The organism is Paenibacillus sp. J31R122 (genome assembly GCF_056269185.1).
This window is the reverse complement of record NZ_JBWDNM010000014.1, coordinates 173,014-230,684: the sequence shown is the minus strand read 5'-3', so window position 1 is coordinate 230,684 and position 57,671 is coordinate 173,014. Positions and strand designations below refer to the sequence as shown.

The following is a 57,671-nucleotide window of genomic DNA, read 5'->3' as shown; positions in this document are numbered from 1 at the left end:
ATATTTTCACAGATGTTGAAGCTATGGCCGCAAGTGGAGAAATCGATGCTGTCTATATCGCAAGCCCGAACTCCTTCCACTCGTCACATGCTATTACGTGCATGAATCAAGGTGTTCACGTGCTTTGTGAGAAGCCGATAGCATCGAACGCCAAGGAATTACATCAGATGATAGCGACGGCAAAGGCTAATAATGTGCTGCTGATGGAAGCGTTAAAATCTACATTTCTTCCTAGCTTTAAAGCGATCCAAGAGAATCTACATAAAATAGGAACGGTCCGTCGTTATTTTGCGAGCTTTTGCCAATATTCCTCGAGGTATGATGCTTATAAAGCTGGCAACATACTTAATGCGTTCAATCCTGTATTCTCCAATGGAACATTAATGGATCTTGGCGTGTACTGCATTTATCCGCTAGTCGCTTTATTCGGAAAACCAGAAGCTGTGAAAGCAACAGCCGTTATGCTGGAATCTGGTGTCGATGGGGAAGGCAGCATGGTGCTCCAGTATCCGAATATGGACGCGGTTCTTATGTATTCGAAAATAACCTATTCCTCGCTGCCTTCAGAAATTCAAGGGGAAAACGGAAGCATCGTGATCGATAAAATTAGCGACTCTGTAAAAATCGAGATTCAATATCGTGACGGCACAAAAGAAGATATATCACGGCCGACTCGAAGCAATTCAATGTTTTATGAGGTGGCGGAGTTTATAGAGCTCATTAAGGCAGGACGGACGGAGTCATCGGTGAATACCTTTGAAAATTCCTTGGCGACATTAGAAATCGTGGACGAAGGCAGAAAACAGATCGGACTCGTTTATCCGGCAGATTTGAATAATTAAGCAATGATAGGTTAAGCCTCCCGAGCTTGGGGGGCTTTTTTTGTATACGTATAGGTTTCTATGATAACCATGACCTATAGCCTATTTATGTAAAACCCTCTTGACTTTATTCTTGTAAATGTCATAATGATAATATCAAATCGAAACAATAACAAATGAAATTGAGCAGGTGAGATGTATCAATGGGTGATAACGAATCTACTTATTCTGCAAGCCATTACCGTACACCTGATGGAGCTCCCGCAGATATCGTTATTTTCACAATAGTTTCAACGGAAAAGCAATCGACGAAGAAAGCGCTGCCTTCACGAGAGCTGCAGGTGCTGTTGATTCAACGGAAAATATGGCCGTATGAAGGAAAATGGGCGCTGCCAGGTGGATTTGCGAAGGAGACGGAAACGCTGTACGAATGTGCGAAGCGTGAGTTGAAGGAAGAAACAGCTATCGGTGATGTTCATATTGAATATTTCAACGTGTATAGCGCCCCCGGACGTGATCCGCGCGGATGGATCATCTCACACGCATTTCTAGCGCTTGTTAACGAGCGGGTGCTGGAGAATCGCCAAGCAGCAGTTGATGCTGCGGATGTAAGGCTGTTCTCGGTGGAAGAAGCGTTGAAGATGGACTTGGCTTTTGACCATCGTGAAATATTGACGGACGCTTTGAAAGAAATTCGCAAGAAGATGATGACAACGACAATTGCCAAGCAATTTCTTCCCGATGAGTTTACAATCAGTGAGCTTTATCAGGTTATTCAAACCGTTGTGCCTGCTTTCGAGGAACGAAACTTTATTCGCAAAATTACGTCAACACAGAGTCGTAAAGGTATCATTGAGGAATCGAGGAATGAGAACGGTGAATTAATGCATTCCAATCAATATTCTCAGCGAGCAGCACAATTGTACCATTTTACCGATGTGGAACCACAGTTATCTATTTATAGCTGACCGGAGACAAGGAGAATGATGACATGTTGAAGTTGAATGGATTTGAGCTTAACGTTAAGCAGTTTCCCAATGGGGAGACGATGGTGAACGGTGATGAAATTGTTGTGCATATGGCGGATTTCAATACGATTACATGGAAGTATGAGAATGACGGCGATCTTATTAAGCTGATGTTTGTGAAAAATTACTTGGATGACAGACGAGTCGCGTGTGCTTTAACGATATACTACATGCCCTATAGCAGAATGGATCGAGTAGAAGGGACATCGGCGTTTACATTGAAATATGTATCCGCGTTTATCAATCGATTGAATTTCGAGACGGTTACCATCATAGAGCCGCACTCTGACGTATCTCTAGCGCTTATAGATCGCAGTATTGGCAAGTATCCAACTATTCAATTGCTGGAACGAGTTGTTGCAGAGGTTGGCTTTAATCCAGAACAGGATTACTTATTTTACCCTGATGCTGGCGCGCAGAAGCGTTATAGCAAGGTAAATGGCTACAAGCAGCTTGTTGGCTTTAAGGTTAGGGATTTTCAGACGGGTCAAATTATAAGCCTGGATGTAGTAGGGAACGTGGACAGCAGAGGCTTCAAAGCGATTATAATTGATGATCTTTGCTCCTATGGCGGGACCTTTATGCGCAGTGCAGAGAAGCTGAAGGAAATAGGAGCCTCCGAGGTGTACTTACTAGTTGGACACTGTGAAAATTCGATTTATAAAGGTGAAATATTGGAAACGGCTTTAATTGATCAGGTGTTTACGACGAATACGATATTGGAAAAGTCAGAGCACGAAAAAATTCACGTATTCGAAATCGGAGGGATTTAACATGAACCAACCATTCGTTTATCCAGCAACGCTTCTATGTGATTTTTACAAGGTAAGCCATAAAAATCAGTATCCGAAAGGGACTGAGCTTGTCTATTCGACCTGGACTGCGCGTACGAGCCGTCTCGAAGACATTAATGAGGTTGTGGCCTTTGGCTTCCAATCGTTTATTAAGCAATATATGATCGATTATTTTAATGAGCATTTCTTCGCAAGAACAAGGGAAGATGTAGCGGCAGAGTACAAGAGAGTCATTCAATTCGCGCTTGGTACGCCAGAACCCGATGCGACGCATATCGAAGAGCTGCATGATCTCGGTTATTTGCCTATCAAAATTAAGGCTGTCAAAGAAGGTACGCTAGTTCCGATAAAGGTGCCGATGCTGACTGTTGAAAATACGAAACCGGAGTTTTTCTGGCTTACGAATTATTTGGAGACGCTGATGTCTTGCCAATTATGGATGCCTGCTACTAGCGCCACACTCGCATTCGAATATCGTAAAATTCTTGAAGGGTTCGCGCTTCAAACGAATGGCGATACGGCGGGTGTACCGTTTCAAGGACATGACTTCTCTATGCGGGGGATGGGATCGCTTGAATCGGCGCTTGGCAGCAGTGCGGGACATCTGATTTCGTTTACAGGTACGGATACAATTCCAGCAATTCTATATTTGGAAAACTACTATAACGCAAATATTGAGAATGAATTGGTAGGCACCTCGATACCGGCGACGGAGCATAGCGTCATGTGTGCGCACGGACGAGATGAAATGGCATCGTACCGTTATTTGATCAAGGATGTCTATCCAAATGGATTTGTCTCGATTGTATCGGATACATGGGATTTGTGGAGTGTGCTCGATGTCGTTATCCGTGGTCTGAAGGAAGATATTATGAGCAGGGATGGCAAGGTCGTTATTCGTCCTGATAGTGGAGATCCAGTCAAAATCATTTGCGGGGATCCAGATGGCGAGAGCGAGTTCGAGCGTAAAGGTGTCATTGAAATACTATGGGATATTTTTGGCGGAACGACAACGGCTAAAGGCTTCAAACAGCTGGATAGCCATATTGGAGCAATTTATGGCGATGCGATTACGATCTCGCGCTGCCAGGAAATTTGTGAGCGTCTAGCTGCCAAAGGTTTTGCTTCGACCAATATGGTATATGGAATCGGCTCGTACACTTACCAATACAACACACGTGATACATTCGGATTCGCTTTGAAATCGACCTTTACGATTGTTAACGGTGAAGAACGCAAAATTTACAAGGATCCAAAGACAGATAACGGTGTCAAAAAATCGCAAACAGGCCTCGTTCTTGTTACGAATCAGGATGGCGCAATCACCTATACAGATAATTTGTCGGTAACGGAATATGATCAGCGTAAAGCGGAGGATCTGCTGGAGATCGTATTCGAGGATGGAAAGCTAATCAGAGATGAAGCACTTTCGGACATTCGCGCGAACTTATTAAGTCATTTATAGGCAACCTTTTATTTTAACGATGAACCAGAAGATAAACACTTTGAAACTAGTGCTTATCTTCTGTTTTTTTTAACATGTATATAGGTTCTGTTAAGCTTTCTTAGCAGACCACATGGTCTCAATTTCCTCAAGCGATTTCCCTTTCGTCTCTGGCACTACGCGCCAAGTGAACAAGAAGGTGAACAGTGACATTACACCAAAAATCCAAAACGTAATTGAAGGCCCCGCAAAGCTAAGCATTGGCGGGAATGACTGAGAGACTACATAATCGGCAGCCCACAGCGCCATAGCAGCAATTGCGGTAGCTTTGCCGCGAATGCGATTTGGGAAAATCTCGGACATAACTACCCACACGACTGGTCCAAGCGAGATGGCGAAGGCAGCGACATATAGTAAAATAAAAATTAAAATTACAGGTCCGGAAGTATAACCTAAATGAAAAGCAATACCGATAACGAGTAAGCATACCGTCATCGAAGACGTACCTACAAGCAATAGTGCTTTACGTCCGACCCTATCGATAAGCCAAAGAGACAAAATCGTGAAGGCGAAATTAATGAAGCCAACAAAAATAGTTTGAATAAGGGATGCGTTCGTACCAGCACCTGTTGTCTTGAATATTTCGGGAGCGTAGTACATAACGGCGTTTATTCCGGTTACTTGCTGAAGGACAGCAAGCGCTACTCCAATAATTAGAGCGACGCGTAGTCCTGGTTTGAATAACTGACGGATGGACCCGCCTTCGTGCATAAAGGACTCTTTAATATCAAGGACTTCTTTTTTAGCCAGCTCTTCGCCATGAATCCGTAATAGTATAGGCAACGCATCTGCTGCTCTGCCCTGTTTAATCAACCATCGAGGACTTTCTGGCACAAACAAAAGCAAAATAAGGAACAAAGTGCCGGGAATAGCCCCGACTGCAAACATCCAGCGCCATGCGGTAGAAATACCCCAAGCTTCATCCCCATAATTAGCAAATCCTAAGTTAACGAAGTAAGTGAGGAATATACCGGTCACGACCGCAAGTTGATTTAAAGCGACTAATCGGCCGCGGTATTTGGCAGGTGCGATTTCTGCGTTATAGAGCGGACATAGGGTAGATGTGATACCAATACCTAAGCCGCCAATAATTCGGGCGATTATATAACTTGAGAATGTCTCCGGTACAGCAGAACCGATTGAGCCGATAATAAATAGGATGGCCGCTGCAAGGAGCACCTTTTTCCGACCGAACCTATCACTTAGAATTCCAGAGAAACCGGCACCGACGATACAACCGATAATTAAACTGGAAACAGCCCAGCCAATCTCCAGATCATTCAATTGAAAATGATGCTCCATAAAACCGATCGCGCCCGACACGACTGCTGTATCGAATCCGAATAATAAACCGCCCAATGCGGATACAATCGAAACTAACGTTACAAATTTGATGCTTACCTGCTTGCTTTCTGTGTCTGTACTTGTGTTTACTGCCACTCTCAGTTCTCCTTCCAGTCACTTCTCATCAAAACGACCTTCAGTATAGCATGAGAAAATGCCCGTCTAGGGGATAATCATCTTCACTTATGAGTGTTCTTCCCGCATTTATTTTAGACTATTCACTGTGAGCGCAGTAATTAGGAAGTTATAGCATATTGTTGTGTTTATAACACAAAAAAGTCCATGTCATTTGGACATAGACTGACTTTCTGATCCTTTCAAAGCTTGTGAAGCGTGACGCGGATTTGGGTTCACTCATCACTTCAATAGATTCCGATATTCAGTAGGTGTAATTCCTGTGACTCGTTTGAACACTCGGCTAAAATAATTAGGGTCTTTATATCCTACCTCGAAGCATACTTCTTTCAAGCTTACCTGATCAGAGGCCATTAACTCTTTCGCTTTATCAATCCGTAATGTGGTAATAAAATCAATGAACGTTATTCCAACCTGCTGTTTAAAAATTTTGCTGAAGTAGTGGGGGTTCAGATGAACGAAATCCGCTACCTCTTCAAGTGAAAGCTCATCAGTGAACCTTTCTAAAATATAGTTTTGCGCTCGGTCTAAGACTGTTAATGTTTGCCGTTCACGTTCCTCACGAATGTGCTCAAGAGCAGTAATTACGTAGGTTCTCTGCAAGGGCTCTGCATTAAAATCAGGCCTCTCTGTTTCTGAGACAGATGTTCCATCGCTATGCTTCAGCATTTCGAAGTGGCAGACATGTCCGTTATATTCATAATAGCTGGAAGCAAATACAGCCTCAAAATATGATTTGCGAAGTCCACTTGCTCCGTTCCTAGTCGCACCGATTCCGATCGAAACGATATATTGAAGCTGTCTTTCCGTTTCGGCTAATAGTTTTTCTCCGTATTTCGTAACAACCTCCATCCATATGGCATCGGAAGATCCGGTAGATTTTCGCAAGAAGATGGCGATATGGCGGTCAATTAAAGAACTCACAATACTGGATATCCCGTATGCTTTGGCAAATCCGCGGATCATATCGTAAATTTTGAGTTTATTGTGCAGGTCGATTAATTCAGGGAAAGCGATAACGATGGCACAGCCCTCATCTAGCGGGAATTCAAGCCACTCCGACAGCTGTTCTGCAGCCGTATCCAATATTTGATCGAACATGAACATTAATGCAAGCTCATTCTCCACTAAAGGCAGCAGTTGAGATACTTTATGCCGTAACGAAAGCTCGTCCTTTCGTTTGTGGAGATCACGTTCCAGCTCTGCGATAAGCTGTTTTAGGATGTCAATGATCTGATCACGCTTAGCCGGCTTGACTAAGTATTCTTTCACGCCTAACGATAGGGCTTCCTTCGCATAAGCAAAATAATCATAGGCGGTTACCAAGACAAACTTCGTATCGGGAAGACGTTCTTTTATTTCCTTAATGGCGGCGAGTCCTTGGATACCGGGCATATTAACATCCATCATTACGATATGCGGACGATGCTCTTCAGCCAGCTCGATTGCTTCTCGTCCATTTTCGGCATGGATAATATGGAATGTGTCAGGGAGCATACGTTGAATGATCCACTCGAGACCTTCTCGTTCTAATGCTTCATCATCGGCAATCAATAGGCGATACATGAATGTAGTCATCCTCCTTTCTAGGGTGTAGGGGGTATGAGAAGCGTGACGGTCGTTCCATGTCCAGGCGCGCTATCTATCGTTACGATATCATCATGTCCATAAAATAACTGTAGTCTCTTAAATACATTTCTGGTGCCAAACCCTGTAGAACGAGCGGTTCCCGGCTCAGCTTCAAGCCGCAGCAAAGCTTGTCTAACATCTTCACTCATACCGATACCGTTATCTGAAATAGCTATTCGCAAATATTCATCATCATATGTAATGTTCAACTGGATGACGGCCCCTTGTTCCATATGCTCAATTCCATGCAAGAACGCATTCTCAATAATTGGCTGCAAGGTTAGGGCTGGTATAAGTGTTTGTAATGCGGATTCATCGATGTTTTGCTCAAACCGAATTCGATCGCGAAAACGTGTCTGTTGAATGACAAAATATTGTTTAACATGCTCCAGCTCATCACCCAAAGTGACTGGCTGATCCAGCTTACGTAGATTATAACGCATTAAATTAGACATCGACACGATCAGATCACTTGTTTTCTCCGCGCCTTCAATTAGTGCCAGTTTAGACAATACATTAAGCGTATTAAATAGAAAATGGGGATTGATTTGGCTTTGCAGCGTTTGAAGTTCCAGCTCCTTAACAAGCCGATCCTTGACTATGTTTTCTTTATCTTTCTCAATGAATAGCATCAAATCGTTTGACATTTTCTCAAACGCGCCAGACAATATGCCCAGCTCGTCATTTTCACTTATCAGTGCGGGGCTCGTCGTCTTCAGATTGCCAGCGGCGATTTGTCTCACCCTTCTGACAAGCCGACTGACTGGTTCAGTGATGCTGCGTGAAATCCAGACTGCAAGCACCACACTCATTAATGTATTAGTGAGAAGTACGGCTGCTCCGAGAACGTTCATACGTTCATTTTGCAACTGGATTTGCTGGTGAATCGGTTGATAGAAGCTTAATTCCAAATCAATGAGGTGAAGGCCCTCATCACGAATAAAGCTAGTTGTTTTCTCCGCTTTTTCGTAGTAGGCAAGTGCAATGCTCGGCTCTTGCTCGGCAGTGGCAAGGATTGCGGCTTGTTCCTGATCTAGAAATGTTTCCAGCATATTGTTGTAACTTGTCAGAGCAGATGACTGAGGGGATGATCCCTTTTTCTCTACTAACAGCAAACGCAGCTGTTGTAATTGTTGTTGTTCTTTCTCCAGCTTCTCCCTCTTGCTGTCAGTGGGATCGATTAGATAACTGTAGAGAGTGCTGAGATGGTTTTCTGAAGTCTGGGCGGTTTGCTTATACAGCAGGATGTGATCCATCATCAAATTATAGCTCCGTTGTACCGTTTTCCCACTCTCAAACAAGAAGAAGGAGACGGAATTCGTAAGGAGGACAAGCAGCGGAATAAATAGCAGCAGCTTTGTTCGAATAGTCATTGGCTATTTTCCTTAGCTTCGATAGGGGCGATCGTAGTCGGGTCAATGACAAATGTATTTGTAAAATGCTGCTGAGGCGGCTTCATTCCGTTGAAATAGTCATGCAATAAAGAAATAGCTACATACCCCATTTCATAGGGCTGCTGCACGATGGTAGACGTAATCTGGTTCTTCCGTATGCCATCCTTCGTTTCTTCCAAATCGTCAAACGCGAATATACGCAGCTGTTCACTTTGAAGCCGCTTCTTGGCATCTAATATTCCTAAACCGTCTAGAGCACTGAATCCTACTAGATACTTGGTATCCGGGTGTCTTAATAATATCTCTTCAGCCTGTTTGGCTGCTTGAAGACGAGAGATATGGGATGATCGAACATCGACGATTATAAGCTCCGGATAATTAGTGATAGATGAGCGAAAGCCTTCGAGCCGAAGCCGCTGATTGTGCGCCTGCTCATCACCGAGCAGGACCCCTATACTGCCTTGGCCTCCTGATGCTTGTATAACTAAATCACCCATTTTTTTTCCCGCCTGAAAATTGTCTGTGCCTACGTAGTAGAGTCGGTTGCTATTTGGCTCATCTGTATCTAGCGTAATAATAGGAATTTCTAGGGTAGACGCTTCTGCAATTATCGTACGGTACTGAGGATCATCTATTCCTTGAATTAATATCGCGTCTGCTTTTTTGGTAATGCTCTTCTCTAACAGTTTGAGCTGCTCCTCTGGATTAATACGGAACGGGCCCATATATTCAAAATCCATCTTGAATTGCCGTGAAGCGTCTCGTGCCCCTTGCTCAATGGAGCGCCAATAGGGATTGTCCAACTCTTGAGAGATCAGTACGATACGCAGGGGGGCATTGTCACCTTTGATAGGCAAGGATAAAGGCTTGGTCAGCTCGCGAATTTTCAAAACTGAAAACAAGAAACTCAGGAGCAAGCACACAAACAGAATAGAAAGGATAAAGATAGTTACATTCCATTTTCGCGTCGACATGTTGAAGTCCCTTTCCGTCTGCATCGGTCAGTGGGTAATAGGAAACCATAGTGTAATAGAAAATAATAATAATTAGGAGTTGATTTAAGTATGTCTAATTCCACAACGAAAAAACCAGTTTTTCCTCCCCAGCATCAGAACAAGCAGCCAGGCATTGAATCGGAGATGAATCCTTTGCCTATCTACGAGTCGGGCACATATAAAGCTGCCGGCAAACTTAAGGGCAAGACTGCCATAATAACGGGAGGCGACAGTGGAATCGGTCGAGCTGTAGCGGTAGCTTTTGCGAAGGAAGGCTGCGATATTAGTATCGTCTATCTAAATGAGCATGAGGATGCCAAGGCGACGAAAGCGGCAGTGGAGAAACATGGTGTGAGAAGTATGCTTATTGCTGGAGATATCGGTTCAGAAACGTTCTGTAAGAGTGTGGTTGATAGTATGATAAAGGAGCTTGGTAAGCTCGATATCGTTGTTAATAATGCAGGCGAGCAGCATGTTCAGCAAAAGCTGGAGGATATTACGGAGGAGCAGTTGACCGCTACGTTCCGAACGAATGTTTTTGGGATGTTTTATTTGACGAGTGCAGCGATGCCGCATTTGAAAGCGAATAGTACGATTATCAATACAGCGTCTATTACGGCGTATCGCGGCAATCCTACCTTGATCGATTATTCGGCAACCAAGGGTGCCATCGTCTCCTTCACTCGTGCGCTTGCTACTAATTTAGCAGGGAAAGGTATTCGCGTTAACGGCGTTGCCCCTGGTCCCATTTGGACTCCGTTTATCCCTTCAACATTCGATGAGCAGGCGGTATCAACCTTCGGCTCTGATACGCCGATGAAGCGAGCGGGACAGCCGCATGAGCTAGCTGCAGCTTTCGTCTATCTCGCATGTGAGGACTCCAGCTATATGACTGGCCAGTTCCTCCATGTAAATGGAGGAGAAGTAGTTAACGGTTAATGGTGAGATGGCCTTAATTGGTGTGGCTTGTGATAATGACTGTTAGGTTGTATCATAGATACAATTCTAGCTAAAGCCATACCAATTGTACTTTATGGAAAAGGAGAATACATATGACAAATCAACTACAAAACCATTTGGAAAAATATGCGGATCTTATTGTAAAGACTGGCGTTAACGTGCAGCAAGGTCAGGAAGTGTTCATAACGGGAGCGATTGAGGCAGCTGATTTAATACGGTTAATCGCGAGCAAGGCTTATGCTGTGGGAGCGGGTAATGTCCATGTGGATTGGACAGATGATACGTTGTCCCGGTTGAAGTATGAGAAAGCGGCTGACGATGTGTTCACGCAGTTTCCTGAATTCGAAACGCTAAAACGCAACTCATTCGTAAAGCGTGGAGCAGCATTTATCTCGATTACATCCTCCAGTCCTGATCTGTTGAAGGGGATAGACTCGGGACGGATCGGTAACTATCAGAAGGCATCCGGCGAAGGGCTTAAAGAATTCAGACGGGCGATTCAATCGGATAAAGTAAGCTGGACGGTTGTAGCGGCAGCCGGCAAGGAATGGGCGGCTAAAGTTTTCCCGGAAGCAGGAGAGTTAGAAGCAGTAGAATTGCTTTGGAATGCTATTTTCGATTCTGTCCGTCTGCATGCAGCTGATCCGGTTAAGGCGTGGGAAGAGCATAACGCTACCCTTCACAGCAAGGCGACGACTTTGAACGAGAACCAAATTCAGAAGCTGCACTATACTGCTCCAGGTACGGATCTGACAATTGAGCTGTCCGATAAACATATTTGGGTAGCGGCTGGCAGTACAAATCAGAATGATGTATCATTTATGGCCAATATGCCGACAGAAGAAGTATTTACGGTGCCGCTCAAAACAGGAGCGAACGGTTATGTATCAAGCACAAAGCCTTTAAGCTACGGCGGCAATATTATTGATCGTTTCAAGCTCACCTTCGAGAACGGCCGCATTGTGAAGACAGAGGCTGAGGAAGGCCATGAATTTTTGGAGAAGCTTGTTGAAATTGATGAGGGCTCACATTATCTAGGAGAGGTTGCGCTTGTACCTCACAAATCTCCAATTTCGGAGTCCAATATTTTGTTCTACAACACTTTATTTGACGAAAATGCTTCGAACCACCTTGCTATCGGCAGCGGTTATGCCTTTAATATCGTTGGCGGAAAAGCGATGACGGCAGAAGAGCTCGTTGAGAACGGGGTCAACTCCAGCATTACACATAATGATTTCATGATTGGCTCAGCTGAGATGGATATCGATGGAATCAAAAGAGATGGTACAATCATACCGATATTCCGCAAAGGCAACTGGGCGATATAACATATCGTAAACAGGAGAAGGAGCAGCAGTGTCGATTTAATCGGCCTGCGGCTCCTTTTTTTATCGCCAATATAGGTCTAAGGCGTATATATTTACAAATAAAAGGAGTTTACCCAATTGGCTATATGACATTTGTCATATATACGAGTTGACGTTTATGACTACAACTTGCCTGCACTTTTCTTTACAATAAGATTAGAATACAGCGGTAGACGTTCCGTGATCCATGCCAAGCGTCATATTGAGGAGGAATAATTCGATGACAGAGCCGAAACAAGCTAACTTAAAAAAAACAATCGCTCCTTATGAAAAAACGGATTTGAAATCGAGTGTCAGACAGCTTATTAACACGTTGGTACCACTAGTGCTGCTATGGTACGCGGCTTATTATAGCCTTTCGATATCTTACTGGCTTACACTTGCTCTGGGGATTGTTACTTCGGGGTTTGTTATTCGAACATTCATCATTTTCCATGACTGCACGCACGGCTCGTTCTTCAAAAGCAGATTAGCCAATGACATCGTAGGAACGATTACTGGCGTAGTTGCTCACGTTCCATATAAACAATGGAAAAATTCTCATGCTATTCATCATGCAACGAGCAGCAACCTTGATAAAAGAGGTACTGGCGATATGTGGGTTCTAACCGTAGAGGAATATGCGGCAGCGCCGTTAATGCGCCGTATCGCGTATCGTCTTTACCGTCATCCGATCGTCATGTTCGGTCTCGGCCCAATCGGCGTATTTTTAATTCAATATCGCTTTAATGTTAAAGGTGCTAAAAGTAAAGAACGCAACAACACCTATTTGGTTAATTTACTTCTCGTCTTATTATATACAGGGCTGTATTTTGCAATTGGTTGGAAAGCTATACTTCTGGTACAGGGTCCGGTATTTTTCGTTTCTGGTATGCTCGGTATCTGGTTGTTTTATGTACAGCATCAGTTTGAAGACTCTTACTTCGAGAACAATGAAGAGTGGAGTTATGTCAATGCTGCTGTAGATGGCAGTTCATATTATAAATTGCCTAAAGTATTGCAATGGATCACAGGAAACATCGGCTTCCATCACGTTCATCACCTAAGTTCAAAGGTGCCGAACTACTATTTAGAGCAAGCTCATAATAATACACCGCCGCTTCATAAAGCTACGACGATTACGATTCTTCAAAGCTTAGACTCGCTTCGCTTCCGTTTATGGGACGAGACAAACAAAAAGTTTGTCAGCTTTAAGAGCGTTAAGCAGCGCCTTCGTAAACAGGGTCCTGTTGATGCCGCAGCAGCTGCTACATCAGCAGCTGCTGAGAGTTTGAAGGCTGCGCGTCCTAGTCTGCAAGGAAAATAATTGCCCGTACAAACGGATATGTTAAAATGAATAGGATCCTTACATTTCAATGGATTAGATCAATAAAAAAGGGCGGACGGCCAATGAGTAAGTGGTATCAAATCTTTCACAAAAACACTGGTCTAAGCCCTTATGTATGGTTGGTTTTCTACATCCTACCATTTTACTTTATATTCAGTTCGACCTCTGCTTACCAAGCGGCTGCAGGTATTGGGATGATCCTTTTATTTTTCATCTGTTATTGGCTGTCCTTTGTTTCCAAAGGATGGCTTGTCTATTTCTGGACTAGTGTACAAATCATCATATCCGTTGCGATGACCTTGTTGTTCAGCTATGTGTACTTCTCGATTTTTTTAGCGTTTTTTATAGGGAATATTAAAAACCGGGCAGGTTTTTTTACACTTTATACGATTCATATTGTAAGTACATTTATTACGGTTAATTATGGATTTGCGACGCAGAACTCTTTGTTCTTTACACAGTTTCCGTTTATCCTTATCAGTCTGATCGTCGTCATCCTTCTTCCCTTTAACACTTATAATAGCAAGATGCAGGGTAAGCTGGAGGATCAGCTGGAGGATGCCAACAAACGGATCTCAGAGCTTGTGAAGATGGAAGAACGACAAAGAATTGCGCGTGATTTGCACGATACCCTTGGTCAAAAACTATCTCTCATCGGTTTGAAGAGTGATTTGGCCGGGAAATTGATGATTAAAAACCCAGCACAGGCGCAAGCGGAAATGAACGATGTTCGTCAAACGGCAAGAACGGCTTTGAAGGAAGTTAGGGAAATGGTTACACAAATGCGCGGCACGAGGCTTGAGGACGAGATGTTTCGCGTGAGGCAAATTTTGAATGCGGCGGATATCGAGTTCCATTTGGAAGGAGATCCTAAGCTTACCAATACATCACTGCTTACTGAAAATGTGCTTAGCATGTGCCTAAAGGAAGCAATAACGAATGTCGTTAAGCATAGCGGCGCATCGGAATGTTTCGTCACTATTGAGTCGTCGCAAACCGAGCTTATTGTCCATGTGAAAGATAACGGTGTAGGAATTGCGGTACCGCGTAGAAATAATAACGGCCATGGTCTGCAAGGAATGAAGGAAAGACTTGAGTTTGTTAACGGCAGTATGGAAATTATAGCGGATGACGGAGTATCACTCATCATAAGGGTGCCTAATGTAGTCAAACAACCAATAAAGGAGTCGAGGGTATGATACGTATAGTAATTGCCGAGGATCAGCGAATGCTGCTTGGTGCCCTCTCTTCGTTGCTTGATTTAGAAGAAGATATGAAGGTAGTGGGGAAAGCAAGTAATGGTGAGGAAGCCATTAGCTTAGCTGGGCAGCTTAAGCCTGATATTTGTATTATGGACATCGAAATGCCTGCAAAAAGCGGACTAGAAGCAGCTGAGGATATTAAAGGATTAGGTATAAAAGTCATTATACTGACGACCTTTGCGCGGTCAGGCTACTTCGAACGCGCGCTTAAGGCAGGCGTGAGCGGTTATTTGCTGAAGGATAGTCCGAGCGAGGAGCTTGCGAGCTCCATACGCAGTGTCATGGCAGGTCGACGCATCTATGCGTCGGAGCTTGTGGATGAGGCATACGGCCAAGAAAATCCATTAACCGAGCGAGAAAAGGAAGTTTTAGGACTCGTGGCAGACGGGAAAAATACGAAGGAAATCGCCAGTGAGCTTTTTATTACAACGGGTACAGTACGTAATTACATTTCTGTTATACTAGAAAAGCTGAATGTAAGTAACCGAATCGAAGCGATTACTCGCTTTAAGGAAAAGGGTTGGTTTAAATGAAAGGCAAAGATGAAGGCCAACTGACAAAATAGGGTTGGCTTTTTTTGTTTTTTAATAGATAAGAATACTTTATCCTTAGAGGACGCTGACAGTCGTTTACGCTTATGACATAAAAATTCTTTGGTAGGAAAAAGTAAGACAAAGAGGTGAATAGGATGGATGGTCCTAATTTAACATTACATACAGATAAATATCAAATCAATATGATGTATGCGCATTGGATGCAGGGAAGCATGAACGAGAAAGCGATATTTGAGGTTAATTTTCGCAAGCTGCCCTTTGGTAACGGCTATGCTGTGTTTGCTGGACTGGAGAGAATTGTTCAGTATATTCGTTCACTGAGCTTTGGGGCCGAGGAAATTGCATATTTGCGTTTGCAGGAAGAAAATTATAAAGAGGAATTTTTGGAGGAGCTGCGTCATTTTAGCTTCAAAGGGAATATCCATTCGGTAGAAGAAGGTACGCTTGTCTTTGCGAATGAACCGTTGCTGCGAGTGGAAGCGCGAGTGTTTGAAGCGCAGCTGATTGAAACGGCTATTTTAAATATGCTGAATTACCAGACGTTAATCGCTACCAAGGCGTCGCGTATTAAACAGGTTGCGCCTAATGATATTTTGCTTGAGTTTGGTACAAGAAGAGCCCAAGAGGCGGATGCTGCGATATGGGGGGCGAGAGCAGCCTACATAGCCGGCTTCCATGCGACTTCCAATATGCGAGCGGGGATGATTTTCGGTATTCCGGCCAAGGGCACACATGCGCATTCATGGGTACAGGGTCAAGATACGGAAGAGGATGCTTTTCGCAAATATGCTGAAGCACTGCCTGATCATGTGACTTTACTGGTCGATACGTATGATACATTAAAAAGCGGTGTGCCGAATGCGATAAAGATCGGAAAGCTTCTTGAGGAGCAAGGTAAAAAATTGAAAGGCATTCGTCTTGACAGCGGCGATCTGGCTTATCTCTCACAGATGGCTCGTATGCAGCTTGATGAAGCGGGCCTTCCTTATGTAAAAATTGTTGCATCTAACGATTTAGATGAAAATCTGATTTTTAATCTAAAAGGGCAAGGGGCAAAAATTGATAGCTGGGGAGTTGGAACCAATCTCATAACTGCAGCAGATCAGCCCTCACTCGGCGGCGTATATAAGCTGGTTGCGCGGGAGAAGGAAGGGACGTATGTTCCTGTTATTAAAATATCAGCCAATCCAGAGAAGGTATCAACCCCCGGCTTTAAGGAGGTATACCGCATTATAAATAAGGAGACTGGTAAAGCGGAAGCAGATTATATTACGCTCAAGGATGAGGAGCATCTTCAGAGAGGTGAACGAGTCAAGCTCTTTGATCCTGTCCATCCGTATATTCATAAATATATAGACAACTACTCTGCTGTTCCTTTATTAAAACCCATTTTTTCGGATGGTGAGCTTGTTTATGAAATACCATCACTTGAGCAAATTCGAGTTCATCATCAGAAGCAGCTTGAGTTCTTTTGGCCGCAATATTTACGCAAGCTGAATCCCGCAGAATACCGTGTCAATTTAAGTGAAGAGACATGGAAGCTGAAGATGGACTTAATCAAGCAGTATCATATGTAATTTGTACTCGTTGTCCTGCTCAACAAATAGGGGCTCCTTAGGCTGGAGCCCCTATTTGTATATAACAATACTTTAGGAAACGGTGATTTTGCCGACCATATTAGTGTGACCAGAACCGCATTGAATCGAGCAATGGTAATCAAAAACACCGGCTTCTTTTACTGTGAAAGTAGCAGTTTCGCCATTAGTGACGTTGACATTCAAACCTGGGATTTGCAGACCGTGATTGCCGTTTACATTTTTAAGTGTAAGCTTGACCGTGTCTCCGACATTCAGTTTAATATCCTTCTGATCGAATTCGAAATTTGTAGCTGAAATAGTGATCTCTTTCGTTTGACTAGTGCCGCCTCCAGCAGTAGGGCTTGGTGCGACGTTAGTTCCGTTGTTGACATTGTTTTTCCCGCATGCGCTTAGAGCTAGTACCAATGTCAAAGCAGTTATCGTCAAAACGAGATATAGCAGCCTCTTATTCATGGTGTATTCCTCCTGTGTAGGAAAGGTGTAATGGTAAAACAAATACCGATCCATTATCCTTTAACCTACCCGATTTATTGTTCTTTTAAACCTGCGAAGAGGCGTATGACGATAAATCAGATGGAGGCGTTTTCATGTTATTATAGCATGAGGATTTCATTTTTCGTAATTAAAAATAGAATGAAAAATTTAAAATGACATCTTTATTTTGAAATTAAAATTCAGTATAATTATACTGAAATTAAAATAATCTTGAATTTTAGTATGAATACGCTTAATATAAAGTTGAATTTTATTAAGTTTAGGCAGTAGAAATTTAATGGTGAGTAGGGAACAGAAATGGCGATTAATGATAATATTTTGATCAAGATTCGGGATATGAAGATGAGCCTGACGCCTGTCGAGAAAATGGTAGCAGAATGTATATTGGCTAACATGGAAGAAATCCCCCATCTTTCGATTAAAGGTCTTGCTGGGCTGAGTAAAACTAGTGACGCATCTGTTCTTCGTTTCTGTAAAACCATGGGCTATAGCGGCTACCGCAGTTTTATCGTAAGTATTTCTGCCTCACTAGGCTCAATGGATGAGGAGCAGAAGGATCAGTATACTGATATACAGCCAGGAGACGAATTATCCGTTATCATTTCTAATATTTCACACAACAATGTCAAGTCAATTGAGGATACGCTTAGTGTAATTGATCGGAATGAAGTAGCACGTGCTGTGAAAGTTCTTCGAACCAGTAATCGTATTGTTTTTTTTGGTATCGGTGCTTCGGGTTTGGCATGTAAAGATGGGGAACAAAAATTCACCCGGATTAATAAAATGTGCAACGCGTATACCGACGGGCATAGTCAACTTACTGCTGCAACTCTCTTGGGAAAAGGCGACGTGGCTATCTTTGTCTCTAATTCTGGTGATACGTTAGAGATTCTTGATTCGCTGGAAATTGCTAAGAAGAATGGAGCAAGCATTATTGCCATTACGAAATATAACAAAAGCGAGCTGGCGGAAAAGTCGGACATCCTTCTAAGCATTTCAACACCAGAGATAACGATAAGAAGCGGCGCTATGGGATCTAGAATTGCCATGCTGACTGTTATCGATATTTTATTTGCAGGTGTGGCTAGCGCTGAATATCAAAATGTTAAAAAGTATTTATCCAAAACTCATAATATCTTAGCGAGCAAGCATAAGAAGTGACAAAAGCAGACATTGGCCAATATCAGCCGGTGTCTTTTTTTATTGATGAAAAAGAATTAAAAAAACAACAATTAAATTTATTATAAAATTTTATTTCAGAATCTATTGACGAAATTAATACAGAGGATTAATATTAACCTAAGAAACTGAATGTGTGTCATAGAATATGACATAACAAAAATCAGGGTAGGAGAATGAAATGCTATGAACGAATATCTTGCTGGACTGACGACGGAGGAGATCAACCGAGATACAGAGAGGATTGATGAAGGTACAACAGAGCAAATTTTGAGACTACTCAATCAAGAGGATGCCAAGGTGCCGGCTGCGGTAGCTGAGGAAATTCCGCAAATTATGAAAGCGGTTGATATTTTACATCATCTGCTTAAAAATGGCGGCAGGATGTTTTATATAGGGGCTGGTACTTCAGGAAGATTGGGTGTGCTTGACGCATCGGAATGTCCACCTACTTTCGGTGTTGATCCTTTGCTTGTGCAAGGACATATTGCTGGAGGAGACCATGCTTTGAGATTTGCTGTGGAGGGGTTTGAAGACAATGCAGAGGAGGGGATCGCATTAATCGAGCGGTGTGGTGTGACGGATAAAGATGCAGTTATTGGAATTTCTGCAAGTGGAAGTGCAAATTTCGTCATTGCCGGTTTAAGGAGAGCCGCTGAGCTCGGTGCCGCAACAATAGGGGTAGTGAACAACAAAAATTCCAAATTAGAAGAGGTTTGCAAAGTGTGTATCGCACCAGTCGTTGGGCCGGAAGCAATTACTGGCTCTACACGGTTGAAAGCAGGAACAGCACAGAAGCTTGTTCTAAACATGCTTACAACGTGTACGATGGTGAAACTAGGAAAGACTTATAATAATCTAATGGTTGACTTAAAGGCTAGTAATAACAAGTTGAATGACCGTTCTATACGAATTATTCAGACGGCCACTGGTGTTGACTGGAGTATTGCAGCTCAATATTTAGAAAAAGCTTCAATGAGCTGTAAGCTCGCCATTATGATGATCAAAACCAGCTTAAATGCAGACGATGCTCAGCAGGCACTCAATCACTGCGATGGCAACTTGAAAGCGGCAATACGTTCCTGTATTAAAGTTGTTTAACCTGTATTTGTACATGATATTCAAATCATACGACATCCTTAAGGGGGCATACTTCTATGAAAAAAAAATTGCGTGTTATGGCTTCAGTATTGGCTGTAAGCTTGTCTTTAACAACAGTGGTCGCTTGTTCATCCAATAACAACAATGGTAATGCTGCAGGTCCAAGCAATACAACAAACACAGGCAATACAGGGGCGAAAGATACAATTACAGCGCTGCTGCCGCCAGTTTCTTCTGGTTTTCAAGACAACTTCGCACAAATGGAGAAGGATTTTAATGCACTATATCCTAATCTAACTTTGAAAGTAGAACCTGCAAGTTGGGAAGATATGACACAAAAGCTAGATACACAGGTTAACGCAGGCAGTCCTCCAGACATCGCATTCATAGGCTCTGATGGTATTTCCAAGTATGTTCAGCAGGGAATGCTGATGGATATTACGGATACCGCAACGCCAGAGATGATATCTGATTATGATGCGGCACCACTAGAATACATGAAAAATGGCAGTGGACTTTATGGCTTCCCGGGTTACATGGAGGTTCACGCATTAGGCGGGAACAAGCAGTTCCTTGAAGAAGCGGGAATTGACTGGAAAAACGTACAAAAAAACGGTTGGACTTATGAGGAATTCCGTGAAGCAATCAAAAAAGGCGTCGTAAAAGAAGGAAACAATACAAGTCGTTATGGGTTTGTGTTCGCGACAGCTGGTGTTGCTGCTAAAGACTATCTGAATATCTTAATCAAAAATGCAGGTATGCCTGCTGCGTTTACAACGGATTTGAAATATGCATACACAAGTAAAAATTACTTGGAAGTATTGAAAGCGGTTAGACAGCTAATTGACGACGGTTCAATGCCGAAAGAGCTCAGCTCCGTTGATGCAGGTAAACGTTGGAATATGTTCCTAACCGGCCAAACGATGATTACCGGAAAAGGCCTTGCAACTTTTGAGAATTCTGCTAATAAGAACAACGAGAAACTTAAAGCTAATGATGGCAGTGCTGTTCAAGGAAGCATCGAAGCGAATTACATTGTGTTGCCTGTACCTACTTTCTTAGGACAAGAACGCAAGTCAAGCACTGTTGTTGACGGATATGTAACTTTCCGCGGCAAGAAAGAACCAACAGCTGAGCATAAAGCGAATGTTGTAAAGGCAGCTTACTTCCTAGCAAGCGGCAAGGTTGCGGCGACCACTAACAACGATCTATTCGCGGCACATATTACGAAAAGCGGCAGAGAAGCAGCCGAAAGTATGACAATTAACAGAGATGCTGACAATATTGCAGCTGTTGAAACGATGCTTGAGCATGCAACGCCTGCACGTCCTGATATCCCAGTTGAATTAGGCGCGAAAGCAATCAAACTGGAAGATGAAGTAATTATTCCTAAATTACAAGGCCTGCTCGCAGGTGAAATTACTCCTGAAGCAATGTATGAAGCGGTAAAAGCTGCTGCAATCAAAGCGTTTGGTGAAGACAAAGTTGTTCAAGACTAATTGATTATATTCGGATAGTCGTGTGCGTGGATTTACATGCGACTATCCGAATATGCTTTATTGAAACTGATAGTTGAAATGAGGTGTGGCAAAATGATTCAAACGATGAAACCTGCAAAAAAGCGGAAAATTAGAGGAGACGGCGCTTGGGGATATACGTTTATCGCAGTAGCGTTAGTAGTATTTGCGCTATTTACGGCGTACCCAGTTGCTAGCGCCTTCATTATCAGTTTTCAGGAATACAAGCCGCTCGGTTCTACTTATGTTGGATTTGATAATTATATCAATACATTTAATGATTCTTTATTTTGGAAATCTGTAAAAAATACGATAGTCTACACGATTCTAACGGTCCCGGTAGCGCTATTCTTATCTTTTACTGTGGCGATCATGATTTTGCCGTTGAAGAAATGGATGCAGACGACGTTTAAGGCGGTTTTTTATCTTCCTGCAGTTGCGTCCGGTGTCGCTCTATCGGTTGTATGGCTGTGGATTTTTGATCCAATGTCATCCGGTATTCTGAATCAATTACTTGGTACAGTAGGAATCGACAGTCAGAATTGGCTAGGTTCCAGTTCTACTTCTATGTTCTCTCTAGTATTCATGTCTTGGTTATCAAGCCATGGAACAAGCATTATCATTTATTTGGCTGCATTACTCGGTATAGATACGAGCTACTACGAAGCTGCTGAGCTAGACGGAGCAAACTTCTTGCAAAAGCTATGGTATATCGTCATTCCATGTTTGAAGCCAACGACTTTATTTCTTTTGGTTACCGGAGTTATTGGTTCGTTCCAAGTGTTCCAAAACGCTTACTTGATGACAGGCGGCGGTCCGGATAATTCGACCACGATGGTAGGCTTACTCATATTCAATAACGCATTTAAGTACTTTGAATTCGGCGAAGCAGCTGCACAATCCTTGATTTTAGCACTTCTTATCGCTGGGATAGCATTGGTCCAATTCAAATTCCTTGGCAAAGAAGTTGAATATTAAGGAAAGGGTGGATCAAGTATGGCTTTGTTCAACAACCATTTAGCTAATAATAAAATGAAGTTTTTTAGAAATACAATTATTATCATTCTGCTTTTACTGTTTGCTCTAGCAACCTTGTTTCCTATCTATTTCATGATTATTTCATCCTTAGGGGATCCAGTTGAAGCAGGAGCGATGAGTTACTCCTTGTTCCCTACAAAGATATCACTTGATTCCTACAAGTTTTTCTTTGATTACAGTGAATATTCCTTTCGTTGGCTTACTAACTCTCTAATAGTAGCTGGAGCAGTTACGGTATCCAATGTGTTTTTTGCCAGTATGGCAGGTTATGCTTTCTCGAAAATACAATTTAAAGGCAGAGCAGCCCTGTTTACTTTGTTGCTATGTGCAATGATGATTCCTTATCAAGTAACTCAGGTGCCTCTGTATATTCTAATTGTGAATGTATTCCAAATCCAGAATACGTATAGTGCTTTGATCATGCCAGGTTTAGTTACTGTGTATAACATTTTCTTAGCCAAACAATTTATGAGTACGATTCCTAAAGAGATTATTGAAAGCGCGAAGATGGAAGGCGCTAATCAGTTTCAAATTTATCTCAAAGTTATTTTGCCGTTATCGAAAACCGTAATGGCTGTAATGGCAATTCTCACTTTCATGGAAAACTGGAACACTTTTTTCTGGCCATTCCTCGTTACGAATACGATGGATATGCAGACGATTCAAGTTGGCTTAAAAAACTTCCGTTTTGCAAATACAACGTATTTCGCACCGATGATGGCGGGCGCTACCATTTCTGCACTGCCTATGTTTATTCTCTTCTTCAGCCTTCAGAAGTATTTCTTGGAAGGCGTAACAGTGGGAGCGGTGAAAGGCTAAATGACTCCTACAGCTATATTACCAGTGCGTGATCGTCGCTATGTTGTTGGATTGATGTCCGGTACTTCAGTAGATGGTATTGATGCGGCTGTAATAGAGATTAGCGGTATGCTAGGCGCTCAGCCTCAAGTTGAACTAATTGCATTCGAGAATTTGTCTTATCCGATTAAAGCCAGGGAAGAGATCTTTCGTTTGTTCGATCCTAATCAGGCAACGGTAGACCGTGTAGGACGCATGAACATATGGCTAGGTGAATTATATGCGAAGGCAGCTCTCTCCGTTATAGCAAAAGCCAATCTGGAGCCCAAAGATATTATGGTTATCGGTTCCCATGGTCAAACCATTTACCATGCTCCGGAGGAGCAAATTGTGGATGGTTACGATCTGCATTACACCGTGCAAATTGGGGAAGGCGCAGTTATTTCTGCCCGTACAGGGATCACCTGTGTATCTGATTTCCGAGTGGCTGATATGGCAGTGGGTGGTCAAGGTGCGCCGCTCGTTCCGTTCACGGAATATCTGTTGTACAGAGAGGACAATCGTACCTTGCTGTTACAAAACATCGGCGGTATTGGCAACGTTACCGTAATTCCCGCTGGCGGTACACCAGAACAGGTCTATGCCTTTGATACAGGTCCAGGAAATATGCTGATCGACGGGATGATATCTGCCTTATATCCCGGAGAGAAAACGATGGATACTGGAGGGGCCATTGCTGATAAAGGAAATGTAAATGCAGAGCTTCTTCTTCTACTTCAACAAGAGGCATATTACAGCCTTCCTTTGCCCAAATCAACGGGTAGAGAACTCTTTGGCTCTTCTTATATAGATGAGTTGTTACGTTATCAACAAGAGCATCATTTATCTTCTGAAGATATCATTGCAACCGTCACCATGCTTACAGCGTGGTCGATAGGGGATGCCTATCGGCGATATATACGGCAACGCAATCCGGCTGATGCAATGATTGTGGGCGGAGGCGGCAGCTATAACCCTGTATTGATGAAATTCCTTCAGCATGAAATGGAATCTATGGGTGTGCAGCTGCTTACGCAGGAAGAGGTTGGTCATAACAGTGATGCTAAGGAGGCCATTGCTTTCGCCTTGCTTGCTGATTATGCGTTGGCTAGACAACCCAACAATCTTCCTATCGTTACAGGAGCACAACGAGCTGTAATCATGGGGAAAATATCATACTAGCGTTCAATCTCAATGGAGGCATCAAATCATGATTGTGACTTGGGATAGCCAGTATATCCACGATGTTATTGCTTTGTGGAATATGGAAGCTGTAAAGGATAGTTATAAGGAGCATACTGAAGCTAGCTTTTCAGACCTATTCTTGTCAAATGCGTACTTTGATAAAGAAGCAACATTTGTTTTATTGGAATCCGATCAGGTTATAGGCTTTGCTTGTGGATGCACGGGTGACGATCTGCCTCTTGGAAAAGAGGCAGGATATATCACTTGTATCGTTCTTTCCAGCGATTTTAACACCAATGAAAACTTTAGCTTAATGCTGGATGCATTAGAAAATCACTTTCGTAATTTAGATAAAACGCAAGCGGATATTCTGTTTTTTAATCCTATGCTGCTGCCGTGGTATATACCGGATACTCCGAAGCATGAGCATAACAACGCACCTGGAGTGCCGGTGAATAGCTTATTATACTCATTTCTGCTCAATCAAGGATATATCGAGCGAGCAATTGAAGTTGCCATGTACTTGAATCTAGCAAATTTCTCGATACCCGAAGATATAAAAGCCAAAGAAGCAAAAGCAGCACTCAAAGGCTATACGGTCCAGCTATTCGATTCAGAAAAGCACAGCGGCTTAGAAGAGATGCTGAATGGATTTGATAATCCCTTATGGAAGAGCCAAATTCCTCAATACGCTAACAACAACGTACCTATCGTAATAGCTGCGCTTGAAGGCAAGGTAGTCGGATTTGCAGGACCAGTCATTCGTCAGGATAATGGGCGAGCTTTTTTCGCTGGAATCGGGGTGCATCCTGATTACGAGGGACACGGCTTAGGCAGTATCCTGTTCTTTAAACTATGCGAAGCCTTTCAAACGATCCAAACCGAATACATGTCTTTATTTACGGGACACGAAAACCCGGCAATCCGTATTTACGAGAAGGCAGGTTTTAATAAGGTCAAACAATTTGCTGTCATGAGGAGGATATTATAATGAGTGATCAAAAACTAACCATTTTGGCTATCGGTGGCCATGTAGGGGATATGGAATTAACTGCTGGCGGCGTGTTGTCAAGCCATTCTCTTAAAGGTGATCGAATTGTAACCCTAGCATTGACTGCAGGTGAACGTGGTGTTCCGGCAGGTAGAGATATGGCAGAATATCGCGAGCAGAAGGTGAATGAGGGCAAGCTTTTCGCTGAAATGCTAGGTGGCGAATCGATCGTATTTGAGACTCCAGATGGTGAACTGCAGGATAGTGAAGAAATGCGGATGCGTGTTTGTGACGTAATTCGTGAAGTTAAGCCTAACATTATCATTACTCATTTCAAGAACAGCATGCACAAGGATCATATGACAACTCACCTTATTGTTAATGACGCACGCTTTTTTGCAGGATTGGGTTCGTTTAAACGAGAATTGCCTGCTTTCTTTGCCTCAAAATTGTATTATGCAGAAAACTGGGAGGATGCAGTCGACTATAAACCGTATGTATATGTGGATTTCGACCAAGAAGCATATGATCTGTGGATTAAGGCAGTTTCCCAACATTGGTTCGTAACTGGAAGCAAATCATTTCCTTACTTAGAATACTATAAGCATTTATCGAGAGTTCGCGGTATTGAAGCGCGCAAACAATATGCGGAAACCTTCATGGTTCCAGAAGAAACGAAGCGCGTTCTTCAAGGTGAGCTATGATCCGAAACGGTATTGATTGCATCTTGGAATATGCCCATTTGTTCAAAGGGAAACGACTGGGACTAATTACGGCGCCTACCGGATTGAACAGCGATTTTGTAACTACGATTCAGATTCTGCATGAGCATTTCAACCTTGTTGCCTTGTTCTCGCCTGAGCATGGTGTGCGTGGTGATCAAGAGGCAGGAGCGCTGGTTGAAAATTATGAGGACCCTATTACGGGAGTTCCGGTATATAGCTTGTATCGTAAGGATTCCAAGCGACTGACTTCGGATATGTTGGACGAGGTTGATCTGGTTGTATACGATATTCAGGATGTGGGAGTGCGGTATTATACCTTTATCTCTACGATGCTGAATGCAATGGAGGATTGTGCTAAAGCGGGCAAGGAATTTATCGTCCTTGATAGAATAAATCCGCTCGACGGCTTGACTGTTGAAGGGAATATTTTAAAGGCGGGCTATCAATCCTTTGTTGGCAATTATCCACTTCCTGTGCGTTATGGTCTGACTGCTGGTGAAGTAGCTACTATGGCAAACGAGCAGATGAGCTGGAATTGCGCGCTGCATGTGGTACGCTGCAGCGGTTGGGAGAGGAGTATGCACTTCCCTGATACCGGGCAAGTATGGGTACATCCTTCGATGAATATTCCGAGATATGAGACTGCTTTGCTTTACTCGGGAACCTGTTTATTCGAGGGGACAAATATTTCAGAAGGCAGAGGAACGACCTTTCCTTTTGAAATGATAGGAGCGCCATTTATTGATGCGGAGCAGCTTGCGAATGAAATGAATAAGAAGAGGCTGCCGGGCGTACTGTTTCGACCGGTATACTTTAAGCCTACCACATCAAAGTTTCAAGGAGAGTTATGCAGCGGAGTACAGCTTTATATAACCGATACCCATGCTATTAAATCTGTGGAAACGGGTGTTACTTTGTTGTATACCATTAAGCATCTCTATGAATCGTTTTCTTTCCTGCCTCCGCTGAAGGAAAACGCGAGACCGTTTATTGATTTATTGTGCGGAGATAAGCTGTATCGCGACGATTCGGTGCAGGTATCCGTTTTGTTGGAGCAATTCCGTGAGGAAAGTCGGGAATTCGTAAGTCTTAAACAGCAGTATCATCTCTATAAGTGAAGAAGGTGCAATATGAATAAACTATCGCTGAGAGAGAAGATTGGTCAGTTAATCGTTACAGGATTTCCTGAACCGAGCATAACCGATGATCTTAGGAGTTTGATAACGGATTATAAAATCGGGAATATCATATTGTTCACTTATAATATTGAAAATAAGCTGCAGCTCCGTACGCTATGTACGGAGCTGCAGCAGTCAATAACGAACAATACCGGATTTCCGGCCTTGATCTCTATCGACCAAGAGGGAGGCAGAGTTACACGTCTGCCAGGGGATGCAACCAATATTCCAGGCGCAATGGCTATTGCGTCTACCGGCCGTTCGGAAAATGCTTATTCCGCAGGTCGTATAACTGCGCGTGAGATGCGTGCGCTAGGAGTAAATTTCAATCTAGCTCCTGTTTTGGACATCAATAATAACAAACAAAATCCAGTAATTAATGTACGTTCTTACGGAGATACAGTTGAGACCGTTGAAGAATATGGCATGCAAATGATGAAAGGCTTGAAGGACGGAGGGGTGCTGGCAGCTCTCAAGCATTTTCCAGGTCATGGCGATACCGCAGTAGACTCTCATTTGGGTCTTCCTATTATCGATAAAACCATAGAAGAGCTTATGGAATTAGAGCTAAAGCCATTCCGTACCGCGATTGAAAGTGGAGCGGAATGTATTACAAGCGCTCATAATCTCTTTCCGTCCATTGAGAAAGAACGGGTTCCTGCTACGATGTCCAAAACCATAATTACCGATTTGTTGAAGAAGCAATTGGGCTATGATGGATTAATTATCTCCGATTGTTTGGAGATGAATGCCATCAAAAATTATTACGGAACAGCGCAGGGGGCAGTAGGCGCCATCAAAGCTGGGGTGCATATGGTTTATGTAAGCCATACGCCAGCGCTTGTCATTGAAACAGTGGAAATGATTGAACAAGCTGTTCAGTCGGGAGAACTGTCTATGACGATCATCGACGAAGCTGTGGAAAAAGTACTTTTTTATAAGAAAAAATACGGCGCAACGACGAACCTAGAGCTATCTGTCGTGGGCAGCAGCACTCACCGTCATGCAGCCGAAGCTATAAGTTTGGAAAGCATCTGTCATGTGCGCGGGAACCTAATGGCTGTCGAGAAGCACGACAAAGCTACAATCTTTATAGGGAGCTATCCTTATCGAACCGATATGGCCTCTAGTCATGCGAGAACAGATGTATCTTTTCCTGCAGCACTATCCGCGGCTTTATCTACGGAGCATTTGATGACCAGTATTGATCCTGATCAGGATGAAATTAATCAGATCTTAAGCCATGTAGATGGTTATGCCAGAGTTGTGATTGGACTGTATAATGCGATTGATAATGCAGGCCAATTGGAGCTTGTAAATCGCCTATCCGCGAAAGGACATCAGGTAACGGCTGTCGCGCTTGGCAAGCCATACGACTTGGACGTTCTGGAGGGGGACGTTTGTGGAGTAGCTGCCTTTGAGTATACGCCTTTAGCTATAAAGTCTTTGATAAAAATTATGAGCGGTGACTATGCGCCTACTGGTATGATTAGTATTAAAGGTTAATAAGGACGTGATCTTGGGATGAAATATGTAGCTGGATTAGATGGCGGCGGCACCAAAACAGCGGTAACTGTTGCTGATGTGAATGGTCGAGTGATGCATACCTTTGCATCCGGAGCGATTAACTATAATGGACAAGACGAGGACAGCATCCGCAATAGTCTCCAAGAAATTGTGGATACGATTGGCAAGCTGTGCGGCGGAGTAGATCACTGTGTACAGATGTGCATCGGCGCGGCAGGCATCAGTAATCCGACGGTCATCACTCGGCTGACTACTCATATCAGAGAATGCGGATATCAGGGAGGATTAATTATTACAGGCGACCATGAGACAGCTTTATGGGGTGCGCATAACCAGGAATATGGCATTATTCTAATTGCGGGCACCGGGTCGATCTGTTATGGCAAAAATGAACTTGGTCTATCCCATCGTACTGGCGGTTGCGGCCACCTGATCGATGATGAAGGCAGCGGTTACAGCATCGGGCGTGATTTGCTTACAGCAGTTGTGCGAGTGAATGACGGGCGTATACAGCAAACCGCGATCACTAATATGGTGTATGAGCAGCTTCAGGTGAAGTCGGTTCAGGAGATTATCGGATTTGTATATGACAAAAGGACAAATAAAAAGGATATAGCGGCACTTGCTCCTATCTTGTCAGCCGCCTGTGCGCTAGGTGATGAAACGGCACTGACCATTGCGAGAAAAAGCGCGCAATCGTTGGCCGAATTGGTGTCGCCAGTAGTAGAAAAGCTGAACTTGCACAATGGTGCGGTTGCAATGGCGGGAAGTGTTCTGCTGAAGAATACGTTTGTGACGGCAGCTCTCGTAGAAAATTTAGAACGAGTCTATCCGAACTTGCGATGTATTGCTGCGAAAAATGAGGCGTCAAGCGGTGCTGTACTTATCGCATTGAACCAATTAAGTTAGGTGAAAAACAGAAGCACGCGGCAGATTAATCGCCGCGTGCTTCTGTTTTATGCGCATGTTGATTTTATTGTCATATAGACTTTCACTCTGACTTTGATGATAATGCGTCTCGGAGGACCTGTTCGACCTTGCTGAGATGATCCATAATCAGTTTAGCAGCACGCTGCTTGTCTTGAAGCTCAATAGCCTCATAGATGGTTTGATGTTCACTGAGAAGCCTGGCTGCGGTTGCTTTCTCCCGATAAAACCATAATTCTCGAGTCTGCCGAATAGATCCGGCAAATCGATCAGATATCGATTCCATGAGTTGAATGAGTAGGGAATTTCCGGATGCAGCAGCTATGGCCATATGGAACTCAGTGTCAGCGCGTTCACCCTCTGACGTATCATTGCGGCCTAAGCTATGCTCCATGACAGATAAGAGTCCGCGAAGACGGGATAAATCATCCTCGGTACGTTTTTCAGCAGCAAGGGACGCCGCTCCGATCTCAAGCACCCCGCGGACCTCGAGAAGCTCAATTAGGGAATCCGCCCCTTGAAATAATTGATCAGCCCCGCTTTTTGTCTCGCTTGGAAGAACCGCTTTGACGAACGTTCCTCCTCCTTGGCGAACGTCTAACCATCCCATAGCTTTCAATGCGCTGACGCCTTCCCTGATTGTAGAACGGCCGACGCCATAAGCTTCAGCGAGCTCGACTACTGACGGCAGTCTTTGCCCTGGCTGCAGCTCTCCTGATTGGATCTGACGAAGAATGTGATCAGCTACCAATTCGTGGCCTTTCGGGTTTTCTATTTTCATATTGCGCATTATGAACCTCCAAAGCGTCGATAAATTCAATTTGATTCGATATCTATACAATACTACAAGTTTGAAATATAATGAAGTAAAAGTCATCAGATGACCTGATGTTTATGTGGGAGGAATTTTTATGTTGGATACAACACTTACTCAAGAGCTTCGGAGAATTGTAGGAGATAAATACTATCGAGATGATAAAGAAGCGTTGGTCAGCCATTCGTACGACGGAACACCGATGCTTCAAAGCTTGCCAGACGGTGTAATCTATCCAGAAAATACACAACAAATATCTGAAATTATGAAAGCTCTTGCCGCTCACCGAGTACCTATAGTCCCACGAGGCTCCGGATCCAATTTGTGTGGAGGGACGGTACCTGTTCAAGGCGGAGTTGTACTAGTTATGCATCGTATGAATCGCATATTGGAGATTGACCAAGAAAATTTGACGGCTATCGTACAGCCTGGAATCATAACTGCACAGTTTATTGCTCACGTTGAGTCGTTAGGACTTTTCTATCCGCCTGATCCCAGCAGTATGAAGATATCAACGATTGGCGGCAATATCGCGGAATGCTCAGGAGGCTTGCGCGGACTCAAGTACGGTACAACGAAGGATTATGTAATTGGGTTAGAAGCAGTTCTAGCAAATGGAGAAATTATCCGAACTGGCGGCAAGCTCATGAAGGATGTCGCGGGTTATGACCTGACAAAGCTATTGGTAGGCTCGGAAGGAACACTCGCTATCATCACCGAAGCAACTTTAAAGCTGGTGCCACCGCCGGCTACTAAAAAGACGATGCTTGCGATGTTTAAGGATCTTTATGGGGCTGCTAGAGCGGTATCCCGGATTATCGAAATGAAGATCATACCGGCTACGTTGGAATTTATGGATAACCCGACTATTCGTGTTGTCAATGATTTTGCCAAGCTGGGTCTTCCGCTGGATATGGAGGCGATCCTATTGATTGAACAGGACGGCGAACCAGAAACGGTCGAACGTGATATTGCGCGTATTAGAGAAATATGCGAAATGGAAAAAGCTGACCGCATAGATGTTGCGGAGACTAGGGAGCAGGCAGAGAAGCTGTTGACGGCGCGCCGCAGTGCTTTTACGGCATTGGCGCGGCTAAGACCGACTACGATACTCGAGGATGCAACGGTTCCTCGTTCAAAAATTGCCGATATGGTGCTTCGTATTAATGAAATTGCTCGGAAATATAATGTCTCCATTGCAACATTTGGTCATGCGGGAGACGGAAATCTACATCCTACCGCGACAACGGACGCAAGGGATCATGAAGAAATTCATCGCGTGGAGCAGGCGTTTGAGGAAATTTTCGAAGCAGCTATCGAGCTTGGCGGCACCATTACCGGTGAGCATGGCGTTGGCCTTGTGAAAGCGCCGTTCTTGGAATGGAAAGTCGGAAAAGCGGGTATGGAGGTAATGAGCGGGATCAAGCAGGCATTCGATCCTCTGCACCTTTTGAACCCTGGCAAAATATTTGCCAAGGAAACAAGAAAAAGGGTGGTGATTGAGCGTGGCTAATACAAGTGTTCAAACTCATATTCATAATGAAATTCCGAGTAAACCAGCTATTGAACATAGCAACCCGCTTGCAAGAACATTGCTTGCTAAACTCGATTACGATCAGCTCACAAATTGCATGCGCTGTGGATTTTGTCTCCCTGCTTGTCCCACATTCCGGGAAACAGGGCTTGAACCAGAATCTCCTCGGGGTCGAATTGCGCTCATGAAAGCCGTTGCGGATGGCATTATGGATCCGGATCAAGCATTTGAAGACCAAATGAATCACTGTCTAGGCTGCAGAGCATGTGAACCGGCATGCCCGGCTGATGTGAAATATGGACAATTAATTGAGCAAGCTCGTGACGCTATTGAAGATCACGCTGACCATAGCGCTCCTGTATCAGGAATGCGCAAACTATTTTTCAAAGGAGTTTTCCCTCACCGCAAAAGCTTGAAGCTGCTGGGCAGATCACTATCTCTCTATCAAAAATCCGGCTTGCAAACCATTGCCAGAGGAAGCGGTATGATGCGTCTGTTTCCTAAGCATTTGCGTGAAATGGAGCAAATTTTACCTGAGGCGACTGGAAAAGGTGTGGTCGAAAGACTAGGAACTGTATATCCTGCTAAGGGTGAAAAGGTGGCTCGTGTCGCTTTGTTCCGGGGCTGCATTATGGATGTGATGTTTGCTGAGACGAATGTTAACACAGTCAAGCTGCTTGCTGAAGCTGGCTTCGAAGTTGTCATTCCGAATGAACAAGTGTGCTGCGGAGCACTCCACGCACACAGTGGTGAGATGGATTTGGCCAGAGGGCTGGCACGTACCAATCTAGAAGTGTTCAAAGAAGCTGGAATCGAGTATATTGTCTCCAACGCGGGCGGATGTGGAGCTCTTCTCGTAGAATATGATCATTTGTTGAAGGATGATTCCAAATACAATGAACTTGCGGAGTGGTTTGCTTCACGAGTAATTGACGTGAGTCAGTTGTTAGTCGAGCATGGCCGAATTCCTTCATTTGCTGAGTCAGAGGCAAGCGCAACCGAGCCGGTTACGATTACCTATCAAGACTCCTGCCACTTGCGAAATGTAATGAAAAGCTCGAATGCACCGAGGAAGCTCATGAGTCAGGTCGCCAATGTGAGCTTCACTGAGATGAAGGATGCAGACACCTGCTGCGGTTCGGCGGGCATCTACAATGTTACTCAGCCAGAGATGGCGGGGCAAATCCTTGATCGTAAAATGGAGCATGTCAACAATACCGGTGCTCGCTACTTGCTCACGAGCAATCCGGGCTGCCTGCTGCAGATGAAGCTAGGTGTGGAGAAGCATGGAGCGGGTTCTCAGATGGAAGTTAAGCATGTCGTTGATTTTCTTTATGAAAGAATTGCTGGTCGATCGAACCAATAATTGAAGAGAGATCCGTTAGAGCAGCCATGCCATGGCGAAGTCGGTTTTATTATAGGCTGAATACAACAGTCTTCTGTTTTAGACCCTGGGCTTCGTCAAGAAGTAATTCGGAGGAAGCAGATATTTCTTGCATCACTGCTGTTTGCTCCTGAGCAGCATTTGCAATACGAGAGCCGTCATCAGAAATGGTGGCGGCTGTGCTTGCAATATTTTTGGCTTTCTCAAAGGTACTGTTAATTTGTTCGGTTTGGACAGCAATATGCGTTACAATGCTTTGCAAAGCACGAGCTGTTTCGTTAACTGAAGTTATAACCTCGTCAAGCGCAAGCTTGGCGTTTTCGCCTGTTATCGTTTCGTGGTGAATCAGCTGCATCTGCTTGTCTGTCTCATTAACGACAGTCAAGGTTTGCTCCTGCATTTGTCCGATAAGCTGATTGATCTGATCACCAGCGGCTGCGCTGTCCGTTGCCAGCTTACGAATATGTTGGGCGACGACTGCGAAGCCATGACCCTGATCGCCAGCATGCGCAGCTTCTATAGATGCGTTGAGGGCTAGTAAATGAGTCTGGTCGGCAATTTGGCTGACAAGCTGCGAGATCTGACTGATTTCGCTCGCTTGCAGCTCAAGGCCGCGAACGATACGAAGTGTTTTCTGGCTTGTTTCGGATATGTGAAGCATGCCATCTACTAATGAACGCATCTGGGTCGCATTATCGGAAATAGTATGAACCATTGTATCGGCTAAAACGATGGCACGCTCAGCTTCGTTGTTTATTCCATGTGCACTCTCTGCCGTTTGTTCAGCGGTGTGCAGCATCTTCTGTGCTGAAGATGCTTGCATTGCTGCGCCATCAGCCATTCGTTCGATCGTTAAAGTAATCATTTCGATTTGATTGGTTGCTTGTCCAATTGCTGAACCAAGCGTATTGACGCCTCGGTCTGTAACTGTAACGCTGTCTGAAACATCGGTGATCATTTGCCGCAGATTACCCAGCATCACTTGGAAGGAATGATTTAATTTTCCGATTTCATCACGGGACTGATACTTCGGAATAGATATATTCAGATTGCCAGCTGCCACGCTATCGACAACATCTGTCAGTCGCAGCAGGGGTCTTATAATGAACTTTGCAGCCAGCCACCCGAGAACGCATGTCCACAACACCCCAAGTCCCATTACCCCTGTAATATAAATCCACTCTGTCATGTTCGGTGCCAATAATGGCTTTAATTGAAATATAAAGAAAGCGCTCGTGCTGTAGGTAGCTGTAGATACGATCAAGATGCCTAGCACAAGCTTTCGTACTAAACCGAATGCCATGTTAAATCCTCCCTATAGTTACATTGCTTACATACTACGCTTCATTAATTATATTAATTATGTGCTACTATTAAAGTGATGTAGATCACAGTCCATAAGAGAGGCTGCCGTTATGTAACGGCAGCCTGTTGATATATAAGATTAGGCTTGCAGAATGGCCTGAAGTCTCCTACATAACCTCCCTGCTCAAATATGGTTTTTGTTCGTCATTTAAAGTTAGGTTGTGAACTCTGGTTCCAATTCTTTGTCCGTTGCCTGATTGGCCATACCTGATTTGCCATACCTGATTGGCAATGCCTGATTTGGCATGCCTCATTAGTTTCAATATTTGCACTTAAATGAGCGTGGAAAAGGCTCAGCTCTGATTTAGTGTCATGGAATGAACTTAATTGCTGGATTTGCTCGATCCGTGACCTCATTCAGTTGCTTTAACTACATTTTCTGAAACTAAATCGTCTCTATTTCCATAGTAACTCTCATTAATTTCACAATTTGAAACTAATTAAACGTTACCTCTAAGCTACCCAAGGGATAGGTACTTTCACAGCGATATATCCTATCGACCAGTAGACGAATAGTTCCTGTCACAGCGATATATCCTATCGACCAATAGAAGGATAGTCGAGACTAGTCGTTTTTCCTTGTGACCCGGCAATCAATCATTTTTATAGATTCCTTATATGGGATAAATATTAGGCTTGATATAAGATATATGGAGCTTGCATGAACTGGATAAAACCTCCGCCTAATAAGAATACTTTTTTTACAACTTTTTTTATCCCACAATCGTTTTACATGCCGAGGTGAAGAAATTGCCGACTGATGAACAGTTAATTCAAGAAATACAAGGCGGGAGCCAAGCTGCCATGGAGGTGCTCGTTAAGCGTTATTACAAGCGAATCTATGCATATTTGTATCGTAGAACAACGAATAGTCATACGGCATACGATCTGACACAGGATGTATTTATCAAAATGGTCCAGAACCTCTCCTCCTTTAAAAGCTCTGGATCCTTCAGCAGCTGGTTGTTCACAATCGCCGTGAATTGCAGCAGAGATTATTACAGGTCTGCCGCATACAGACAAGCATCAACTGCTATGGAGTATGAGGAGCGCATAGAATCGAAACAAGAGGAGTCGGTCTCCTATATTTTTGAGAAAAATGAATCGAGAACGCTTCTTAAGAAAGCGGTGCAGGAGCTGCCGGACATACAAAGCGAGGCCATTTTACTTAAGTATTATCATGATCTGAAAATTAAGGAAATCGCAGCAATAACGAGCACGAATGAGAATACGGTGAAGGCTCGATTGCGACAAGGGCTGGAGAAGCTGAAGAAGAGGCTTGGGAGGGATGATTATGAACAAAAAAGAAACTCATAAGCATGCACCGAAACTAAATGAGTACGATGAGCTTGATTCGTTCGATCAAGAGTTTCGCGAATTTATGAACGAATATACGGTTGAATATCCAGGCGAAGAAGCGATTATGCAAACGATAGATACGCTGAGACCCTACGTAAAGCCGTCTGAGGCAAGTCGGAAGACCGTTTTTCCTTTAAGCTTGACTATGCTCAGAATGCTTCATATCCGCATCAGCTTTTGGCTGCTGAACGCGCTCTTCTTTGGCGGAGGGTTACTAGCATGGGGATTTTGGGAAGGAGATCCTTACTCCATTATGCTGCTGCTCTCTCCCGTACCTTTTTTGCTAGGCCTGCTGGAGGTATTCAGAGGGCGTGATGAGGGTCTGATGGAGCTGGAGATGTCATGCAAGTATTCTGCACAGCAGATCATGCTTTCTAAAATGCTAGTTGCCGGCAGCTACAATATGCTGCTTAGTCTCATTCTGCTCGTCGTATTCAGCTTGTTCGGTGAGCCGCTCCTTTTATCAAAAGTCATTATTTTCTGGGTGACACCGTTTACGGTTGCTTCCAGTATCGGATTAGCTGTAGCGAATAGAGTGCGCAGCATGATTTCGATACCACTTACACTGACGATATGGATATTTATCGTACCTATAGTCATTGAAAGCACAAAGATAGAAGCAATAAACGGTCTTTACTCAAGCCTAGGTGCAATAGTTTCCATATTGGCAGTTTTATTGTTCGTCTTACAGATCAAACGTTTAAGAAGAGGTGAGTTTGTTGATATTATCCATTGAGAGAGTTAGTAAGCAATTTGGACATAAAAGGGCGTTGGAGAGTGTAACCTGTGAACTGACAGAAGGGGTTTACGGTTTTCTAGGCGCAAATGGCTCAGGAAAAACAACGCTGATGCGAATACTCGCAGCTGTCTCTAAACCGAGCTCGGGCAGAGTACTTTGCAACGGAGAAGATATACAAATAATGAATGAACGCTATCGCGATTTGCTTGGTTATTTGCCGCAGCAGATGGGACTATATAAAAACTTCACTGTCACCAAATTTCTTCTGTATATCGCTTCGCTGAAAGGAATTGAGAAGAATAAAGCCGAGGCTAAAGTCGAAGAGCTGTTGCAGGTCGTTCACTTAACGGATGAGAAGCGTACAAAGGTAGGCAAGCTCTCTGGAGGGATGAAGCAGCGAGTCGGCATTGCACAGGCTTTGCTGAATGATCCGAAAATCATTATTGTGGATGAGCCGACTGCGGGGCTTGATCCGAAGGAGCGTATTCGATTCCGTAATTTACTGTCATCCATTGCAAATGAACGTATCGTCCTGCTGTCTACACATATCGTATCGGACATTGAGTATCTCGCTAAGGAGCTTCTTATAATGAAGCGGGGTATGCTTATTCAGAAGGCTCAGCCTCAGCAACTGCTTGAAGGCTTGAAGGATAAAGTATGGACACTGCGAGTGCAGCAGGCAGAGATAGGTGCTCTTCAAGCTCGGCATAAGGTTAGCAGTTTAATCAACAGTGAAGATGCCATTATCGCACGTATTTTATCCGATTATAAGCCTGATCCGCGCGCAGAAGCAGCTATGCCAAATCTTGAGGACCTTTACTTGTATTATTTTGATGAGGAGGCTGTGAAGTGAAATCCTTATTATCATTTGAGCTTTACAAAATTTATCGTCAAAAAAGCATTTATATTGCTCTACTTATTCTGTTAGCTTTTATTACATTAAGTTTGAACGGTCAAGTGACAAGTGATCAATCATCCTACTATAAGGAGTGGGAGGGTGAACTCACTCAGGAAAAGGTTGATCGTGCACAGGCAGAAAATGCACTAATAATGGATAAATGGGAATCAGAAAAGGAAACACTAACAGATCAAGAAAGAGCAATGTCCGGTGTATATGAGAAAATAAGCAATTTGCATAATCTAGAAATGCAGAGGTTGTCCGGAGTGGAAGGTGTAAGTGGGTATCTTCATTCCTTGGAGGAAAAAGGGGGAGGCGGCTATGTACAGCGTCAGAATGAATTACTCCTCAAGATGCTCGATAGCTACAAGGTCGATCAGATATATTATAACCGCGCTCCAAGCGAGATGATTGACTTCGTTAATGTTTACTCCATTCTTATAAGCGGTTCTTTGATTCTTGTTGGTCTAGCCTCTATATTTTCGAATGAATATGCGACTGGGATGGATCAGTATCAATTCAGCTCTAGATATGGACGGAAGCAGGTCGTTACCGCAAAAATAATTTCTTCGATGATTTACGTGGTTTCTATCGTTATCGTATGGGTGCTTTACAATTTGATTTTTCGGTTTATCACTTACGGTGGAGGTGTAGATGGATTTAAGACCCCTCTACAGGAAGTATTTAAATACCGAAGTTCAACTTATGGTTATGACTTAGGAACCTATATATTGGTTCAAATCGGCATGCATTTACTGGGAGCGCTTGGATTTGCATTAATCGTAATGCTAATCTCTGCCTTTTGTAGGCATACGATAATGTCATTCCTTATATCAGGGTTTATCTTCGGGTTGCCTATTGCTGTTCGTAGTATATTTGATCTGCCGATGCCATGGTTAAATAAAATACTTGAATTTAGCTATACAGATGTGATGAGGGTAGAAGAACTATTTATGGAATTCAAAACCATTAATCTTTTTGGTCAGCCGATTCTTTATCCTATAGTGGCTATTGTTGTTACGATCGTTTTATCCATGGCTAGTGTTTGGTTGTTATTTTACACAATGAGACGTAAGGAAGTTGCTTAAAGGAAGGGAATAGGACGAAAAAGGTCTGGATGGAGGGTGTAAAGGATGCGAAAATCACACGATGGCAGTACAGAAGGATTTGCGCGTCCACATCCGAAGCCAAAGAGTAATCGTGTACGAAGGGTTATTATCTGGCTAGCGGTGTTCATTCTATCGATAGCCGCCATACTTACTATTGTATATAAAGTAATGCTGCTTTCCCCCACTGCCGAAGCGAGTGCAGCGATGCAAAGTGATAATCAAGTAACCATCAGCAAGCTTGATGAGGGGTATCGCTTTGAACCTGCATCAAGAGGGGCGGTGGCTATCAAGCAGCCTAATCTTATTTTTTATCCAGGTGCAATGGTGGAACCAGAGAGCTATTCACTGTTTGCACGTAAGTTGGCCGCGGCCGGTTATCGCGTCTATATTGCCAGCATGCCGTTTCATTTAGCACTCACGGACCAAGACCGTGCTGAAGCTTTTATTGCAGAACATCCCAATGAAAGCTATGTCATGGGAGGGCATTCACTAGGCGGCGTATTCGCTACTCGATTTGCTGCCGAACATAGAGAACAACTTGCAGGAGTATTTCTACTTGCTTCCTATGCGGACAAGAAAGGAAGCCTCGTTAATTCTGGCTTGCCTGTGCTGCAAATAATTGCATCGAGAGACGGTGTACTGAACTGGAAAATCTGGGGCAAGGCGAACCGCTATATGCCAGTTGCAACGAGCTATGTCACCATTGAAGGCGGCAACCATACACAATTCGGGTCGTATGGTCAGCAACGAATAGATAGAGTAGCTACGATATCACCTGAGCAGCAGCTCGATGTAGTAAGCACAGAGCTGCTTAAATGGATAGGTAAACTAAATTCATAAGATATCAAAGAAGAAAAAGCTGTTTTCTGAGGTCCTATAGACCTAAGGAAAACAGTTTTTTTTATAAACATAGTAATTGAGTTTATGATATGCTAATTTATCATTATATATTTATAAAATAGGAAAATGTTAGAAGGTAGATCTGCGAAGAATGTCGAATTATAGTAGCAAAGATACATTTACATTTTCAATATTCTGAGGTGCTTAAATGAAAGGTAGATATAAATCTGCGATCGTATTCTTGCTTTCGCTATTCATAGCAGTTCCGTTTCTAGTTACCGAGGCCTATGCGCTTTCGGATGAACCGAGTGTCGCTATTAGAGAGTGGGAAATGAAATGGGAAACAAATCAAGAGGATAGTATTCGATCTGCTGCACTTATTCAGCAAGCGGTCGGATGGTTTCCGGTTAACTATACGGCTGACACGTTGCTAATACCGGAAAATACGCATTATGCTTGGGTGAAATTTAAGCTGCCTGACCTTAAATGGGCGAGACCTACTTTACTTATTAGCGAACTTAATGCTAAAAATGTAACGATTTATATGGATAATCTAATTGTCTATGAGACCAAGCGTAACTATGCTAACGATTACAATAAAATATTACTGCCTCTGACAGCTAATGATTCAAATAAAACGATTTATTTGAGGTTAGAAACAGCTGAGAAAAAAATTGGTATTAAAGAACAACCGATAGTAGGAGAATACCAAGATCTTGTTAAAGTGTATATGACTAGGGATATACTGGATGTTATTTTGGGAGCGGCACTTGTTTTCATCTCACTTTCCATGCTACTATGTATTATTTTTATGAGTAAGTTGTATATGAATAGCTGGAGCTCCTTATGTGTCATCATACTATCTGTAGGCTTGATGATACTAACGAGCTCTCCGTTTTTTCACACAACCTATAGTGAATTCGGATTAGTATCTTATTATATATTTGATATTTCATCATACTTATTAACACCTTCTTTATTCATTTTTTTCGAAAATATATTTGGCAGGGGACCGTACGGTCTGATTACTTTCATGAGGAAAGTAATAGTCGTAAGCATAGCTATTTGCATTATTTTATTGGTATCAGGAATAGCAATCGATGCTTTACGAGAGTTGTATATTATAGTTGGGATAATATGCTTCGGGGTTTCCGTTGTTATCGGAAACATTTTATTAATAAGTTGTTTGATTTTGTACTGCGTGCAAAAAAACAAGGAAGCTATTATTTTGACTATTGGATTTGGTATGTTTGCTGCGATAGGAGTAGCAGAGATTTCATGGTTCTTTATAAAAAATAAAGGTTATGATCTATTTTTGTGGAAATGGGGTGTTCTTTGTTTTATTGTGTCTCTCGTTATTATATTATCCAGAAGAATAATGAAAAATTACGATCAAGTTGTAGAGTATTCAAAGCAACTTGAAATTTTCAATAATGAACTGCAACGATCTGAGAAGATGGAGGTTATTAGTCAGCTTGCTGCGTCGGTCGCTCATGAGGTGCGTAATCCTTTGCAAGTAACACGAGGTTTTCTTCAGCTGTTAGAGGAGAAATCAGCTAATGAGAAAGATAAAAGTTTTATGCTGCTAGCAATTACTGAATTAGATCGTGCATCTGAAATAATAACCGATTTTTTAACCTTTGCAAAACCTCAATTAGAGCAAACAACACTGCTAAATATTGCAGAAGAGCTGCAACAAATAGAAGGTATACTTGTGCCATTGGCTACGATGCAAGGAGGAATAATAAAATTAGAACTGGCACCGAACCTTTTTATTTGCGGCAATTCATCTAAATTCAAGCAAGCTTTAATTAATCTTATCAAAAATGGGATAGAAGCTTTCGGTAAAGAGGGTTATATTCAGATCCAAGCCTATGAAGATTTGGAATCAAAACTAGTGTATATTCGGATAAAGGATAACGGAGAAGGAATGGATGATGCTGATCTAAAGAAATTGGGTGAGCCGTATTATTCGAAGAAAACGAAGGGCACAGGATTAGGTCTGATGGTTACGTTTCGAATAGTAGAAGCTATGCAAGGTAAAATTACTTTCAATAGTACGAGGGGGGTTGGAACTGAGGCAGTAATGCATTTCCCGTTAGCAAATAAATAGCGCCGATAGCTTATTACTGAGCTTTCGGCGCTTTTTATTGTTTAGTAATAGGAAGCTAAACCCACATTGGATATCTAAGAGTTGGATCTTCTTCCAAGTCAGCTGGATTCGTAGGAATAACCAGATAGAACTTGTGGGATGTTTCTTCTAAAGCTTCAATTTCGAATGTGTCAGGAATTTCGACTCCAAATGCTTCTTTAATAGCTGCTTTAGGATTAGCAAGAAGTTGTGCTTTGAATTCAGCATCTTCCCATGCTTTTTGAATAATCTGTTCTCTTAAATTTTGTTCTGAGGACACAATAATCACCCTTCTCGATATGTATAAGTTTACCATACCAAGTCTATCATGGATTTTCGACAATATCTACTTTAAAATGCAAATATTCTACAGTTTTTGCGATATTTTATGATCCATTAGACTTATTTATATGAGATTTCCATAGGGAAGTAGTTTTAAACGACCAGATAGAGGTTAGTGTGAAATAGTGACTATCGTCTTAACTATCTATATCAAATGAATTAATCCTTTGATATTAAGTTCTAACAGCAAAGTGGGGTTGTAATCGAGGTTACACAATTCTTAAAGTGAAAAAACGCCGAATGTGAGTTACACACATTCGGCGTTTTTATTCAATAAATTATACCCACATCGGAGCTTCTTTAGGGCTTGAATCTGCTTTTAATTTAGTTGGGTTCGGAGGAATTACTACGTAAAACTTTTTGTATGTTTCTTCACCAGCCTCAACTTCGTATGAATCTGGAATTTCCAATCCAAAAGCTTCTTTAATTGCGGCTTTCGGATTAGCAAGAAGTTGTTCCTTGAAATCGTCATCTTCCCATGCTTTTTGAATAATTTGAATCTTTAAGGATTGCTCTGTAGACACGATAAATCACCCCTCCTGATATGTATAAGTTTACCATACCAAGTCTATCATGGATTTTCGACATTATCTACTTTAAAATGCAAATATTATACAAATTTATCATTGAAAATAGATTCTATAGTCCCGATTTCATTGAATTATGAGATAAAAAGTAGTCGAATCCGCCTTGCTGAAGCATATTGCGATTTGAATCTATCGTCTCAGATGTCTGATTCAAATGGTTTAAGAGGTAAGCATGGAATTGTACCAGCTCTGTAGCTTTCAACTTCATAGCGAGAAGTCTATTATGATTGTCCCAGGCAACCTGGACATAGGACTTCATGCAGCCTCTTACATAAATAGATGCTTCCGCCTCTTCTATGGTAGGCTGTCTATCTAATTGCCGAGCAGAGGCAATCATGGCAAGTAAACTATTGTAGCAGCCTTCTGTCAAATCCTCCTGCCAATCGACCCAATCATCCGCCATTTGCAGCGTAGTGAGTGTAATATCAATCGCTTCCTCCATGATAGGAATCAGATCGGTTCGTGATGTGAGCAATAGGGCGCCAGTACACGCGATTTTGACAGGTCCAGCTTTCCCGGCAATTTTAAGTGGCTCGGTAATAAAGTAATTATCGTTCTGTTCATTCATCACGCAGTCAGCCCATGTCGATACATATCTATCGTAGTATTGCCAAAATGAAGAATCTGATGGAAACAGCTCACGAAATACACCAAACATCTCAAGCATCAACAGATTGCCAAGAGCGAGCTGTTCCTTCCAATTAGATGAAGGCGTACTGTCCATTACATCATCCTGAATAAAAAAATAGAGCATGCCATAGACATTAGCTAATGCGAGCTTCTTGCATTGCTCATCATTTATTGCCGCGGTCTCTTGCACCCAGAAGGGAAGCAGGCTGCAAATGTAATCCTTGCCGCTGTCACGCTTAACCGGGTTGAACTTGTCCGCATATAATAGACCAATTGTGTTCAGGGGTACTGGGAATGCAGCAATGCGCTGTGCAGCTTCTGCAAAGATGAGCTCAAGCTGCTTCTCGTAACGGTCATACCATTCCATCATAATGTCCTCCGCAACTTCGTAATTGTTGGATTTATTTAGACTAGAACTTAATTTTGGAGCATATCAATAGTCATGAACGCTCCAAATCTTTTCCTACTATACCACTTCTATACCAAGTAAAAGTTAACATTTTTATTAATAAGAGGTAAAAGCAGACGAACTTCTTATTGAGTAAAAAGAGAATATCCAGTAAAATGAGTAAAAGGTTTACAATTAGTTACTGTAATAGACCAAGCGCTACCATATTTGCAAAACTGGACCAAGGTCGAGGATACTCCTATTACCTGAGCAGGTTTAGAATTTTGTTCTCCTGCATTAAAGTTAATACCAAGATGAGAGTTCTTTAATGTGGAGGTAGTAAGACATGAATAGAGATGTGGAAATTTACGTGCTTTTGACAGATACTAGAACTTTATTTACGAAAACAATCAAATGGTTTACGAAAGACCCGCTGAATCATGCTTCTATAGCATTTGACAGCGATTTGAGTGAGGTTTATAGCTTTGGCAGGAAAAATCCAAGCAACCCATTTTTCGCAGGTTTTGTGAAAGAAGATGTGAGAGGACAGTTTTTTGAACATTCGATGTGCTCGCTTTATCGTTGTACAATCAGTTATAGCGCCTATATGAACATTCGTTCACAGATACACTATATGGAGCAAAATAGTGATCAATACAAATATAATTTACTAGGCATGCTTGGAATCGTGTTCAATATTGAAATGAAGCGAGAATATGCTTACTTTTGTTCTCAATTTGTAGCCTCGGTGTTTGAGGAAAGTGGAGTTAGCTTAGTTAATAAACCATCATTTTTCGTAACACCTGGTGATTTGGAGAATACGGCTCTACTAGAGCTAGTATATCATGGGAAGTTACATTCCTATACTGGGTGCAAGGAAATGAAAGCAACTGGAGCTTTTCGAACAGCATGAAGAAGGCCTCACTTGTGGAGGTCTTTTTTTTATGAAGATAATTTCCTGAAAAACGCAATTGACAATGATTATCATTAGCCCGTATACTTTGTAACGAATCCCAAATAGATAAGTAAAGAGGAGTCATTCATAATGAAGATTAAATTAACTACATTTGTATTGGCATGCGCACTTATTTTTACTGGTTGTGGAGCTAATAATTCTGAAAATGCAGGAACAGTTGAACAATCTACTAACAAGACTGCTGCAGAGAGCGGGAATAAATCAGAGGCACCAGATGGTAACTGGACCGCAATTTTGGAAGACTATCGTCAGTTTACCGTTGAGCAGGCAGACAAGTTTATTATTGAAACCGAAAAATTCGTTGCAGCTGTTAAAGGCGGCGATGTAGAAACTGCGAAGCTGTTGTATGCACCAACACGGATGTATTTCGAGCGCATTGAGCCAATTGCCGAAGCGCTAGGAGATTTGGATCCAAACATAGATGCTCGTGAAAATGACGTAGAGGACAAAGACTGGCGCGGATTTCACCGTATTGAGCAGGCTCTTTGGGTGAACAACTCTACAGAAGGAATGGATGAATACGCCGATAGGCTGCTTGAGGATGTAAAGCTGCTGCGTGCTCTAATGGAAACCGTAGAAGTTGATCCAGGCTTGCTCGTTACGGGAGCGGTAGAACTGCTGAATGAGGTATCTTCCTCGAAAGTAGTCGGAGAGGAAGAACGTTACTCCCATACGGATCTGTACGATTTTGTAGCAAATGTGGAAGGCGCGAACAAAATCTATGAGCTGCTGCAGCCTGTGCTGATTAAGAAAAATACAGAGCTAAATGAGCAAATCGAAAAAGGATTTACGGATCTTGAGCAAGCTTTGACCACCTACAAATCAGGTGATGGTTATGTGTCGTATTTGGACCTGAAGGAAGAAGATACGAAGAAGCTAAGCCAACTCATTGATGCGCTTGCAGAGCCGCTTTCCCAAATGGGTACTATTTTGGAGGTACAATAAGATGACTCGGCCAACTGACTCAGACTCTAAGCAAGATGATGGCAAAGCAGGCGGTGTTCTGGAAAAATCGATTAGCCGACGCGATTTGCTGCGAATGGCGGGCATCGGCGGAGCGGGTTTATTGCTAGGAGCTGCAGGAGTCGGCGGTGTATTAACCGCACAGGATAGAAACGGAGCTAAGGAAGCTTCAAGTGCAGGGCAAACAAGTGATCCTGCACAGATTGTAGATTTTTATGGCACTCACCAAGCGGGCATCGTAACGCCTCCACAGGATTTTGTTTTGTTTGCAACATTTGATTTGACGACAGAAAACATTGCTGATGTGCGCAAACTGTTTCAAGCTTGGACGGCTGCTGCTGCATCAATGACAAGTGGCCATATGCTTGGCAGCGACAACAACAATAATAATTTGCCGCCTTCCGATACAGGAGAAGCGGCAGGGTTGTCTCCATCGCGTACGACCATAACGTTTGGTGTAGGGCCTTCTTTCTTCGACTCACGATATGGGCTTACAAGCAAAAAGCCTGCTGTTCTCACAGACTTGCCCGCTTTTGGGGGAGATGAGCTGCGAGCTGAATGGTCAGGTGGTGATATTGGCGTGCAAGTGAATGCGAATGACATGCAGATTGCTTTTCATGCGATTCGGAATTTAGCGCGTATCGCTAGAGGCAAGGCTGTGCTTCGCTGGACACAGGAAGGTTTCCAACGAACGGGTGGTGCTGATCCATCTGGTGCGACACCTCGTAATTTAATGGGTTTTAAGGACGGTACAGGCAATCCTGACGTTCATAATGAAACAGAGATGAAGCAGGTTGTTTGGGCAGAGGCTGCTGACGGAGCCGCATGGATGGCGCAGGGCAGCTATATGGTTGTTAGGCGAATTCGGATGCGTATCGAGGTATGGGATCGTTCGACCCTTGGTGATCAAGAAAATACATTTGGTCGTCATCGCGAGAGCGGAGCTCCAATCGGCAGTAAGCTGGAAATGGATAAGGTGGATTTGGAGAAGAAGGATGAGAGCGGCAAGTCCGTTATCCCGATAAATTCACATGTTCGTCTGACACGCGGTGACGGCTCGATCAAAATTTTGCGTCGCTCTTACTCATACTCAAGCGGTATCGACAATAAAACAGGACAGCTTGATGCAGGGCTGTTGTTTATATGCTTCAATCGTGATACGCGCAAGCAGTTTATACCTATGCAGCAAAAGCTTGGACAAAGCGACTTATTGAATGAATATATCGTGCATACCGGCAGCGCGGTGTTTGCTTGCTTTCCAGGTGTGAGGGAAGGCGGCTACATTGGTGAAACACTCTTTTAAAGAAATAAAAGCTTTCTATGAGGAAAGGGGCGGACTACTGATGTTCGCACAACATAGCAACGGATTGAAACGTATTGGTATACGATTCTGTTCCGTTGTTTTTCTAATGCTAATGATAGTCGGCGGCGGCAATTATGTACATGCGGATGGTGAACAGGCGGATGAGCTGAGCCGTTTGCTGCCTCTCGTAGGAGGCGCGTTAGTCGAAGCGGGACAAGATGACTGGGCAGACGCAGTCTTGCATATTGAAGAAGCTGCTGTGAAGTGGGAGCAGCTTAATCCCGCGTCTACCAAAGAGTCTGCAGATGTAGATTCTGCTATGGCTGGGGCACTCAATTCGCTCGCTGAATCGGAGAAAAACCCAGAGGCGGCGAAAGCTTCATTGTCTACACTAGCTAAGGCGTTAAACCGATACGTGAAGAGTGAGCAGACGGATACTGCTGTTATGTCGGGCAAAGAAGCTGCTGTTCGTATACTGCCGTTTGTGGAGCAGCTGCTGAAAGATATAGAAGCTGGTGATTGGACGAAAGCAAATGCTGCTTATCGTAAAATCAATAGCGAATGGCCGATCGTTGAGAAAGCAGTGCGAGTTGATAATTTCAGCGTATATGGCAGTCTGGAAACAAAAATGAGCATGCTGCGGATTTCAATTCAAGCCGATCCACCGCGTGCAGAGCAGGCTGTGAAAGAGGCTAAGGCGCTCATTCAACTTATTAACGACTATAAAGATGGCAAAATCACAGCTTCATCAAAGGCAGAGGCTGATACACTAACGGTGTCAGCAGCGGTTGGTATTCTTGATCAAGCGCTGATCGACATTAAATCGAGTCATCATGCTGAAGCAGCAGATCAGATGGAATCATTCATCGTGCAATGGCCTGCGATCGAAGGAGAGGTTCAGCTTCGTTCGGCCGCCGTCTACAGCAATATCGAAATTCGGATGGCAGAAGCTGCAGGCTATTTACTTTCAGAGCCTCCTGCTGCGGACAAAGCAGCGAAGCTCATCGAAGAGATGCGAGGACAGCTCGAGCCGATGATGCAGGAGACGAAGTATACAGCTTGGGATGCAGGAATGATTTTGCTGCGTGAAGGACTTGAGGCGATATTAGTATTGGCTGCGCTTCTTGCCTACTTGCAACGAACCGGTAATGCAGATAAACGAAAGTGGGTTTGGTCTGGTGTATGGGTAGGGCTTCTACTAAGCGGCGTAATGGCGTTAGTGCTTACTTATGCAATTGCTCAAGTAGCAGCAGGCGGTGCTCGTGAATCAATTGAAGGTATTGCCGGCCTTTTATCGGTTGTGCTGATGCTTACGGTGGGCAATTGGCTCCACAGCAAATCCAATATGAAGAACTGGAACCAATACATTGATCAACGTATGGGCAGCGCGCTTGCACGTGGCAGTTTATGGTCTTTATTCGCGGTATCAGGCTTAGCTATTTTTCGTGAGGGAGCAGAAACAACGATATTTTATATCGGGATGGCACCTTCTATTGAACCGTTGCAGCTTATCCTTGGATTTGGTGTAACGTTCATATTTTTAATAGCACTCGGATTTGGGATTATCAAGTTCAGTGCAAAGCTGCCAGTTCGTCCGTTCTTTCTCATTGCATCAGCGCTTATCTACTACTTAGTTTTTCGCTTTCTTGGTGAAAGTGTACACTCTTTGCAAGTGTCGGGGTGGGTCCCCGCGCATACGATGTCTAGCTTACCTACAGTCGGCGCTCTAGGCATCTACCCAACTTTGGAGACAACGATTCCACAGCTTATTGTACTAGCGTATATTATTGGAAAAGTAAGCTGGACACAGTGGCGGAAAAATACGCCGGGGATTAATGCTTTGAATGCGAAGTAACAGACTCCAAAAGTATTTTAATTTTAATAGATGAGAGCTGTTTCACGTGTGGCGTTTGCTGCTTGCGAAACAGCTTTTTTCATTGTTTGTAGAGCTAGTTATTGAGGAGATCAAATCCATTTAAGCGAAACGACAACGTTTGTGGTATTATTTTTGGAAAAGGGAGGCAATGAATATGAAGGGACAAAGCGTATTAATATCGGCTTTAGTTTTTGCTTTTGTTATCGCTGTTTTTGCTGTCATCAATGTCGATTCTGTAAAAGTAAACTTCTTGTTTACGGAAGCAACAATACCGCTTATTCTCGTTATATTGTCATCCACCTTGCTTGGTGGACTTACGGTTGGTCTTCTTGGAATGATTCGACAGTTCCGCCTGCAGCGCACGGTGAAGCTTTTAGAGAAGCATGTGGCTGAGCTTATGGCTGAAAATAGCGAGATATCTTCAGTACAGACTATTAGTCGTGCTGATCGTGTAGAGCCAGCTGAATTGCCGGTTAGCGAATAGCACAACATAGATTGCGAGGATGTTATGTATATCTACAACTATGCGAGTCATGAAGATGAAGCATCATTATGTGAGCTTGAGCTGAGTTCCCTGTTCGGTCAATCCGTTCATAATGGAGTCATTGCGAGCTCTCTGGGCTTGTCAGTTGATCGGAGTCCTTTTGTAAAAAGGCGAATCGAGGTTTATTTTGAATCCGATCGTTTGGAAGGAATTACGGAGCAGCTTGCCACAATTGAATTGGAGGGACGCAGCTTCAAGGTATTGTTCACGATGGGTGATGAACCATTTACCTTTGAAGAACAGAGGCAGCTAGAGCGTTTAGTCGGTGCGGAAATTCGCGGGAGAGCGGATATGCGAACACCAGAGCTGCGGTTCGGTCTGACCAAGTGGAATGGACGTTGGCACTTCGGGCCATGCGAGGATAATCAAGCTTTATGGCTGAAGCATCAGAATAAACCACAAAATTATTCGACTGCGCTGCCTACAAGGGCGGCGAGGGCAATAGTTAATCTAGCCGCGGGGTTGAATACAGAGCATACAAAGCTTATCGACCCATGCTGTGGGATGGGAACGGTTTTGATTGAAGCAATGTCGATGGGTATTGATATTGAAGGAGTAGATATTAATCCGCTAGCGGTACGAGGAGCACGAGCGAACTTAGCTCATTTTGGCTATCCTAATCGGGTAAAGCTAACCGATATGCAGAAGCTGGAAAAGTATTATGATGCGGCAATTATCGATATGCCCTACAATTTATGTTCGGTATTGCCAGAGGACGAACAGCTTGCTATGCTGAAGAGTGTGAGAAGGCTAGCTAAACGATCGGTCGTTGTTACGACAGAAAAAGTCGAGAAGCAGCTGGAAATGGCGGCATTTCGCATTATTGAATATGCAGCCCTGAGCAAAGCCTCTTTTACCAGATATATATCTGTAGTAGAATAAGAACTATGTAGTGCATGAAGCGAGGTGAACCTATGTCTACAATTGATAACAATGAATCAGCCCAGCAGCCGAAACCGCTGACTCAAGCTGAGAAAGCGAAGCAGATGCTCGCTCAGAAGAAACAAGCCAAAGCTGGCGGAGCGCCAGGCCAGACGCACCTATCCACAGGGACGCAGGCGATGAAGAGCCAGAACACGAAGAAAGTAAACAATCAGCGCAAAAAAATGGGTGTATAGTAGTTGAAGCGGATTTTCCACGCAGTAATAGGAAGAAGACAGGGCGCCGGCTGGCAACAGCTTGGTGCCCTGTCTTTAAATGAACTGCGGAATTTATAACCAAGGATGAAATCCGCTCAATGCCTACATAATAAATATAAAATATTTATTTTATGGCGGAGGGATTCGTTATGACGGCGACCAAAGAGTCAACCATGAGTATTTACCTACTTGCCGGTGTGGCAACATCCAACAGCATATTTACCGAATGCAAATTAAAGCTGGAACAGCTATTTCAATCCCGAGGCGTAATGCCGGACGTACATGTAATATTTCCTTATGGAGATGCTTCCCGAAGCTTGGTAAGACAAGTGCTGGAGGTAAAGAGTGATTTATCCAATCGCATGAGGGCTGGGCGTATTGGCGGCCAGAACGCGCTACGACAAATAAAACAGACGTTAAAAAGTGAACGGATGCTTCTAATCGGGCATAGCGGCGGCGGCGCAGCTGCTTACCAGGCGGCGAAATTACTGCATGATGAAGGTGAAGCCAAAGACTTTCGAATCGTACAGGTCGGTTCACCTCGCACGCCAATTGATCCAAAGCTGCAGGACAAGGTCAGCTACTTTCATTCGGTAGACAGCTTAGGCAAGCTCAATGATCCTATAAGCCGTATCGGGAGCTGGGGCGGATGGAGCAGAAAAGGATTCTCGATGCCGCAGTGGAACCGCTTGAAGTATGCTCCAGGCTATGTGGAAGGCATTAAGATTATAGGCAGGCATGCGGATTACTTCCGTCATACAAGTCCGTTTTTGGATCAGGAAGAGGTATGCAATCTCGACAAAACACTCGATCACATGCGCGGATGGTTGAAAGGCTGGGTGTGAACCTTTAAAATGGAGGGAAGAGAGGAAGTGAACCGATAAATATGGCGGATACCCATACTTATACTAAGCGAGAAGAAGTCGCAAATGCTGTCACGCATGGAATTGGAACGGGACTTAGCATAGCAGCTCTTGTGCTGCTTATCTTATTTGCATCGACGAAAGGAACGGCTTGGCATGTCGTTAGCTTTACTATATATGGGGTTGCTATGCTGCTGCTATACACAGCCTCAACGCTTGTTCACAGCTTCCCTGCGGGCAAAGCGAAGCGATTGTTCGAAAAGCTCGATCATTCATTCATATATGTATTTATTGCAGGTACCTATACACCAATTTTGTTTCATATTGTGCAGGGGAAATTGGGCTGGGTGCTGTTTGGCATCGTCTGGGGAGCCGCATTAATCGGCGTCATATTTAAATCTTTTTTTGCTTCCAAGTTTCTGTTTACCTCTACGATTGTATATATTGCGATGGGCTGGATCATTGTTTTTGCATGGAAGCCGCTTACGACACATCTCGCTCCAGGCGGAGTTCAACTGCTTATAACTGGTGGATTGCTCTATACATTCGGTACGATATTTTATATGTGGCGCAGCTTTCCTTATCATCATGCGGTCTGGCACTTGTTCGTACTAGGCGGCTCCATTGTACACTTCTTCGCTATTTTGCTGTATATATTGCCAGCTTAATAGGTTTCCTAATATATGTAAGTGGTGAGGTTTCCCTCACTTTTTTTTGTCTTCTTAATGGGCTTCCGTTTATTTATACCTCGATTTCTGGACACCAGCCGGGAGGTTCGGAGCAGACAGTAATCGCAAAAGCAGGGTCCTCACGAACGAGGTCGGCGAAATAGCTTGATAAAATATGATTGCTGGAGACGGAGCCCATCCGGAACGAGCGCTTAACCTCTCCTTTTACATGCATATAGTAATACGTTTGCTTTGTTTTAGGGGATTGGTATATGAGAGTAGGCAGATGCGGAACGATATCAAATTCATTTTGAAAACGCCAATGCGTGTTTATTAAAGCGTTATAGCTTCGCGCGAATTTGGGATCACCGACCCTTGGCGTCCCAAACGTATAAATGATCGGTGAAGTGAATGCTGAGTTGTTGGCCAGGTCCATTGCGGCGAGTGTAGCAAGTGCGCCGCCCAGACTATGTCCGGTAATAAATAATGGAATATGTGTCGGCAGCTGCTTTATAATATCAAAGATTTGAGTGCGTGTGGACATATAGATATCGGTAAAGCCTTTATGTGTTAAACCTACATTTTTCACTGGTCGGTAAGGAGTTTGCTCGGCAATGAAATCGGACACCCAATCAACAACTGAACCGCTGCCCCGAAAAGCGAGGACAGATGCGCGTTCCGAGGTCAGTACAAAGCCGAATCGTTCCTCGCTGTTGTCATAAGCTTTAGCGGTAAATTCTCCTGCCATTTTATAGTCCTTAGGCACAAGAAACAATCCATCCTTGTTATTGAATTGCATATATGTTTGTCCACAAACCGCAGCCAAAAATAGGGCGCTGCGAATATCGAGCTCCTGTGTTCTTACTGCTCTTTGCGTCATTGTCCCCATGTCATCCCTCCGCTCATCCGTCGACCTTGGCATTATTTTGTATTATATGAAAGTGGGGATAAATGGGTACCAGCGGATTATAAATGGACTTCCTTCGAGATGAGCAAGTATAATCGGGATTGTAAGAGTTGGTCTATTGTGAAGGGGGAGGAATCAATGACGCTTCAAGTTGGGATTATCGGGACTGGTTGGTTTGGCATGATGCACGCGGAGAAGCTTTCCAAAATAGCAGGAGTAAAGGTTGCCGCTTTCACGGCTACAAACCAAGAGAAGGCAGACCGCGCAGCAAAGCTGCATGAAGGAGCTCGCGGATATGCTACAGTTCATCAGATGCTGGATGATCGTAAGCTCGATGCTGTGTATGTTTGTGTACCGCCATTTGCGCATGGTGAAATTGAAATCGCTTTAATTGAACGGAATATTCCTTTTTTGGTAGAAAAGCCGATCGGATTAGATAATCAAGCACCTTCTGCTATTTTGAAGGAAATTGAAAGTAAACAGCTGATTACATCAGTTGGCTATCATTTTAGGTATATGGACGGGACAGATCATGCGAAAGAGCTGCTGAGAGATCGCAGCGTGGGTATGTCGCTAGGATATTGGATGGGTGGAATGCCTGGGGTAAGCTGGTGGCGTAAAATGGATGGCTCTGGCGGCCAGTTCGTTGAGCAAACGACTCATATCGTAGACTTACTGCGATATACGGTTGGTGAAATAAGCGAAGTCTATGCGGCTTATGGTGATACTATAATGAGTAAAGTAGAAGATGGTGTTTCTGTACCTGATGTTGGGACGGTTACTTTGAAGCTTGTAAATGGCACCGTAGCAACGATTAGCAATACATGCGCCATTCCGGCAGGTGATCGAACGGGACTACATATTTATACGAACAAGGGTGTGCTGGAGCTCAGTCACAGCGGATTATTGGATATTGAAGCGGGACGGAAGACGGAATACGCCAATAGCACTGATCCCTATGAACGAGAAAATGAAGCCTTTCTACATGCAGTCAAAACAGGGGACGCCTCGCGGATACGGTCAAGCTATGCGGATGCTAGCCTCACCCATCAGGTTACTATCGCTGCGAATGAGTCGGCTCGCAGCGGACTGCCAGTGAAGCTGTAAATACTTACTTTTTTTCGTTGATGTAGACAATAGCAAAGGGATTGGCCTTTAAGTAGTTTGTTCTACATAAAGGCCAGTCCCTTTTGTTTGCAGCCATTACAAAGCATTATGCTAGATACGGTTTTTGCGGGATCGTGAGAGAGGCGTCGCATCATTTGAAGAAAATGATGCGGTGCTCTGCTTGGGAGAAGACTTCTTTCGGCGATAACGGCTGGATCTTGTTTGCATATCCGCGTTATCTGAAACGATTTCCTGCGTCTTCCGGCCGTTCAGTATGTCGCCAGTCCAGCCTTTCTTCCAGAGCCAAATATAAATAATGACTGTAATGGCTGCAATGACCGTGATCATGGCGGGAAAACCCCAAGCTTGATCCTTCCAAGGCAGCTTGTTAAAGTTGCTGCCCCATAAGGAGCTTAATATTGTGGCGGGCAAGAACAACACGGTAAATATAGTTAAGGTCTTCATGATATCATTACCACGGAAGCTGGAAATAGCATCATCCATTGAAATTAGCGTATCAATCTCCATTGCATAGTGATTCAATAGGACATCAATTCTATCAAGCTTGTGTTCAATTCTTTTAAAGGCTTCCGTCTCAGTCAGCTCTTCCATAAAGGCTTCCTTGGCCGCGCCTTGAAGCTCTCTAACAGGAATGAATAAGTGATTCCAGTGAAGCAAATCATATCTTCTCTCGAAAATAATCTCAAGAAGGCCTGTTCGATTTTCTTGCCGCATCGTAGATTCCAGATTACCCAGTCTCGTCTCGAAGCCGTCTAATCCTTCATGGAAAGTCTCAAGAATGACACTAAGCATAATGAATAGTGCTTCCGGAGCTGTTTTGCAGCTTTCCAGCATCATTGATTGATCTCTGGATTGCAGGCGCAGCGGAAGCCGCATATCATCGTGCATCGTAATGAGCCGATTCTTAGTCAGCCAGAAATGAAAAGGCTGTACATCGGACTCATCCTCGGTTACTTGAAACATCAGCGTGCCGTACAGCAGCTGATCGGTTTGAGGTGTATTCCTGACAGAAATCTGATTCGTTCGTCTGCCATCGCATTCATCAATCCATGAGGCGCATTCCGGAAAAAGTAGCTTAAGCTGCTGGGCATGAGGTATCGTATCGTCATCGCTCTGTTCCGTTTGCTTGATGGATTTAAGAAGTATGTTTTTCCTGCTTGGCAAAGGTTCTTCCTGTGCTGTTTCATGTCTAACCTGCTGCAGCACATGCCATTCCCATCCTGGGGGATAGCGAAGCATCCTATGGATCATCGCTTAGCCTCCTGCTTGTCCGATTTTCCAATTCATATTCCTCCATCATAACCTGAACAGCAGGGATGCACAACCTGAGCTTTGTATGAATTAATACTATAGGTAATCGGAGCTATGAGACTGTATAAGACGACTTAATTCGTCAGAAATAGGGCATACCAAGCGGAGCTTGTCATTTGATGTGCTGCTTGTACATGGATGTGATATAAAGGAGGCATACCGATGGCTAGAAAAATTGGTGTATTTGAAACGGAGCAGCAGGTCATACAAGCTATTCAGCAGCTGGAGCAGGCAGGTTTCGTTCAAGGAGAGCTGTTGGTGCTGGCTAAGGATTCTGAGCATTCTAGGCGTATTGAAGCGGAAAGTAATGTGCACGTAGATGAGATTCAAGAATTGGAAGATGCTTCGGCCGTTCAGGTTCATGGCTCAGATGCTTTAGGAATGATTGCAGCCGCAGGTTTTGGAGGTTCTGTCGTTCTAACAGCCTATGGTCTAGCCGGTTATGGAGCTGGAGGTCTGTTCGGCGGGGCATATCCCTTTGGAGCAGCCGTTTTATTCGATGATGATGAGCATAACCGCGTGTTTCATTCACTTGGGCTGGATGATGATGAAGCTCAAATATGCAGCCAAGCACTGCAAAGGGGCTCAGCCCTCATTGTTGTAGAAACGGATGACAGCAAATCAATGCAGGAAGCAGACGGAGGTCCCGATTTGTCGCGTTTAGGTGCGGCGGAGGCTGTATTCCGCAGCTGCAATGCTTCGAGTATTGCGGATGGCGTGTAAATGTAAAGACAGAAATACAAACAATAGCCTCACTTTATACTGCAGCGAGATGCCAAGCAGCGAAGGTGAGGCTTCTTTGTCTATACGCCTATTAACGATTTTCGATCAAGCTTAAGTATTTTTGCTAAAGGATTATAATCGCCAAAAATGAGATCTCTTAATAAAATTGCGCCTATCATGCTGTATACCGTTCCATTTCCGCCATAGCCTAAGCAGTAGTAAACCTTTTTCCAGGATGGGTCTTCTCCGATGAAGGGCAGGCCGTCAAGTGATTCGCCAAACGTACCATTCCATTCATATTCAATGGGTGCCTGCATCTCAGGAAATAAAGCTTGAAACTGTTTATATAATTTCTCGGTTCGTTTTTCCCGACCGCTTTCACTTTGCAGAGGCTTTTCGGGATCCTCATCTAAACCACCGATGGCAGCCCGGCCGTCAGGCGTTGTTCGAAGGTATAAATAAGGGCGTGCCGTTTCCCAAATGAGGAAACGCTCATGCCACTTTTGTAAGTTTTTTTGGATGCCGGTAACAATTGTGTATGATCTGTTTAGATTTGCCTTAATAAGCCTGCCTCGAAGCTCCTCCGGCTCATAGCCAATCGCATATACGACATGCTCTGCTTCTATTTCATAGCCAGAAGCTGTGCGCAGAAGGTGGATACCGCTCGCCGATGTCTTGTGATCAATAACATCTGTTTGCTCATATAACTCCAATCCTTCTTTAACAGCTGCGCTGGCGAGAGCAGTAACGAATTGATAAGGATTAATTTCAGCATCTCCATGTGTAACGATAGCTCCCGGCTTACGAAATGGAAAATGTTTAGCGATGTCGTCAGGTGACCAAAATTGGACTGGGAGTCCGCAAGCCCGTAGTGCTTCATATTCTTGTTTGAGCTTAGGCAGCTGCTGCTCAGTGGAGGCATAGTACAAGCTGGTTCTATTTTTGAAGCCTACGTTAGTCGATAATCCTTTTGTAATCGAGCCCAGCATTTCAATGGCCTCTTTGCATGCTATATAGAAGGCCTGCGCATCCTGCTGACCAATTTGATTGATTAAATCGCATAGCATGATGTCATTGCAATATTGGATTAAACCCGTGTTGGCTAAGGTGCTGCCGCAAGCCACTTGATTGCGTTCAATCATAATTGTAGTTAGTCCGCTGCGAACAAACTGTGAGCTGCAAATTGTTCCAGACATGCCGCTGCCGATAATCGCGACTTGAACCTTTTTATTTTGCTGCAAGGGCGGGTATTGTTTGGTATGACATAATGTTTCTGGCCAGTATAGCTTCCCGGTATGCAATTCCTTCATAGGTCATCACTCCCACAATTAATATACCCGATTTTGTGAAAATGACGCATAAATCAGGGGGGGATGAGACGCTAGCGGGTGCGCATTGAGTCTCGATATGCAGTCGGTGATTGCCCGTGCAGCCTACGAAATTGTTTGGAGAAGTAGAGTGCGTCTTGCAGCCCTACTGATGCGGCAACCTGCTCAATTGTGAGCTCGGGACGTTCACGAAGCATATGACGCGCCTTGTCGATGCGCAGCTTGAGCAGAAATGTTACGGGGGATACACCAGTGCGCTGCTTGAATAGACGAGACAAATAAGCGCGATTATAGCCGAGCGATTCGGCCATTTGCTCGATTGATACGGGATGGGCATACTGATTGGACAAATAATGTACAACCTGCTGCAGCAGATGGTCGCCCTCACCCTGAGCTGTACGCAGAGATTC

At 43.6% G+C, this 57,671-nt stretch carries 54 protein-coding genes (2 of these 54 only partly in view); 40 read left to right on the top strand and 14 right to left on the bottom strand.

Annotation, left to right across the window (positions count from 1 at the left end; all coding sequences use genetic code 11):
• The 4 genes from AC0YN7_RS22525 to AC0YN7_RS22510 form a co-directional block, all read left to right on the top strand.
• A protein-coding gene (locus AC0YN7_RS22525) for a Gfo/Idh/MocA family protein (protein ID WP_475812271.1) crosses the window boundary here: on the top strand, positions 1-842 show its 3' portion. It extends 148 nt beyond the left edge of the window; only the last 842 of its 990 coding nucleotides appear in the window; its start codon lies beyond the left edge, outside the window; its stop codon occupies positions 840-842.
• A 182-nt stretch (positions 843-1,024) separates the two neighbouring features.
• Complete coding sequence (locus tag AC0YN7_RS22520; RefSeq protein WP_475812270.1) at positions 1,025-1,789, top strand: NUDIX domain-containing protein; 765 nt, start codon at positions 1,025-1,027, stop codon at positions 1,787-1,789.
• Positions 1,790-1,812: 23 nt separating this feature from the next.
• Positions 1,813-2,622, top strand: a complete 810-nt coding sequence (locus AC0YN7_RS22515) for a ribose-phosphate pyrophosphokinase (RefSeq protein WP_475812269.1) — start codon at positions 1,813-1,815, stop codon at positions 2,620-2,622.
• A 1-nt stretch (position 2,623) separates the two neighbouring features.
• Positions 2,624-4,108, top strand: a complete 1,485-nt coding sequence (locus tag AC0YN7_RS22510) for a nicotinate phosphoribosyltransferase (protein ID WP_475812268.1) — start codon at positions 2,624-2,626, stop codon at positions 4,106-4,108.
• A gap of 90 nt (positions 4,109-4,198) precedes the next feature.
• Here AC0YN7_RS22510 and AC0YN7_RS22505 read toward each other — a convergent pair whose 3' ends face one another.
• The 4 genes from AC0YN7_RS22505 to AC0YN7_RS22490 all read right to left on the bottom strand — a co-directional run bounded on the left by AC0YN7_RS22505 (position 4,199) and on the right by AC0YN7_RS22490 (position 9,623).
• Positions 4,199-5,587: a sugar porter family MFS transporter gene (locus AC0YN7_RS22505; protein WP_475812267.1), complete on the bottom strand. Its 1,389-nt coding sequence runs from the start codon at positions 5,585-5,587 to the stop codon at positions 4,199-4,201.
• Positions 5,588-5,848: 261 nt separating this feature from the next.
• Positions 5,849-7,192, bottom strand: coding sequence for a response regulator transcription factor (locus tag AC0YN7_RS22500; RefSeq protein ID WP_475812266.1), 1,344 nt, complete (start codon positions 7,190-7,192; stop codon positions 5,849-5,851).
• 20 nt (positions 7,193-7,212) lie between these two features.
• Complete coding sequence (locus AC0YN7_RS22495; protein WP_475812265.1) at positions 7,213-8,628, bottom strand: sensor histidine kinase; 1,416 nt, start codon at positions 8,626-8,628, stop codon at positions 7,213-7,215.
• The gene (locus tag AC0YN7_RS22490) at positions 8,625-9,623 is read right to left on the bottom strand and encodes a substrate-binding domain-containing protein (RefSeq protein ID WP_475812264.1); all 999 of its coding nucleotides are present in this window, start codon (positions 9,621-9,623) and stop codon (positions 8,625-8,627) included. The genes AC0YN7_RS22495 and AC0YN7_RS22490 overlap by 4 nt, the downstream gene beginning before the upstream one ends.
• A gap of 90 nt (positions 9,624-9,713) precedes the next feature.
• Here AC0YN7_RS22490 and AC0YN7_RS22485 point away from each other — a divergent pair, with 90 nt between their 5' ends.
• The 6 genes from AC0YN7_RS22485 to AC0YN7_RS22460 all read left to right on the top strand — a co-directional run bounded on the left by AC0YN7_RS22485 (position 9,714) and on the right by AC0YN7_RS22460 (position 16,691).
• The gene (locus AC0YN7_RS22485; protein WP_475812263.1) at positions 9,714-10,583 is read left to right on the top strand and encodes an SDR family oxidoreductase; all 870 of its coding nucleotides are present in this window, start codon (positions 9,714-9,716) and stop codon (positions 10,581-10,583) included.
• 113 nt (positions 10,584-10,696) lie between these two features.
• A complete protein-coding gene (locus AC0YN7_RS22480) occupies positions 10,697-11,932 on the top strand; it encodes an aminopeptidase (RefSeq protein WP_475812262.1) in 1,236 nt (411 codons plus the stop codon).
• Positions 11,933-12,191: 259 nt separating this feature from the next.
• Entirely contained in the window at positions 12,192-13,277 is a 1,086-nt protein-coding gene (gene desA, locus AC0YN7_RS22475; RefSeq protein ID WP_475812261.1) for a Delta(5) desaturase DesA, read from the top strand.
• Between the two features lie 83 nt (positions 13,278-13,360).
• Positions 13,361-14,497, top strand: a complete 1,137-nt coding sequence (locus AC0YN7_RS22470; protein ID WP_475812260.1) for a sensor histidine kinase — start codon at positions 13,361-13,363, stop codon at positions 14,495-14,497.
• The gene (locus tag AC0YN7_RS22465) at positions 14,494-15,093 is read left to right on the top strand and encodes a response regulator (protein WP_475812259.1); all 600 of its coding nucleotides are present in this window, start codon (positions 14,494-14,496) and stop codon (positions 15,091-15,093) included. The genes AC0YN7_RS22470 and AC0YN7_RS22465 overlap by 4 nt, the downstream gene beginning before the upstream one ends.
• A 155-nt stretch (positions 15,094-15,248) precedes the next feature.
• Positions 15,249-16,691, top strand: a complete 1,443-nt coding sequence (locus tag AC0YN7_RS22460) for a nicotinate phosphoribosyltransferase (protein WP_475812258.1) — start codon at positions 15,249-15,251, stop codon at positions 16,689-16,691.
• A gap of 72 nt (positions 16,692-16,763) precedes the next feature.
• Here AC0YN7_RS22460 and AC0YN7_RS22455 read toward each other — a convergent pair whose 3' ends face one another.
• Positions 16,764-17,165: a cupredoxin domain-containing protein gene (locus AC0YN7_RS22455; protein WP_475812257.1), complete on the bottom strand. Its 402-nt coding sequence runs from the start codon at positions 17,163-17,165 to the stop codon at positions 16,764-16,766.
• Positions 17,166-17,504: 339 nt separating this feature from the next.
• Between AC0YN7_RS22455 and AC0YN7_RS22450 the strand changes: the two genes are divergently transcribed.
• From AC0YN7_RS22450 to AC0YN7_RS22400, 11 genes are all read left to right on the top strand, one after another.
• Positions 17,505-18,368, top strand: coding sequence for a MurR/RpiR family transcriptional regulator (locus tag AC0YN7_RS22450; protein WP_475812256.1), 864 nt, complete (start codon positions 17,505-17,507; stop codon positions 18,366-18,368).
• Positions 18,369-18,572: 204 nt separating this feature from the next.
• Positions 18,573-19,487, top strand: a complete 915-nt coding sequence (murQ, locus tag AC0YN7_RS22445; RefSeq protein ID WP_475812255.1) for an N-acetylmuramic acid 6-phosphate etherase — start codon at positions 18,573-18,575, stop codon at positions 19,485-19,487.
• Positions 19,488-19,543: 56 nt separating this feature from the next.
• Positions 19,544-20,986, top strand: coding sequence for an ABC transporter substrate-binding protein (locus AC0YN7_RS22440; RefSeq protein ID WP_475812254.1), 1,443 nt, complete (start codon positions 19,544-19,546; stop codon positions 20,984-20,986).
• Positions 20,987-21,079: 93 nt separating this feature from the next.
• Complete coding sequence (locus AC0YN7_RS22435) at positions 21,080-21,982, top strand: carbohydrate ABC transporter permease (protein WP_475812253.1); 903 nt, start codon at positions 21,080-21,082, stop codon at positions 21,980-21,982.
• An 18-nt stretch (positions 21,983-22,000) separates the two neighbouring features.
• Positions 22,001-22,861: a carbohydrate ABC transporter permease gene (locus AC0YN7_RS22430; protein ID WP_475812252.1), complete on the top strand. Its 861-nt coding sequence runs from the start codon at positions 22,001-22,003 to the stop codon at positions 22,859-22,861.
• Entirely contained in the window at positions 22,862-24,061 is a 1,200-nt protein-coding gene (locus AC0YN7_RS22425) for an anhydro-N-acetylmuramic acid kinase (protein WP_475812251.1), read from the top strand.
• A gap of 28 nt (positions 24,062-24,089) precedes the next feature.
• Complete coding sequence (locus AC0YN7_RS22420) at positions 24,090-25,055, top strand: GNAT family N-acetyltransferase (RefSeq protein ID WP_475812250.1); 966 nt, start codon at positions 24,090-24,092, stop codon at positions 25,053-25,055.
• A complete protein-coding gene (locus AC0YN7_RS22415) occupies positions 25,055-25,759 on the top strand; it encodes a PIG-L deacetylase family protein (protein WP_475812249.1) in 705 nt (234 codons plus the stop codon). Before AC0YN7_RS22420 ends, AC0YN7_RS22415 begins: the two co-directional genes overlap by 1 nt.
• Entirely contained in the window at positions 25,756-26,898 is a 1,143-nt protein-coding gene (locus AC0YN7_RS22410; RefSeq protein ID WP_475812248.1) for an exo-beta-N-acetylmuramidase NamZ family protein, read from the top strand. Before AC0YN7_RS22415 ends, AC0YN7_RS22410 begins: the two co-directional genes overlap by 4 nt.
• Before the next feature lie 12 nt (positions 26,899-26,910).
• Positions 26,911-28,464 carry a glycoside hydrolase family 3 protein gene (locus AC0YN7_RS22405; RefSeq protein WP_475812247.1) on the top strand — a complete coding sequence of 518 codons (1,554 nt, stop codon included), beginning with the start codon at positions 26,911-26,913 and terminating at the stop codon, positions 28,462-28,464.
• An 18-nt stretch (positions 28,465-28,482) separates the two neighbouring features.
• Positions 28,483-29,394: an N-acetylglucosamine kinase gene (locus AC0YN7_RS22400; protein WP_475812246.1), complete on the top strand. Its 912-nt coding sequence runs from the start codon at positions 28,483-28,485 to the stop codon at positions 29,392-29,394.
• 82 nt (positions 29,395-29,476) lie between these two features.
• Here AC0YN7_RS22400 and AC0YN7_RS22395 read toward each other — a convergent pair whose 3' ends face one another.
• Positions 29,477-30,202 carry a FadR/GntR family transcriptional regulator gene (locus AC0YN7_RS22395; protein WP_475812245.1) on the bottom strand — a complete coding sequence of 242 codons (726 nt, stop codon included), beginning with the start codon at positions 30,200-30,202 and terminating at the stop codon, positions 29,477-29,479.
• 121 nt (positions 30,203-30,323) lie between these two features.
• On the opposite strand from AC0YN7_RS22395, the gene AC0YN7_RS22390 reads away from it, so the two are divergent.
• Positions 30,324-31,739, top strand: a complete 1,416-nt coding sequence (locus AC0YN7_RS22390) for an FAD-binding oxidoreductase (RefSeq protein WP_475812244.1) — start codon at positions 30,324-30,326, stop codon at positions 31,737-31,739.
• Positions 31,740-31,758: 19 nt separating this feature from the next.
• The gene (locus tag AC0YN7_RS22385) at positions 31,759-33,126 is read left to right on the top strand and encodes a (Fe-S)-binding protein (RefSeq protein WP_475812289.1); all 1,368 of its coding nucleotides are present in this window, start codon (positions 31,759-31,761) and stop codon (positions 33,124-33,126) included.
• 49 nt (positions 33,127-33,175) lie between these two features.
• Here the strand turns inward: AC0YN7_RS22385 and AC0YN7_RS22380 are convergent, their stop codons facing one another.
• Positions 33,176-34,447, bottom strand: coding sequence for a methyl-accepting chemotaxis protein (locus AC0YN7_RS22380; protein ID WP_475812243.1), 1,272 nt, complete (start codon positions 34,445-34,447; stop codon positions 33,176-33,178).
• A gap of 803 nt (positions 34,448-35,250) precedes the next feature.
• Here AC0YN7_RS22380 and AC0YN7_RS22375 point away from each other — a divergent pair.
• From AC0YN7_RS22375 to AC0YN7_RS22350, 6 genes are all read left to right on the top strand, one after another.
• Complete coding sequence (locus AC0YN7_RS22375; protein ID WP_475812242.1) at positions 35,251-35,826, top strand: RNA polymerase sigma factor; 576 nt, start codon at positions 35,251-35,253, stop codon at positions 35,824-35,826.
• Positions 35,804-36,604: a hypothetical protein gene (locus tag AC0YN7_RS22370; protein ID WP_475812241.1), complete on the top strand. Its 801-nt coding sequence runs from the start codon at positions 35,804-35,806 to the stop codon at positions 36,602-36,604. The genes AC0YN7_RS22375 and AC0YN7_RS22370 overlap by 23 nt, the downstream gene beginning before the upstream one ends.
• Positions 36,588-37,460, top strand: coding sequence for an ABC transporter ATP-binding protein (locus tag AC0YN7_RS22365; protein WP_475812240.1), 873 nt, complete (start codon positions 36,588-36,590; stop codon positions 37,458-37,460). The genes AC0YN7_RS22370 and AC0YN7_RS22365 overlap by 17 nt, the downstream gene beginning before the upstream one ends.
• The gene (locus tag AC0YN7_RS22360) at positions 37,457-38,593 is read left to right on the top strand and encodes a hypothetical protein (protein ID WP_475812239.1); all 1,137 of its coding nucleotides are present in this window, start codon (positions 37,457-37,459) and stop codon (positions 38,591-38,593) included. Before AC0YN7_RS22365 ends, AC0YN7_RS22360 begins: the two co-directional genes overlap by 4 nt.
• A 45-nt stretch (positions 38,594-38,638) precedes the next feature.
• Positions 38,639-39,454: an alpha/beta fold hydrolase gene (locus AC0YN7_RS22355; RefSeq protein WP_475812238.1), complete on the top strand. Its 816-nt coding sequence runs from the start codon at positions 38,639-38,641 to the stop codon at positions 39,452-39,454.
• Positions 39,455-39,662: 208 nt separating this feature from the next.
• Entirely contained in the window at positions 39,663-41,567 is a 1,905-nt protein-coding gene (locus tag AC0YN7_RS22350; protein WP_475812237.1) for an ATP-binding protein, read from the top strand.
• Between the two features lie 55 nt (positions 41,568-41,622).
• Here AC0YN7_RS22350 and AC0YN7_RS22345 read toward each other — a convergent pair whose 3' ends face one another.
• From AC0YN7_RS22345 to AC0YN7_RS22335, 3 genes are all read right to left on the bottom strand, one after another.
• Complete coding sequence (locus AC0YN7_RS22345) at positions 41,623-41,865, bottom strand: NHLP leader peptide family RiPP precursor (RefSeq protein WP_475812236.1); 243 nt, start codon at positions 41,863-41,865, stop codon at positions 41,623-41,625.
• Positions 41,866-42,205: 340 nt separating this feature from the next.
• Positions 42,206-42,451, bottom strand: coding sequence for an NHLP leader peptide family RiPP precursor (locus AC0YN7_RS22340; RefSeq protein ID WP_475812235.1), 246 nt, complete (start codon positions 42,449-42,451; stop codon positions 42,206-42,208).
• A gap of 115 nt (positions 42,452-42,566) precedes the next feature.
• Positions 42,567-43,514, bottom strand: a complete 948-nt coding sequence (locus AC0YN7_RS22335; RefSeq protein WP_475812234.1) for a hypothetical protein — start codon at positions 43,512-43,514, stop codon at positions 42,567-42,569.
• Positions 43,515-43,878: 364 nt separating this feature from the next.
• Between AC0YN7_RS22335 and AC0YN7_RS22330 the strand changes: the two genes are divergently transcribed.
• From AC0YN7_RS22330 to trhA, 9 genes are all read left to right on the top strand, one after another.
• Positions 43,879-44,445 (top strand): hypothetical protein, encoded by a 567-nt coding sequence (locus tag AC0YN7_RS22330; protein WP_475812233.1) that lies wholly within the window; start codon positions 43,879-43,881, stop codon positions 44,443-44,445.
• Between the two features lie 132 nt (positions 44,446-44,577).
• On the top strand, positions 44,578-45,453 hold the full coding sequence (gene efeO / locus AC0YN7_RS22325) for an iron uptake system protein EfeO (protein ID WP_475812232.1): 876 nt from the start codon (positions 44,578-44,580) through the stop codon (positions 45,451-45,453).
• Position 45,454: 1 nt separating this feature from the next.
• Positions 45,455-46,774 carry an iron uptake transporter deferrochelatase/peroxidase subunit gene (gene efeB / locus AC0YN7_RS22320; protein WP_475812231.1) on the top strand — a complete coding sequence of 440 codons (1,320 nt, stop codon included), beginning with the start codon at positions 45,455-45,457 and terminating at the stop codon, positions 46,772-46,774.
• Between the two features lie 40 nt (positions 46,775-46,814).
• Positions 46,815-48,629: an FTR1 family iron permease gene (locus AC0YN7_RS22315; protein WP_475812230.1), complete on the top strand. Its 1,815-nt coding sequence runs from the start codon at positions 46,815-46,817 to the stop codon at positions 48,627-48,629.
• 175 nt (positions 48,630-48,804) lie between these two features.
• Positions 48,805-49,134: a LapA family protein gene (locus AC0YN7_RS22310; protein WP_475812229.1), complete on the top strand. Its 330-nt coding sequence runs from the start codon at positions 48,805-48,807 to the stop codon at positions 49,132-49,134.
• Between the two features lie 24 nt (positions 49,135-49,158).
• A complete protein-coding gene (locus AC0YN7_RS22305) occupies positions 49,159-50,076 on the top strand; it encodes a TRM11 family SAM-dependent methyltransferase (RefSeq protein WP_475812228.1) in 918 nt (305 codons plus the stop codon).
• A gap of 32 nt (positions 50,077-50,108) precedes the next feature.
• Entirely contained in the window at positions 50,109-50,312 is a 204-nt protein-coding gene (locus AC0YN7_RS22300; protein ID WP_475812227.1) for a hypothetical protein, read from the top strand.
• 170 nt (positions 50,313-50,482) lie between these two features.
• Positions 50,483-51,178: a lipase family protein gene (locus tag AC0YN7_RS22295; RefSeq protein WP_475812226.1), complete on the top strand. Its 696-nt coding sequence runs from the start codon at positions 50,483-50,485 to the stop codon at positions 51,176-51,178.
• A gap of 41 nt (positions 51,179-51,219) precedes the next feature.
• The gene (gene trhA, locus AC0YN7_RS22290) at positions 51,220-51,864 is read left to right on the top strand and encodes a PAQR family membrane homeostasis protein TrhA (protein ID WP_475812225.1); all 645 of its coding nucleotides are present in this window, start codon (positions 51,220-51,222) and stop codon (positions 51,862-51,864) included.
• A 73-nt stretch (positions 51,865-51,937) separates the two neighbouring features.
• Here the strand turns inward: trhA and AC0YN7_RS22285 are convergent, their stop codons facing one another.
• Complete coding sequence (locus AC0YN7_RS22285) at positions 51,938-52,753, bottom strand: lipase family protein (protein ID WP_475812224.1); 816 nt, start codon at positions 52,751-52,753, stop codon at positions 51,938-51,940.
• Positions 52,754-52,909: 156 nt separating this feature from the next.
• Between AC0YN7_RS22285 and AC0YN7_RS22280 the strand changes: the two genes are divergently transcribed.
• Entirely contained in the window at positions 52,910-53,878 is a 969-nt protein-coding gene (locus AC0YN7_RS22280) for a Gfo/Idh/MocA family protein (protein ID WP_475812223.1), read from the top strand.
• Between the two features lie 111 nt (positions 53,879-53,989).
• Here the strand turns inward: AC0YN7_RS22280 and AC0YN7_RS22275 are convergent, their stop codons facing one another.
• Positions 53,990-55,150 (bottom strand): magnesium transporter CorA family protein, encoded by a 1,161-nt coding sequence (locus AC0YN7_RS22275; RefSeq protein WP_475812222.1) that lies wholly within the window; start codon positions 55,148-55,150, stop codon positions 53,990-53,992.
• A 222-nt stretch (positions 55,151-55,372) separates the two neighbouring features.
• Between AC0YN7_RS22275 and AC0YN7_RS22270 the strand changes: the two genes are divergently transcribed.
• Positions 55,373-55,933, top strand: a complete 561-nt coding sequence (locus AC0YN7_RS22270; RefSeq protein WP_475812221.1) for a general stress protein — start codon at positions 55,373-55,375, stop codon at positions 55,931-55,933.
• 80 nt (positions 55,934-56,013) lie between these two features.
• Here the strand turns inward: AC0YN7_RS22270 and AC0YN7_RS22265 are convergent, their stop codons facing one another.
• Together AC0YN7_RS22265 and AC0YN7_RS22260 are read right to left on the bottom strand one after the other, a co-directional pair.
• Positions 56,014-57,243, bottom strand: coding sequence for an NAD(P)/FAD-dependent oxidoreductase (locus AC0YN7_RS22265; RefSeq protein ID WP_475812220.1), 1,230 nt, complete (start codon positions 57,241-57,243; stop codon positions 56,014-56,016).
• A 71-nt stretch (positions 57,244-57,314) separates the two neighbouring features.
• Positions 57,315-57,671, bottom strand: the 3' end of a protein-coding gene (locus tag AC0YN7_RS22260; RefSeq protein ID WP_475812219.1) for an AraC family transcriptional regulator. It continues 507 nt past the right edge of the window; 357 of the gene's 864 nt are visible here — the last part of the coding sequence; its start codon lies beyond the right edge, outside the window; the stop codon is at positions 57,315-57,317.

Coding starts and splice junctions, on each gene's coding strand:
- AC0YN7_RS22410 (WP_475812248.1), top strand. CDS start 25,756: ATGATCCGAAACGGTATTGATTGCATCTTGGAATATGCCCATTTGTTC.
- AC0YN7_RS22310 (WP_475812229.1), top strand. CDS start 48,805: ATGAAGGGACAAAGCGTATTAATATCGGCTTTAGTTTTTGCTTTTGTT.
- AC0YN7_RS22270 (WP_475812221.1), top strand. CDS start 55,373: ATGGCTAGAAAAATTGGTGTATTTGAAACGGAGCAGCAGGTCATACAA.
- AC0YN7_RS22480 (WP_475812262.1), top strand. CDS start 10,697: ATGACAAATCAACTACAAAACCATTTGGAAAAATATGCGGATCTTATT.
- desA (WP_475812261.1), top strand. CDS start 12,192: ATGACAGAGCCGAAACAAGCTAACTTAAAAAAAACAATCGCTCCTTAT.
- AC0YN7_RS22420 (WP_475812250.1), top strand. CDS start 24,090: ATGATTGTGACTTGGGATAGCCAGTATATCCACGATGTTATTGCTTTG.
- AC0YN7_RS22455 (WP_475812257.1), bottom strand. CDS start 17,165: ATGAATAAGAGGCTGCTATATCTCGTTTTGACGATAACTGCTTTGACA.
- AC0YN7_RS22355 (WP_475812238.1), top strand. CDS start 38,639: ATGCGAAAATCACACGATGGCAGTACAGAAGGATTTGCGCGTCCACAT.
- AC0YN7_RS22405 (WP_475812247.1), top strand. CDS start 26,911: ATGAATAAACTATCGCTGAGAGAGAAGATTGGTCAGTTAATCGTTACA.
- AC0YN7_RS22440 (WP_475812254.1), top strand. CDS start 19,544: ATGAAAAAAAAATTGCGTGTTATGGCTTCAGTATTGGCTGTAAGCTTG.
- AC0YN7_RS22400 (WP_475812246.1), top strand. CDS start 28,483: ATGAAATATGTAGCTGGATTAGATGGCGGCGGCACCAAAACAGCGGTA.
- AC0YN7_RS22510 (WP_475812268.1), top strand. CDS start 2,624: ATGAACCAACCATTCGTTTATCCAGCAACGCTTCTATGTGATTTTTAC.
- trhA (WP_475812225.1), top strand. CDS start 51,220: ATGGCGGATACCCATACTTATACTAAGCGAGAAGAAGTCGCAAATGCT.
- AC0YN7_RS22425 (WP_475812251.1), top strand. CDS start 22,862: ATGACTCCTACAGCTATATTACCAGTGCGTGATCGTCGCTATGTTGTT.
- AC0YN7_RS22350 (WP_475812237.1), top strand. CDS start 39,663: ATGAAAGGTAGATATAAATCTGCGATCGTATTCTTGCTTTCGCTATTC.
- AC0YN7_RS22470 (WP_475812260.1), top strand. CDS start 13,361: ATGAGTAAGTGGTATCAAATCTTTCACAAAAACACTGGTCTAAGCCCT.
- AC0YN7_RS22465 (WP_475812259.1), top strand. CDS start 14,494: ATGATACGTATAGTAATTGCCGAGGATCAGCGAATGCTGCTTGGTGCC.
- AC0YN7_RS22500 (WP_475812266.1), bottom strand. CDS start 7,192: ATGTATCGCCTATTGATTGCCGATGATGAAGCATTAGAACGAGAAGGT.
- AC0YN7_RS22520 (WP_475812270.1), top strand. CDS start 1,025: ATGGGTGATAACGAATCTACTTATTCTGCAAGCCATTACCGTACACCT.
- AC0YN7_RS22485 (WP_475812263.1), top strand. CDS start 9,714: ATGTCTAATTCCACAACGAAAAAACCAGTTTTTCCTCCCCAGCATCAG.
- AC0YN7_RS22285 (WP_475812224.1), bottom strand. CDS start 52,753: ATGGGGACAATGACGCAAAGAGCAGTAAGAACACAGGAGCTCGATATT.
- AC0YN7_RS22415 (WP_475812249.1), top strand. CDS start 25,055: ATGAGTGATCAAAAACTAACCATTTTGGCTATCGGTGGCCATGTAGGG.
- AC0YN7_RS22390 (WP_475812244.1), top strand. CDS start 30,324: ATGTTGGATACAACACTTACTCAAGAGCTTCGGAGAATTGTAGGAGAT.
- murQ (WP_475812255.1), top strand. CDS start 18,573: ATGAACGAATATCTTGCTGGACTGACGACGGAGGAGATCAACCGAGAT.
- AC0YN7_RS22315 (WP_475812230.1), top strand. CDS start 46,815: ATGTTCGCACAACATAGCAACGGATTGAAACGTATTGGTATACGATTC.
- AC0YN7_RS22380 (WP_475812243.1), bottom strand. CDS start 34,447: ATGGCATTCGGTTTAGTACGAAAGCTTGTGCTAGGCATCTTGATCGTA.
- AC0YN7_RS22335 (WP_475812234.1), bottom strand. CDS start 43,514: ATGATGGAATGGTATGACCGTTACGAGAAGCAGCTTGAGCTCATCTTT.
- AC0YN7_RS22515 (WP_475812269.1), top strand. CDS start 1,813: ATGTTGAAGTTGAATGGATTTGAGCTTAACGTTAAGCAGTTTCCCAAT.
- AC0YN7_RS22395 (WP_475812245.1), bottom strand. CDS start 30,202: ATGCGCAATATGAAAATAGAAAACCCGAAAGGCCACGAATTGGTAGCT.
- AC0YN7_RS22370 (WP_475812241.1), top strand. CDS start 35,804: ATGAACAAAAAAGAAACTCATAAGCATGCACCGAAACTAAATGAGTAC.
- AC0YN7_RS22265 (WP_475812220.1), bottom strand. CDS start 57,243: ATGAAGGAATTGCATACCGGGAAGCTATACTGGCCAGAAACATTATGT.
- AC0YN7_RS22430 (WP_475812252.1), top strand. CDS start 22,001: ATGGCTTTGTTCAACAACCATTTAGCTAATAATAAAATGAAGTTTTTT.
- efeB (WP_475812231.1), top strand. CDS start 45,455: ATGACTCGGCCAACTGACTCAGACTCTAAGCAAGATGATGGCAAAGCA.
- efeO (WP_475812232.1), top strand. CDS start 44,578: ATGAAGATTAAATTAACTACATTTGTATTGGCATGCGCACTTATTTTT.
- AC0YN7_RS22460 (WP_475812258.1), top strand. CDS start 15,249: ATGGATGGTCCTAATTTAACATTACATACAGATAAATATCAAATCAAT.
- AC0YN7_RS22300 (WP_475812227.1), top strand. CDS start 50,109: ATGTCTACAATTGATAACAATGAATCAGCCCAGCAGCCGAAACCGCTG.
- AC0YN7_RS22435 (WP_475812253.1), top strand. CDS start 21,080: ATGATTCAAACGATGAAACCTGCAAAAAAGCGGAAAATTAGAGGAGAC.
- AC0YN7_RS22330 (WP_475812233.1), top strand. CDS start 43,879: ATGAATAGAGATGTGGAAATTTACGTGCTTTTGACAGATACTAGAACT.
- AC0YN7_RS22295 (WP_475812226.1), top strand. CDS start 50,483: ATGACGGCGACCAAAGAGTCAACCATGAGTATTTACCTACTTGCCGGT.
- AC0YN7_RS22490 (WP_475812264.1), bottom strand. CDS start 9,623: ATGTCGACGCGAAAATGGAATGTAACTATCTTTATCCTTTCTATTCTG.
- AC0YN7_RS22450 (WP_475812256.1), top strand. CDS start 17,505: ATGGCGATTAATGATAATATTTTGATCAAGATTCGGGATATGAAGATG.
- AC0YN7_RS22280 (WP_475812223.1), top strand. CDS start 52,910: ATGACGCTTCAAGTTGGGATTATCGGGACTGGTTGGTTTGGCATGATG.
- AC0YN7_RS22305 (WP_475812228.1), top strand. CDS start 49,159: ATGTATATCTACAACTATGCGAGTCATGAAGATGAAGCATCATTATGT.
- AC0YN7_RS22495 (WP_475812265.1), bottom strand. CDS start 8,628: ATGACTATTCGAACAAAGCTGCTGCTATTTATTCCGCTGCTTGTCCTC.
- AC0YN7_RS22275 (WP_475812222.1), bottom strand. CDS start 55,150: ATGATCCATAGGATGCTTCGCTATCCCCCAGGATGGGAATGGCATGTG.